This window comes from Mesorhizobium sp. ESP7-2 (assembly GCF_020164715.1).
GTDB lineage: Bacteria > Pseudomonadota > Alphaproteobacteria > Rhizobiales > Rhizobiaceae > Mesorhizobium.
This window is the reverse complement of sequence record NZ_JAIUGQ010000035.1, coordinates 1-57,671: the sequence shown is the minus strand read 5'-3', so window position 1 is coordinate 57,671 and position 57,671 is coordinate 1. Positions and strand designations below refer to the sequence as shown.

Genomic DNA, 57,671 nt, shown 5'->3' with positions numbered 1-57,671 from the left:
TGTCGCGGATGATCTGCGGATGCATCGGGCAGGTGTATTGCGTGCCCTTGGGCATCGGCGCCGGCGCCGGCCTGTCGCCGAGATAGGTTTGCGGCGCCGCCTCGAACTTCGCCTTGCAGCCGGCGGAACAGAAATAGAAGCCTTGGCCTTCATGGCGGACGAAATGTTTCGCCGTCGAGCGGTCGACGCTCATGCCGCAGACAGGGTCGGCGGCCGTGAGGTAGTTCTCAGGCTCGGACTGGAACTTCGAGCGGCAGCCCTCGCTGCAGAAGTGATAGAGGCGGCCGCCATGCTCTGATGTCGGCTTGCCGGCGGCCGGATCCACGATCATGCCGCAGACCGGGTCGCGCAGGACCGTATTCGCGGCGGCGCCTTTCGGCGCGCAACAGCCGCCATGCGAGCCATGTGCGTGGTGATCGTGATCTGAATGCGTCATTCCGAAAATGCCTTGATGTCATTGCTTCGAACCCGAGGTAATGCTTCCAGTAACTGGAAGGTCAAGGGCCGTTTTGATTTTCCGATTTCGGGGGCCGTGAAATCGATCGAACACCCCCTGCACAAAGGCACATCTCGTGCTAAAACTTTTCTTGCTAATATTATTCGCCGCATCCCGTTCATCTCGCTAGATTTCGGTCGACTATGAAGTGCCTGGTCATCAATCTCGATCGGTCCCCGGACCGACTTGCTCACATAAGTGCAGAGTTCGCCCGGATCGGCGCCGCGTTCCAACGTGTTGCGGCGGTCGATGCGCGCAGCCACCCCGAACTCGGGCAGCAACCGCAACATCCGATGTATGCCCCCCGGCGTTTGCTGGGCAGCGAGATCGCCTGCCTGCACAGCCACCGCCTCTGCTGGGCGATCCTGGCGCAGGACGATGCCAGCTACGGCGCCATCTTCGAGGACGACGTGATTTTTTCAGCAAATGCCGGTCCGTTGCTTGCCGACAACGGCTGGATTCCGACCGATGCCGACATTGTCAAGTTGGAGACGTACTTCAAGAGAACCCTCATCCACCGGCGAAGGACCGCCGCTGGACATGGCTTTTCCGCGTTCAGGCTCTACAAGAACCATCCGGGGACCGGGGGCTACATCATCTCCAGACAGACCGCGCGCGATCTCCTCGAGGCGACCGAAAAGATCAATATCACCGCCGACGATCTAATTTTCACCCCAGCATTCGCGACCTCATCCAGCAAGACGATCTACCAGCTCGTCCCTGCGCTGTGCGTGCAGGATCAGTTCGTCGGCGACCGATTGCCTAGCCTGCTCGGCCAAGAGCGGGACGCCGAGGGAACCGCGAATGCTCTTGTCGCAAAACGCAGAAGGCCCGTCGCCGAAAGAATCATGAAGGAAGGCGGACGAACCGCGCGGTGGATCGCCGATTTCTGCAGATATCGGCGACACATCGTCGTCCCCTTCGATTCGACCGGCGCAACCGACTAAGCTTGCCTGGCCGGCAGGACCGCCAACATAAGTATAGACCTCAGTGTTGTTTCGACCCTCCCTTGCGACGAGCGGGGGATAGAAATTGAAAACCACCCCTTCCCCAAACATCGACAGTGATTCAGGCCAGTTGAATGGCTAAACAGCCGTATTGTCCCTTTCATTTGGCCACAAAGCAAAGTCCTTCCTAAAAAATCAGAAGACGCAGGCTCCGCATGTGCTATAGAGCGCCGCCACCACAAGAAAAAACAAGTTAGTGAAGAATGAAGCGCCTGGTTATCAACCTCGATCGATCTCCCGACCGGCTTGCCCATACGACTGCGGAGTTTGCGCGCATTGGCCTTGGATTCGAGCGGGTTGCCGCAATCGATGCAAGGGACCGTCCAGACTTCGTGTTGCAGCGCCAGCATGCATTGTATGCGGTGCGGCGTCTGTCCGGCAGCGAGATCGCTTGCCTGCACAGTCATCGCGCCTGCTGGACCATCATCGCGCAAGACGACGCGCCCTATGGCGCCGTCTTCGAGGACGACATGGTGTTTTCCGCGAAAGCCGGTGCGCTGCTGGCCAATACGGACTGGGTTCCGACCGGCGCCGATGTCGTCAAGCTCGAGACGTTCTTCCACACGACGGTGATCCAGCGGGAGAAGGTTGCCGTCGGCCACGGTTTTTCGGTGTTCAGGCTTCGCAAGAACCATATCGGAGCCGGTGGCTACCTGCTGTCTAGGCAAGCGGCTCACGCTCTTCTCGAGGCGACCTCCGATGTCAATGTGGCGGTGGACAATCTCATCTTCGATCCTGCGTTCGCGACGTCGACCGGCAAGACGATCTACCAGCTTGTCCCGGCGCTCTGTGCGCAGGACCGGTTCGTGGACGACCGGTTGCCGAGCCTGCTTGAACAAGGCCGGGAGGCCGAGCGGGTCGCAAGCGGGCTCGCCAACGGACAGAGGATGCCGGCTCTCGCACGGATCCGTAGGGAGGCCAGGCGGGCAACGCGGCAGATCACCGATCTCTGCAGGCTGCGGCGGCAGATTGTCGTCCCGCTCGCTCCAGTCGAGGCAAACGAGTAGAGCGTTTGCGGGATCGACAGCAGGCCCATACCCAGCGCCGCGAAAACACGCTATAGACGCCGCCCAAAAGGCAAGGCCAACCGGTATCTATGGCAAAAATCTCTCTGAAGCTCGATGAACTGATCGACGGCGACGCTTTGCGCCGCGAGATGACCGCACAGACCGCGGCCAGTGCCGGCGATGGTTCCAGCCAGGCCATCCGTGCTGCCGTTCTTCAGCTTCTCAAGGGGCGCCTGGCCGAGGGCCGCAAGACAGCCGAGGCGATGCTGAGGCAAGATGGCGGCGGCAATGCTTGCGCCGAACGGCTGTCGCACCTGATGGACGAGCTGATCCGCGCGCTCTACGATTTTGCCGCCACGCATGTCTACCGGGTGAAGAACCGGTCCTCGGCCGAACGCATGGCGGTCGTTGCCGTCGGCGGCTATGGCCGCGGTACGCTGGCGCCGGGATCCGACATCGACCTGCTGTTCCTGCTGCCCTACAAGCAGACGCCGTGGGGCGAACAAACGGTCGAGTACATGCTCTACATGCTGTGGGACATGGGGCTGAAGGTCGGCCATGCCACCCGCAACATCGATGAGTGCCTCAGGCTGTCGCGCACCGACATCACCATCCGCACCTCGATCCTGGAAGCCCGTTTCCTGTGGGGCGAACGCAAGCTCTATGACGAGTTGATGCCGCGCTTCGACCATGAGGTGGTGCGCACGACCGGACCGGAATATGTGCAGGCCAAGCTCGCCGAACGCGACGAGCGTCATGCCAAGGCCGGCGAAAGCCGCTATCTGGTCGAGCCCAACGTCAAGGACGGCAAGGGCGGCTTGCGCGACCTGCAGACTCTGTTCTGGATCGGCAAGTATTTTTACCGCGTGCGCACCGGCGAGGAACTGGTCGAGAAAGGCGTCTTCACCGAGGCCGAGTATCGTGAGTTCCAGAAGGCCGAGGATTTCCTGTGGGCGGTGCGCTGCCACATGCATTTCCTCACGGGGAAGGCCGAGGAGCGGCTGCATTTCGACATCCAGCGCGAGATCGCCGAACGGCTCGGCTATACGACCCATCCCGGCCTGTCGGCGGTCGAACGTTTCATGAAGCACTATTTCCTCGTCGCCAAGGATGTCGGCGACCTGACCCGCATCTTCTGCGCCGCGCTGGAGGAGGAGCAGGCCAAGCACGTTCCCGGCTTCAACCGCATCTTCCTCACCTTCCAGCGCCGCAAGCGCAAGCTTGCGGGCACCTCCGACTTCATCATCGACAACCATCGCATCAACATCGCCGACGACGGCGTCTTCGAGCGCGACCCGGTCAATCTTCTCAGGCTGTTCTGGTTCGCCGACAAGCACGGGCTGGAATTCCATCCCGATGCGCTGAAACTGCTCACCCGTTCGCTCGGCCTGGTCAACAAGTCGCTCAGACGCGACGAGGAAGCCAACCGGCTGTTTCTCGACATATTGACCTCGGACCGCAACGCCGAACTCAACCTGCGGCGTATGAACGAGGCGGGGCTGCTGGGCCGGCTGATCCCGGATTTCGGCAAGATCGTCGCCATGATGCAGTTCTCGATGTACCACCACTACACGATCGACGAGCACCTGATCCGCTGCATCGGCGTGCTGGCCGAGATCGAGCGCGGCGACGGCGAGAAGGTGCATCCGCTGTCGCATTCGCTGATGCCGGGCCTCAAGAAGAGCCGCGAGGCGCTCTATGTCGCCGTGCTGCTGCACGACATCGCCAAGGGCAGGCCTGAAGACCATTCCGAGGCCGGTGCCAGGATCGCAAGGCGGATCTGCCCGCATATGGGGCTTTCGCCGGCCGATACGGAAACCGTCGCCTGGCTGGTCGAGAACCACCTCGTCATGTCGATGACGGCGCAGACCCGCGACCTCAACGATCGCAAGACGATCGAGGACTTCGCCTCGATCGTGCAGTCGGTCGAGCGGCTGAAGATGCTGTTGATCCTGACCGTCTGCGACATCAGGGGCGTTGGACCGGGCGTGTGGAATGGCTGGAAGGGCCAGTTGCTGCGTACGCTGTACTACGAGACCGAGTTGCTGCTGACCGGCGGCTTTTCGGAGGTCTCGCGCGCTCAACGCACGGCGGCAGCGCGCGAACGACTGGCGGAGGCGCTCGCCGACTGGCCCGACAAGGCGCGCAAGCGCTATGTCAGGCTGCATTATGAAAACTACCTACTGACCGTGGACCTGCCGGACCAACTTCGCCACGCCGAATTCATTCGCGAGACGGACGCGGCTGGCAACAAGCTCGCAACCATGGTCAAGACGCACCAGTTCGAGGGGGTGACCGAAATCACCGTGCTGGCGCAGGACCATCCCCGTCTTCTCTCGGTCATTGCCGGGGCATGCGCCGGCGCCGGCGGCAACATCGTCGACGCGCAGATCTTCACCACGTCGGACGGCCGGGCGCTGGACACGATCCTGATCTCGAGGGAGTTCGACCGCGACGAGGACGAGCGCCGGCGCGCCGAGCGCGTCGGCAAGCTGATCGAGGACGTGCTGTCGGGCAAGAGCTGGCTGCCGGAAATGATCGAGAAGCGCACCAAGCCAAGGCGCGGATCCAAGGTGTTCAAGATCCCGCCGCGCGCCGAAATCCGCAACGCGCTGTCGAACCGGTTTTCGGTGATCGAGGTCGAGGGGCTTGACCGCCCCGGCCTGCTGTCGGAAATCACCGGGACGCTGTCCGACCTGTCGCTCGACATTGCCTCGGCGCATATCACCACTTTTGGCGAGAAGGTCATCGACACCTTCTATGTAACCGACCTTACCGGCCAGAAGATCGACAGCCCGGCCCGCATCGCCACCATCCGCAACCGGTTGATAGCGACGCTCGAAGGCGCAGCACTCGAACGCGGCGGCAGGGCCAAGGCAGCCGCCGAGTGACGGCCATCATCCCGTTCTCCCAATCCCACAGGCAGTTTGCGAACGCATGAGTCTTGTCAAGAAATTCGCTACCGTAGCCTCCGGCACGTTGATGAGCCGTGCGCTCGGTTTCGGCCGCGAGATGCTGATGGCAGCCGCACTCGGCACCGGACCGGTCGCCGACGCCTTCAACGCCGCATTCCAGTTTCCCAACACCTTTCGTCGGCTGTTCGCCGAAGGCGCGTTCAACGCCGCCTTCGTGCCGCTATTCGCCAAGGAGATCGAGACGCACGGCACCGACGGCGCCAAGCGATTCTCGGAAGAAGTGTTCGGGGTCCTGTTCACCGCGCTGCTGGCGCTGACCATCGCCATGGAACTGGCGATGCCGCTGATCGTGCGCTACCTGGTGGCGCCGGGCTTTGCCGACACGCCGGGCAAGTTCGAGACGACCGTCCGGCTCGCGACGATCATGTTCCCCTACCTGATCTGCATGTCGCTCGCAGCCATGATGGCGGGCATGCTGAACTCGCTGCGCCGCTATTTCGCCGCCGCGATCGCGCCGGCTTTCCTCAACATCATCCTGATCAGCGTGCTTGGCTACGCCTGGTACCATGGACTGGATGCACATGCTGTCGGCTTCGCCCTGTCCTGGGGCGTGCTGGCGGCTGGCATCGTGCAGCTCGCCATCGTCTGGGTGGCGGTGCGCAATGCCGGCATCGCGATCGGATTCCGCCGGCCGAAGATGACGCCGAACGTGAAGCGGCTCCTGATCCTGGCGCTGCCGGCGGCGATCACCGGCGGCATCACCCAGATCAACCAGCTGATCGGAACGGCCATTGCCTCCGCGCAGGACAGTGCCGTCTCCTCGCTGGCCTATGCCGACCGCGTCTACCAGTTGCCGCTCGGCGTCGTCGGCGTCGCGGTGGCGATCGTGCTGTTGCCCGAACTGTCGCGGGCTCTGAAATCAGGCAATGTGATCGAGGCCGCCAATCTGCAGAACCGCTCCGTCGAATTCACCCTGTTCATGACCTTGCCGGCGGCGGCGGCACTTTGGGTCATGTCGGAACCGATCGTACGGCTGGTCTATGAGCGCGGTGCGTTCGCCGCCAACCATTCGACGCCTGTCGTGGCGGCGATCCTGGCGATCTTCGGTCTCGGCCTGCCGGCCTTCGTGCTGATCAAGGCCTTCACCCCAGGGTATTTCGCGCGCGAGGACACGCGCACGCCGATGATCTTCGCCGCAATCTCCGTGGCGGTGAATGTCGGCACCGCACTGACGCTGTTCCCGAGGATGGGCGCACCCGGTATCGCCGTGGCTTCGGCAGTCGCCGGCTGGGTCAACGCGCTGATGCTGCTTGCCGTACTGATCCGGCGCGGCCATTGGGGCCGCGACGTGCCGCTCTTGAAGCGAATTCCACGGCTGGTGCTGTCGGCGGCGGTAATGGGTGTCGCCCTCTATTTCGCCGAACATTATTTCGCCGCCAGGCTCGGACCCGGTTCGCCGCTGGTCATCAAGGCGACCACGGTGCTCGCGCTGGTGGCAGGTGGGGCGACGCTCTATTTCGTCACCGCATTCGCCACCGGCGGCGCCGATTTCGGCATGATCCGGCGCAATGTCGGGCGCAGGAGAACAGAATCCGGTCGGTCCGTGGCAAAATCAGACCTCGACGAATAAATCGGCCGGCCAGCCCGTCTGGCCGGTCTTGATCCTCTCCCCACTCTCGTCCATAAGCGCGCCGTCGCAAGACTTTCGCCGCGCGCGGTTTCCAGCCGCGTGATTGGCTCCGAAAAGTCTGCAACTTTTCGGAATCACGCTTATACGGCCCTCCACAAGCCATGAGGAAACCCCATGTCCGCCTTCAAGCCACTCGTCTTCTCCGGTGTCCAGCCGACCGGCAATCTGCATCTCGGCAACTATCTCGGCGCCATCAAGAAATTCGTCGCCCTGCAGGACACGTCCGACTGCATCTATTGCGTCGTCGACCTGCATTCGCTGACCGCCCAGCTCGTCTATGACGACCTTGCCGACCAGACGCGGTCGATCACTGCGGCGTTCCTCGCCTCCGGCATCGATCCGAAGAAGCACATCGTCTTCAACCAGTCGCGGGTGATGCAGCATGCGGAGCTCGCCTGGATCTTCAACTGCGTCGCGCGCATCGGCTGGATGAACAAGATGACGCAATTCAAGGACAAGGCTGGCAAGGACCGCGAGAATGCCTCGCTGGGCCTGCTCGCCTATCCCTCGCTGATGGCGGCCGACATCCTGCTCTACCGCGCCACCCACGTGCCGGTGGGCGAGGACCAGAAGCAGCATCTGGAATTGACCCGCGACATCGCCCAGAAATTCAACAACGATTTCTCCGACCGCATCGCCGGTCTTGGCGTCGGCGTCGAGATGCAGGTCGGCGAGGAGACGGTGAACGGCTTCTTCCCGATCACCGAACCGGTCATCGGCGGCCCGGCGGCGCGCATCATGAGCTTGCGCGACGGGTCGAAGAAGATGTCGAAGTCGGACCCATCGGACCTGTCGCGCATCAACCTGACCGACGATGCCGACACCATCTCGAAGAAGATCCGCAAGGCCAAGACCGACCCGGAGGCCTTGCCGAGCGAGGTCGACGGGCTGGAAAGCCGGCCCGAGGCGGAAAACCTGGTCGGCATCTATGCGGGCCTCGCCGAGATGTCGAAGGCTGACGTGCTGAAGGAGTTCGGCGGCCAGCAATTCTCCGTCTTCAAGCCGGCGCTGGCCGATCTCGCGGTGGAAAAACTGGCGCCGATCGCAGACGAGATGCGGCGCATCCAGGGCGACCGCGCCTATGTGGACGCCGTGCTCCGGGACGGCGGCGAACGTGCCGGCGTGCTTGCCGAGACGACAATGAAGACGGTGCGCGACATTGTCGGGCTGCTGCAGGGCTGAGCCTGATCGTCAACGCACCGCCTCATACCGGCCCAGGACATACTGGCCAAGACATACTGGCCTATGGCCGGCGGCTTGCCGCCGGCCTGCCATGGTGGCAGATTGCGGCGCAAAAGATACCGAGTAGGTAGACATGGTCTCCAAACGCCTCAGCCGCGAAGCCGGTCATCGCAGGAAACTCCTGGCGATCATCGATGACACGCCGGAATGCGAGCGCGCCGTCGCCTACGCCTCGAAGCGGGCGCAGAGCACCAGCGGCACGCTGGTGCTGCTCTATGTCATCGTACCGGACGATTTCCAACACTGGCTGGGCGTCGAGAAGATCATGCGCGAGGAGGCGAACGCCACGGCGCGCGCAGCGCTCGATGGCTACGCCAACAATGTGCGCCAGAAGCTCGGCATCGAACCGGAGATGGTCGTGCGCGAAGGCAAGCCGACGGAAGAGATCCATAAACTGATCGAGGAAGACCAGGATATCGCCATTCTCGTGCTGGCGGCCGGCGCCGGCAAGGAAGGCCCCGGACCGCTGGTCGGCGCCGTGGCCGGCAAAGGCGCGGCCTTCCCGATTCCGGTGACCGTGGTGCCGCAGAACCTCTCCGACGAGGAGATCGACAGCCTCGCCTAGGGTGTGAGCTTTCGGGTTCCGCGAAGGACCCCTCCCGTGCAATCGGGTGGATGGATCCGACCCTATCGGCGTCATCAGTCATCGGTGCGCGACAAAGCGCGCCCTTGGCGCGCTATCCCGTTGCGCCATTTGGAATCGGCATGGAAGCCATGATTCCAAAGGAAAGCCGATGGCCAGATTGAACCGGGAAGCAGGCAAGAGCGGGCGGCCCAACCCGCAAAGCAGCGGGAAGGCCCGGCCTGCTCCACGACACCGCGAGCAGTCGGCACGAGCTCAGGACAAGGTGCAGCAGACTCCGCAGGCGCAGCAGGAGCGCAAGCTTCGTGTGCTGACCAAGGGGCATCCGGCCATGGTGGACAGCATCGCCGGTGCGGTCACGGTCAAGAACCTCGATCTTTACTACGTCGTCGCTTCGGACGCGCAGATGCCTGTGAAAGGCGAGCACGGGTTCGGGCTGTATTTTCACGACTGCCGCTTCCTCGGCGGCTATGAGATGGCGCTTGCCGGTCTGGCTCCCGTCGTGTTGGCCTCGACCGCACAAAAGGGCTATCAGGCGCTTTTTGAATTGACCAATCCCGAGTTGCAGCTCGAGCAGGGGCAATCGATCCCCAAGGACGAACTCGGCATCCGCTGGCAGCGTGTTCTCGATGCGGGGCAGACCTGCGTGCGGGAGGTCATGACCATTCAGAACTTCGGGCACCAGGCATGCAGCTTTCCGCTGACCTTGCACTTCCGGGCCGGCTTCGAGGACATCTTCAGCGTGCGCGGGTTGGTGCAGGACAACCTCGGCAAGTCCGAGCAACCCGCCTGGCACGGCGGCAAGCTGGAGTTCGTGTACCACGGCGCCGATCGGCTGCGCAGGACAGTGACGGTCACCTTCTCGCCCGCGCCCGACACCAGGCACAAAACCGCCGCGGAGTTCCGCATCCGTGTCCCCGCGGGCGACACGCGGACCATCACGGTTACCATTGAGCTTACCGAAAACGCCGAGGAGGCCGAGGCCGGGCATTTGGACCAGCGGCCGGCGGTTACGCTCGGCAGCCTCGCAAGAACCCTCCAGAACAGTTCACAACAATGGCTGGAGCAGCATACGAAGCTCACCAGCGACAGCGCGCTGCTCAACGGCATCATGGACCGCTCGCTGCGCGATCTCGCGGTGCTGAGATCGCGCCTGGGCGACAAGGAGTATTTTGCCGCCGGCGTGCCGTGGTTCGTCGCCCTGTTCGGCCGCGACAGTCTGATCGTGGCCTTGGAGATGCTGGCTTTCCAACCGGAGATCGCCGCCCAGACATTGCGGCTGCTGGCCAGCTATCAGGGGCGGCGGGACGATCCGTGGCGCGAGGAGCAGCCCGGCAAGATCATCCATGAACTCAGGGTCGGCGAGCTTGCCCGGGCCGGCGACGTTCCGCACGCCCAATTCTACGGCACGGTGGACGCAACCCCGCTCTTCCTGCTGCTTCTGGGCCGCCATGCGGCGTGGACCGGCGACCTCGGTCTGTTCCGCGAATTGCGGGAGCCGGTGGAACGCGCGCTGGGCTGGATCGCGAAGGCCGGGGACAACCATGGCGACGGCTACCTCAAATATCGCAGCCGGTCCGAGAAGGGCGTGGTCAACCAGGGATGGAAGGATTCAGGCGACGCCATCGTCAGGGCCGACGGCAGCCTTGCGAAGCCGCCGATAGCGCTGGTCGAGGTGCAGGGCTACGTCTTTGCCGCGAAGCGGGCGATTGCCGATCTCTACGAGCGCGCCGGAGAGCCCGATCGAGCAAGCCAGCTTCGCCATGAAGCCGAGATGCTTCGGAAACGATTCAACCGTGACTTCTGGAGCGAGGAGCAAGGCATCTTCGTTCTCGCCCTGGAGGCCGGAGGCCGCCGGGCCGAAGTCGTCTCCTCAAATCCCGGGCACGCGCTGTGGACCGGTATCGCGGACGAGGACAAGGGGCACCGGTCCGTGGCGCGCCTTATGCAGGACGACATGTTCAGCGGCTGGGGCGTGCGCACCCTGTCGACGGCGGAACGGCGCTACAATCCGGTCGGATACCATCTCGGAACCGTTTGGCCGCATGACAATGCGCTGCTGGCGGCCGGCTGTCGAAACCATGGCGAGGATGAAGCGGCGCTGCGGATCTTCACCGCGATTGCCGAGGCTGCCGCGCACTTTCGCCACCAAAGGCTGCCCGAGGCGATGGCGGGCTTTCGACGCGAGGATTTCCAGGCGCCGGTGCATTATCCCGTGGCTTGCCACCCGCAGGCCTGGGCAGCCGGAGCGATACCGTTCCTGGTGACCACGTGCCTCGGGCTGGAGCCCGACGCATTCGCCGGGAAACTGCGGGTGGTGCGGCCTCGCCTGCCCGACTTTGCAAAGCACATAGCGCTTCACGGGTTGCGCGTCGGTGATGGCAGCGCCGACCTCGAATTCAGGCGGACCGCCGACGGGGCCGAGGTAACCATCCTGCGGACAAATGGACAACTGAGCGTCGAGGTTGAAGGATAGTGCTTGTCGGGTTTCGAAGGGCCACGGCAAAAACATTCCGCCAGCCAGCCGTTCCGGCGATGCGTTTCGCTTGAATGTCCAGCCGATAGAGCCTATTTAGAACTATTCCAAACTAGTTGCCCAAACGGGCATGGAGACGGCCATGTTCATCCAGACCGAGTCGACGCCCAATCCGGCGACGCTGAAATTCCTGCCCGGCAAGGAAGTGCTGCTCGAAGGCACCGCCGATTTCCGCGATGCCGACAGTGCGGCGACGGCCTCGCCGCTGGCTGGCCGGCTGTTCGAAATCCCTGGCGTCACCGGTGTTTTCTTCGGCTACGATTTCATCACCGTGTCCAAGGACGGCCCGGACTGGCAGCACCTGAAGCCGGCGATCCTCGGCGCGATCATGGAGCATTTCATGTCCGGCGCGCCTGTCATGGCCAAGGCCGGTCCCGCCGCCGAGACCAGCCAGACCGGCGAATTCTACGACAAGGCCGACGAGGAGCTCGTCATCACCATCAAGGAGCTGCTCGACACGCGGGTGCGCCCGGCGGTGGCGCAGGATGGCGGCGACATCACCTTCCGCGGCTTCGAGAACGGCACCGTGTTCCTGCACATGAAAGGCGCGTGCGCCGGTTGCCCGTCGTCGACGGCGACGTTGAAGCACGGCATCCAGAACCTGCTTCGCCATTTCGTGCCGGAAGTGCAGCAGGTCGAACAGGTTTCCTAATCGGTAATTTCCCACAAAACAGACAACAAAAAACCGGGCCGAATTGCCCGGTTTTTTGTTTGGGACGTCCGTTGTTGCCTAGACGGTCCGCGTATGAAAGGCGACTTCCAGTCTAACCACGATATGCCGAAAAAGCGGACAGGCTTTCCGGCATCATGGCCTAAAGAACGATGACCTTGGCGCCGACCTCGGCGCGATCGTAGAGGTCGATGACATCCTGGTTCATCAGCCGGATGCAACCCGACGACATCGCCTTGCCGATCGAGTTCCATTCCGGGCTGCCGTGCAGGCGGTAGCCCATGTCACCGCCCTTGTTGAACAGGTACATGGCGCGCGCGCCGAGCGGGTTCTTCAGGCCCGGATCCATGCCGCCGGCGAACTTGGCGAGTTCGGGCTGGCGCTTGATCATCTGCGAGGGCGGGGTCCAGGTCGGCCATTCGCGCTTGATGGCGATATGGGCGGTGCCGTGCCATTCAAAACCCTCGCGGCCGACGCCGATGCCGTAGCGGATTGCCCGGCCGCCGCCCTCGACGAAGTACAGGAACTTGTTCTGCGTATCGACGATGATGGTGCCCGGCTTTTCCTTGCTGTCGTAATTGACTTCCTGGCGATGGTACTTCGAAGGCACTTTCTCGATCGGGATACGCGGCAGCTGGTAACCGGCATCGGTCACCGCGCCATAGTCGTTGGAGAAGATCTGCCCGCCGATGGTGCTGCAACCGGCAATAGCGGTGGACAACGCCAGTGCGGCGACTATTGCAAGCGACTTCATGCGCATGTGGTGATCCGGTGCCCCGCCTAAACCAGAGCGGCACGAGTCGGCCGCTTTCTCACCATCATTCATGCTGGCATTTGCTTTGCTTGCCAAGCACACGATGCCTATATGCAGGGACTTACATGCTGGTATGCGTATCACTATGGCATTTCGGCAACATGCTTCACCGGATTGTGAAGGAAATTCAATGGGCCTGAATCGCAGGCCTCGCAAAACCGAGGATCCGCCATGAATGTCGGCGACGCCGCCAACCGCTCAGGCCTGCCGGCCAAGACCATCCGCTACTACGAGGAAATCGGCCTGATCGCGCCCGCGCGCGCCGCCAATGGCTACCGCGACTATTCGGGCGACGACATCCACCGGTTGGCCTTCCTGCGCCGCGCGCGCAACCTCGGCTTTTCCATCGACGACTGCCGCCAACTGATGGCGCTCTACAGGGATCGCGGCCGCGCCAGCCACGACGTGCGGGCGATCGCCGCCGCCCACGTCACAGCCATCGAGGAGAAGGTGCGCGAGCTGCAATCGATGCGCTCGACGCTGCAGAAGCTCGTTCATGCCTGCCATGGCGACGAGCGGCCGGACTGCCCGATCCTGGATGATATGGCGGGGGCGGCGTTGGCCGGCGACAAACCGCACCGCAGGAGCGGTCGACAGCGTGTCGAGGAAGGTGTCCTGGGCGAAGGCGGCGCCAGCCGCCTTGCCACGCGCTCGTGAAAGCCGCCAGCATTGGTTCGTGCAGTATATTGCACGCTCTAATATGAGCGTAGGGTACAAGCACAGCCGCTGGTCCCGCTTGCCGGTGACCCAATGACCGGAGAGAGCGCATGACCCGCGACCAGATGCTCGCCCACCTTCGCACCGCCGATGCGGTCGCTCGCGAGACTGCCGCGCACGGCCATCATCCGTTCGGTGCGGTGCTGGTCGGTCCCGACGACGCGATCCTCATGCGCCAAGGCAACATCGACACCGTTCATCACGCCGAGACCGAACTCGCGCGGCGCGCGGCGGCAGCCTATTCGCCGGAGTTTCTCTGGACCTGCACGCTGGTCTCGACCGGCGAGCCCTGTGCGATGTGCACCGGAACGCTCTACTGGGCGAATATCGGGCGGCTGGTCTATGGCTTCGAGGAGACCGAGCTTCTCGCGCTGACCGGCGACCATCCCGAAAACCCGACGATGAGCCTGTCCTCGCGCGTCGTGCTCGGCTCTGGACAGAAGAAGATCGAGGTTCACGGCCCCTTCCCCGAAATTGCGGACGAACTGGTCGCGGTGCACCGTGGCTTCTGGCAGCGATAGCGGTTCTTCGCGACCACGGCCCGCGGAAATGCTGCCCGGCATTCGAATGACGCCACCCCGCCAATCCTGCGCTATTATGGTCAAAGCTGACGGCGACCAAATCCCCAAATCTGCCGCCGCCAGTCAGGCTCGGCGGTTTTGCCAGTATTTATGTCCCCCCAAACCGCCGAGCCGCCCCCGGTCAGCCTGTCGATTCCTCTGCCTAAAGGGGGTTGGCCGGCAGATTCAACGCGCGTTTTTGAGGCGGCTGGTCCACGGCGTCTCGTCCTTGCCTTGGCACGAAGGGGCGCGCCAACGCTGCCCTGTTCAAACCCAATAAAAAGCCCGCCACAGTAGCGACCCGGGACGGGCTTCATTCTGAGCGGCTACATCCTGAGAATCGACCGCTGCACCCTAACTATTTAGCATTTTAATTATTCTGTGAATGGTGTTATCGCACCACTGGGTCTGTCAAATACACAATCGCCGCCTAAAAGGCGATTATCCGGAATATGATCCTCGACAGGCCGGCTCTTTCTGTACGCATCATACCAAGCCCGCGTTGGCCTCTAGGAAATCCATGGCGCCGCTCTAGGTGGGGCGGAATGGCGCTCTATTATTTCCACCTCGACAACAACGGAACGAGCTTCCCTGACGATGGGGGCACAGAGTGCCAGGACGTTGCCGTTGTCAGGTATGAAGCAATCAATTTCCTGGCAGAGATGACGAGAAACGCGCTTCCGGATGGCGATGACCACAAGCTGGTGATCGTAGTCAAAGATGGCGGCGGAGATTTGGTTTTTCGAGCCAGCATTCTTTTTGAGGTTGAAACGGGGCGTCTGTCGGCATCACCACCCTCGCCAGGTCATGGAACCGTGGGAACCTGACGACTACTTCGATATAAGCGCTCGCCTATATCAGGAACGGGCGGTGGCACAGGTTGAGAATTTGCGCTCGGATATCGAAGAGACGCGCCGTGTAATCGATGAATCTCGCAAGCTGCTAGATCGGCTTGCCGCCAAGTCAGGCGGCGCTATCCAGCCGTAGGGGAATGGCTCCGCTGTGGAAGCTCTGATACAAATCAGCCATGATCGCGCCCTTTAGTAGTTTAGTTGGAAGCATGATCCTTAGTGCGATCGGTATACTCGCGTACCGGTGGTTTGGCCTCATCGCGGTCGTCATTGTCGGCGGCATTGGTTTTCCCGCGTTGCTGGCCTTGACCTTTTACTGGGCGATTTGAAAGCCCGGAAGGTCTTTAATCCGATTGATAAGGACCTCTAGCCGTTCAGAACTAGGCCGTATGGGCCTGACAGGCCGGCAACCTATTTGGTGGTTCGACGCAAGAACGGGTTCAAACCGTGAACAAAATCTGGCATAGTGCCTGCCATGCCAATCATCTCCCCGATTCCCCTGAACCCTCTGATCGACGGTCGCCAGTCCGAGCGCGCCATGCTGGTGCGGCGGGGCGTGCAGCGGCTGCTGATGCAAATGGGCGCGCATGTGCTGCCCGAACTGTCGCTGGCCACCGGCCGCCGCGCCGACCTCGTGGCGCTGACCCGGCAAGGCGATATCTGGATCATCGAGATCAAATCCTCGATCGAGGATTTTCGCGTCGACCGCAAATGGCCTGATTACCGGCTGCATTCCGACCGTTTCTTCTTTGCTACCCATCCCGGCGTGCCAGCCGAAATCTTTCCCGAAGAATGCGGCTTCATCCTCTCCGACGGCTATGGCGCCGAAATCCTGCGCGACGCGCCGGAGCATCGCATGGCGGCGGCAACGCGCAAGGCATTGATGCTGAGGATCGCGCGCGCGGGCGCGGCGCGGCTTCTCGCGGCAGAGCTTGCGGGCGTGGCAGTTCCGGCGCTGGAGGGCGAGAGCGAGTAATCGCGGCCCTGAAATTGACGCCGGGATGGAGTCCGTAACTTTTCAAGGTTTGCGCTGCCGGCAGGTGCTCCGGCCCCGAAAATGCTACTCTTCCGCTTCTTCCACTCCACTCGCAGCCGGCGCCATCAGCAGCACCGCGGCGCCGAGCAGCGCGGCGACGAAGGAGCCCGCGAGAATGCCGACCTTGACCGCGTCCTGCAGCGCCACGTCGCTGGCGAAGGCTAGCAGGCCGATGAACAGGCTCATGGTGAAGCCGATGCCGCACAGCAGCGAAATGCCGATCATGTGCGACCAGCCAGCATGGGCCGGCAGGTCGGCGAGGCCGAGGCGGATGGCGAGCGCGGAGGAGCCGAACACGCCGACCAGCTTGCCGACGACGAGACCGGCCGCGACGCCCAGCGTCAGAGGCTCGATCAAGGCACTGACGCTCAGGCCGGCAAGCGAAACGCCGGCATTGGCGAAGCCGAAGATCGGCACGACGATGAACGCCACCAGCTTGTGCAGACTATGCTCGAGCCGGTGCAGCGGCGAATGGTCGAGATCGTGGCCGATCCCGGCGGAGCGTTCGAGCGGAATGGTGAGCGCCAGCGCCACGCCGGCGAGCGTGGCATGGACGCCGGACTTCAGCACCAGCACCCACAGGATGGCGCCAAGCACGAGATAAGGCACCAGCGTCATCACCCGCATGCGGTTGAGCACGACAAGCGCGGCAATGACGGCGAAGGCCGCGCCGAGGTAGGCCAGCGATAGGCCGCTGGTGTAGAATATGGCGATGATGATGACGGCGCCCAGGTCGTCGATGATGGCAAGCGCGGTCAGGAAGACCTTCAGCGAGGCAGGCACGCGGCTGCCGAGCAGCGACAGCACGCCGAGGGCGAAGGCGATATCGGTGGCGGTCGGGATCGCCCAGCCGGACAATGCGGCCGGGTTGTTGCTGTTGACGGCGACATAGACCAGCGCCGGCACCACCATGCCGCCGGCCGCGGCGATGCCGGGCAGCACCCGGCGCGGCCAGGTCGAGAGCTGGCCGTCCAGCATCTCGCGCTTGATCTCCAGCCCGACGAGCAGGAAGAACACCGCCATCAGCCCGTCATTGACCCAGTGCGAGACGCTGAGCGGGCCGAGATAGGCGTGGAGGACGGAGAAATAGGTTTCGGCAAGCGGCGAATTGGCGACGATCAGGGCAAGGGCGGCCGCCGCCATCAGGATGATCCCGCCGGCCGCCTCGCTGTCCAGGAATTCGCGAAAGACGGAAACCGGCCGTTGCTTCAAATCCTGCATTTTGCCTCCGTTACCTAGCCTGCTCGGCGGGCTTCATTGTCCATGCGCCGGCGCCGCCCCTCACCTGCCTGCCGGCATCCTCTCCCCGTATAGTGACGGGGAGAGGGGCGCTGTCACTGTCGGCTTGGCCAATCACCTGCGTCGCAGAAGGGCGCCGACATCGCAGCCAGCCTCTTTCTCTCCGTCACTACACGGGGAGAAATGCCCGGCAGGGCAATGAGGGGCGGCGCTGAGTTCGAAATTGGCATGGTCCGAACCGATCCGGCTGTCCTAGCGCGGCGCGCGCTTGGCCAGTATCCGCTGCAGCGTGCGGCGATGCATGTTGAGCCGGCGCGCCGTCTCGGAGACGTTGCGCTCGCACATTTCGTAGACGCGCTGGATATGTTCCCAGCGCACGCGGTCGGCCGACATCGGGTTTTCCGGCGGCGCGGCACGCTCGCCGGTGGTGCGGGTCAGTGCCGCGAAGACATCGTCGGCATCGGCCGGCTTCGACAGATAGTCGACGGCGCCGAGTTTCACCGCGGTCACCGCGGTGGCGATGTTGCCGTAGCCGGTCAGGATGATGGTGCGGGAATCCTCGCGCTTCTCGCGGATGGCGGCGACGACGTCGAGGCCGTTGCCGTCGCCCAGCCGCATATCGACCACCGCATAGGCGGGCGGATTGGCGCGGGCCTTGCCCACGGCCTCCTCGACGCTCTCCGCCGTCTCGACCACGAAACCCCTAGTTTCCATGGCACGGGCCAGACGGGTCAGGAACGGCCTGTCGTCATCGACGATCAGAAGCGAGGTGTCCTCGCCTTCAACCATGGGCCCACTGTTTTCATCGCCTGTCATCGTGTCGAAAATTCCTGCTGCCTTATTTTTACGCAGATATAGTTTTGCGGGGCTATTGTCCAATTTACGCGGTGTCAAACATGTTCGCCGGGGCCGATTCCGGGTTCAGGAAGACAGTTCTCGGCCACGAAATCCGCACCACGGCCCCTTCGCCGAGGCCGCTCGAGTTGCGGAAATCGAGCGTGGCGCCCGAACGTTCGAGCAATGTCTTGGCGATGAAAAGGCCGAGCCCGAGGCCGCCTCCGGCTTCATTGCCTTGGCGTGTCGACATATAGGGCTCGCCAATACGGTCGATGATCTCGGGCGGAAAACCCGGGCCGTCATCGGTGATCGAGAAGGAGACCGTCGCCTCGTCCCAGCTCCAGCGTATGGTGACGCTCTTGCGGGCGAAATCGACGGCGTTCTCGACCAGGTTGCCGAGGCCATAGATGACACCCGGATTGCGCCGACCGACCGGCTCCGGTCCGGTCCGCTCTCCGGGGCGAAGCTTGATCGAGATGCCGAAGTCGCGATGCGGCGCGGTGACCTCCTCGACCAGCGAGGTCAGCGGCAGGCGGGACAGATGTGCCTCGCCCTCCGACGACAGGCTGGTCAGGCGCTTGAGGATTTCGCGGCAGCGCTCGCTCTGCGAGCGCAGCAGCTTCACGTCTTCCCCGTATTTCGGATCGCTGCCGAGCGCCTTCTCCATTTCCTTGGCGACCAGCGTGATGGTGGCGAGCGGCGTGCCGAGTTCGTGCGCGGCGGCGGCGGCCAGGCCGTCGAGTGCCGAAAGGTGCTGCTCGCGCTGCAACACCAGTTCGGTGGCGGCCAGCGCGTTGGCCAGAAGCCGGGCCTCGGCGGCCACCCGGAAGGCATAGATGGCAGTGAAGGCGATGGACGACAGCACCGCCATCCACATGCCGGCGACGTAGATGAAGGGCATCACCAGCGGCGCGCCTTCATGCCAGGGCAGCGGCAGATGGCGGAAGACCAGCAAGGTCGCCGCTATCATCACCAGCCCGCCGAGGATGGCGGTGAGCCGAAGGGGCAGCGAGGTCGCCGAAATGACGACGGGCACGGTCATCAGCAGCGAGAACGGATTGGTCAGGCCGCCGGTCATGTAGAGCAGGCCGGCAAGCTGCAGGCTGTCGAAGATCAGAATGCCGAAGGCGGCGAACGGGGTGAGCCGGTGCGCGGCCGGAAAGCGGAAGGCCAGAAACAGGTTCATCCAGGCCGAACCGGCGATCAGGGCGAAACACAGGCTGACCGGCAGCGGGAATTTCAGCCCGTAGGCGACGACGAGCACCGCCACGCTCTGACCGACGATGGCCAGCCAGCGCAGCCGGATCAGCGTGTTGAGGCGCAGTCGCTGGCTCTGCTGGAAATCGGGCGTGTTCAGAATGTTGATCATGGCCATGGATTACAGCCGTGGGGCGGCGAGCGCCAGTAGCGCTGTACAGCCCAAGGCCTCCCCAACTTCGTCATCCCTGGGTCTACGCTGCGTCGCTACGCTCCTTGCCTCGCCCGTGGATGACGAAGTGATGAGCGCTTAGGCCAATCGCCAAGGCGTGCGTTATGCCCAAGGCTAGGTCCCGCGCGGCTTGGCGCGGGCGGTGGCGGCAGCGAGCAGCGGGTTTTCCGGCCAGACATGCCTGGGATAGCGGCCGCGCATCTCGGCGCGCACGTCGGCCCAGGAGCCGCGCCAGAAGCCCGGCAGGTCGCGCGTCGTCTGGATCGGCCGGTGCGCCGGCGACAACAGCTCGAGCGTCAGGGGCACGGTGCCGCTGGCGATCGAAGGATGGCGGTCGAGGCCAAACAGTTCCTGGACGCGGACCGCCAGAACCGGCCGTTCGCCGTCATAGCGGATGGGAACATGGCTGCCCGACGGCGCGTCGAAATGGGTCGGCGCCAGCGCATCGACCTTACGCTGCAGGTCGTGCGGCACGAGCGACTCCAGCCCTGCCGAGATCACGCCGGGATCAATGGCGGCCAGGGATGCCGCACCGGACAGAAACGGCAGCAGCCAGTCGTCGAGGCGCTCGGCGAGCGCTTCATCCGACATGTCGGGCCAGGGCGCGCCCAGGCCTTTGTGCAGCCAGGATAGCCTGTGGCGCAGCGTCTGGGCCTCCTGGCTCCAGGTCAAAAGGGAAAGCCCATGCTCGCGCACGGCCTCGATGATGGCGCGGTCGGCATCGGCGCCGGCCGGCGGCGGCAGCATGCGTTCGGCGAGCGTGATGGCGCCGAGACGCACGGTTTCGCGCACCCGCACGGCGCGGCGCTCGCGGTCGAAGCTCGTCTGCCTGCGCGTTTCGATCTTGCCTGCAAGTGCCGACCGAATGTCCTCCTCGCTGATTGCCGCCGCTGCCGTGATGCGGGCATTCTGCGCCTTGCCCTGCAGGTCGGCGACGACCAGAAAGGGTTCGCCCGCCAGCGGATCGGCGGCGTCGAGCATGGCGCCGGAGCCATTGGCCAGCACGAAACGGCCGCGCTCGCCGCGCGCCTTGGCGACCCGGTCCGGCCAGGCATGGATGAGCAGGGTTCCGGCTGGAACAGCTCCGCTGATCTTCGCGCCGCCTGCCTGCCTGGCCTGGCGCTCGGCAAGCTGGCGCGCCGACGTGGCACGCGGCGATTTCTCGCCGCGAAAGCGCATAAGCCGTCGTTCGAGGTCGGTACCGTCGCCGCCAAGGCCTCGCTCGGTGAGCAGCACGGCGAGCATGGCTGCTTCGCCGCCATGGCCGCTGCCGGCCGCCTCGGCGACCATATGCGCCAGCCGTACCGGCAAAGCGAGCTTGCGCATCGACGTGCCCGCCTCCGTCAAGCGGCCTGCCCCGTCGATGGCATCGAGCGCGCGCAACAGCGCCCTTGCCTCATTGAGCGCGGGAGCCGGCGGCGGATCGAGGAAAGCGAGCGTCCCGGGATCGGCGACACCGAAGGCGGCGCAGTCGAGCAGCAGGCCGGACAGGTCCGCCTCGAGGATTTCCGGCGGCGTGAAGGCGGGAAGTGCCGCCGTCTGCTCGGCCCGCCACAGCCGGATGGCGACGCCAGCCTGCGTGCGCCCGGCGCGGCCGGCGCGCTGGTCGGCGGAAGCCTTGCTGACGCGAACTGTCTCCAGCCGTGTCAGGCCGCTGGCCGGCTCATAGCGTGGCAGCCGCGACAGACCGGAATCGATGACGACGCGCACGCCGTCGATGGTGATGGAGGTCTCGGCGATCGAGGTCGCCAGCACCACCTTGCGGCGGCTTGGCGGCGCCGGCTTGATCGCCGCGTCCTGTGCCTTGCCGTCGAGCTGGCCATAGAGCGGGACGATATCGGTGTCGGCGCCGACCTTGCCGGCCAGCCGTTCGGCGGTGCGCTCGATCTCGCGTTGGCCGGGCAGGAAGGCAAGCACGCTACCGCTCTCGCCGGCAAGGGCGGAGCGGATCGCCTTGGCCATGGCGTCCTCGATCGGCACTTCGGCCGGCCGTTCGTCGTACCTGATATCGACGGGGAAGGCGCGGCCCTCGCTTTCGATCACCGGCGCGCCCGACAGGAGTTTCGCGACCCGCGCGCCGTCGAGCGTTGCCGACATCACCAGCAGACGCAGATCCGGCCGCAGCGCGCCCTGCACATCGAGGGCGAGAGCGAGACCGAAATCGCCGTCGAGCGAACGCTCGTGGAATTCGTCGAAAATGACGGCGCAAACGCCGGGCAGTTCAGGGTCGTCGAGGACCATGCGCGACAGAACGCCCTCGGTGACGACCAGGATTTTCGTCCGCGCCGAGCTGCGGTTTTCCATACGCATGGCGTAGCCGACGGTGGCGCCCGGCTCTTCCCCCAGCAGTTCGGCCATGCGGCGCGCCGCGGCGCGGGCGGCCAGCCGGCGCGGTTCGAGCAACACGATCTTGCCCGTCCCCAGCCAGGGCGCATCGAGCAGCGCCAGCGGCACCAGCGTGGTCTTGCCGGCGCCGGGCGGCGCCACCAGCACGGCGCTGTTGCCAGAGCCGAGCGCCTCGGTCAGCGTCGGCAGCACGGCGGATACCGGAAGCTCCGGCAAGGGATTGGTCGTCATTGCGCCCGCATATCAGCCGTCACGGGGCCCGTGCAACTTGTCGGACTGCAGCGACTCAGAGCCGGGCTCGCGAAAACGGATTCCAGCGCACCGTACCCAGCCGCGCTTCCTCGCGCACCATGGTCAGCAGGCCGGATCCGCCGACGACCGCGAGGCCGACAAGCGACAGCCAGTCCGGGTATTCCTGGAAGAACAGCGCGCCGAGGATGACCGCCCAGACAATCTGCGAATAATGCGTCGGCGCGATCCGGTTGGCGGGCGCGTATTTGACGGCCAGCAACTGCAGCAATTGTCCACAGGCGGTGAAGGCGCCCGCCATCGCCAGCCATGCCAGCTGTCTTCCATCCGGAACGGTGAAAGAGGTCGCGGCGGCACCGATGCCGTTGAACAGCAGTCCGTAACCGATCAGCACGCCGAGTATGGTGGTGCGTTTTTCCTGCTGCGCCAGCGAACGCATCAGGATGACGTTGGTGGCCGCGAGGAAAGCGATGGTGAAGGCGGCAAGGTGGCCGAGGTGCAGTTCGCGAAAGCCCGGCCTGACAACCAGCATGACGCCGGCAAAGCCGGCGACCACCGCCAGCCAGCGCCAAGGGCCGACCTTTTCCTTGAGGATCACCGTGGACAGAATGGTGACGCAGAGCGGCGCCAGAAAGATAAGCGCATAGGCCTCGGCCAGCGGAATGGTGGTGAAAGCATAGACGCTGAGCACGCCCGACGCGATGCCGGCCCAAGCCCGCGCTTGCACCGCCCAGGGACGTTTGGTGCGCCAGAAATCACGCCAGCGCTCGTTGGCCGGCCGGCTGAAGAAGAGAAAGCAGCCGGCGAACAATGTCGAGAAGAAGCCGATTTCGAACACCGTGAATTGGCCGCCCAGGCTCTTGATAACGGCATCGCTGCCCGAATAGCTTGCATAGGCGATCAGGGCGAGCAGGATTCCGTTCGGCACGTTTTTATTTCCGGGGAGAGTGAGTTGAAAATACTGGCGCTCGGTGCGCATGCGGACGACATCGAGATCTTCATGTTCGGTACGATGGCCGCCTATGCCGCGCAAGGCGCAGAACTCAGTTTTGCCGTGGCCACCGATGGTGCCAGGGGCGGCAAGAGCGATCCCGCCGTTCTGGCTCGTGTCCGCCGCGAGGAAGCGACGGCCGCGGCCGCGCTGCTCGGGGCGGCGCCGCGCTTCCTCGACTTTCCCGATGGCGGGCTGGTGGCCGACGCCGCACTGATCGATGCGCTGAAAACGCTGATCAACGAAATCGGGCCGGATCTCGTGATCACGCACGCGCCCAACGACTATCACGCCGACCATCGCGCGCTGTCAGACGGCGTGCGCATCGCTGCGTCGTTCGGCGTCCCCGTGCTGCATGCCGATACGATGGGCGGCACCGGGTTCTCGCCGACGCACTATGTCGATATTTCCGCTCATTCCGACATCAAGGCCAAAGCGATCCGCATGCACCAGTCGCAGGACCCGGATCGCTTCGTCGACATCGCGCTGACGCAGAACCTTTTCCGCTCGAGCCAATGCAATGGCGCGCAAGGGTCGCTGGCCGAAGCCTTCCGCTTCGAGCCGATGTTTCCCTTCGGCGACATCCGCGCGCTGCTGCCGCCGGCGCCGCCGATCAGGACGGTGATGGTGAGCACCAAGCGGGTCGACTGAACCCCGGACCGCGTCCACACTCCGCGCTCGTCCAACCGGCGCCCGGCACTTTTCCCAACGTTTTCAGACACCGGCGCAAGCATGTTGCGGCGCAGCAACGAATTCGCTTGCCTTGTTTAGTAGAAATTGCATTACTAAACAAATTACTAAACATTCGCGACGCGATAACGCCGCCATGTTTGGGCCTCTGAGGAGAGAGGTTGAGGTTCTCGAGACCGCCATCCGGGCGTGTTTCACAAATGGGAGGAAGGCATGAAATCGAGTTTGAAACTGGCGTTGGGACTGACCTCGGCGATCACAGCGTCGACAGCCGCCTCGAACGCCGCGCACGCCGAAGACCTGACGCTGTGCTGGGCCGCCTGGGATCCGGCCAATGCACTTGTCGAACTGTCCAAGGATTTCACCAAGGAAACCGGCATCGGCATGAAATTCGAGTTCGTGCCGTGGACCAACTATGCCGACCGGTTCCTCAACGAACTGAACTCGCACGGCAAGCTCTGCGACCTGATCATCGGCGATAGCCAGTGGATCGGCGGCGCGGCCGAGAACGGCCACTACGTCAAGCTGAACGACTTCTTCGACAAGGAGAAGATCAGCATGGACGACTTCGTGCCGGCGACGGTCGTCGGCTATTCGGAATGGCCGAAGAACACGCCCAACTACTGGGCGCTGCCGGCCATGGGCGACGTCGTCGGCTGGACCTACCGCAAGGACTGGTTCTCCAAGCCCGAGCTGCAGAAGGAATTCAAGGAGAAGTATGGCTGGGATCTCGGCCCGCCGGCCACCTTCGACCAGTTGAAGCAGATCGCCGAATTCTTCCAGAAGCGGCAGATCGACGGCAAGACCGTCTACGGCGCCTCGATCTACACCGAGCGCGGTTCCGAAGGCATCACCATGGGCGCCATGGACGTGCTCTACAGCTACGGCTTCCAGTACGAGAATCCGAAGAAGCCCTACGAGATGGAAGGTTTCGTCAACTCCGAGAAATCGGCGAAGGGGCTGGAATTCTACAAGGCTCTCTATGATTGCTGCACCCCACCCGGCGCCTCCAACAGCTACATGGGTGAAGGCGTCGATGCCTTCAAATCCGGCCAAGTGGCGATGCACATGAACTTCGCCTTCACATGGCCTGGCCTGCAGAAGGACGAGAATGTCGGCGGCGACAAGATCGGCTATTTCGTCAACCCGAAGGGTCCCGACGGCGACCAGTTCGCCCAGCTCGGCGGCCAGGGCATTTCGGTGGTGTCCTATTCCGACAAGCAGGAATCGGCGCTGAAATACATCAAGTGGTTCGCCAACAAGGACGTGCAGGCCAAGTGGTGGTCGCTCGGCGGCTATTCCTGCCTGAACGCGGTGGTGAAGGATCCGAAGTTCCCGTCCAGCCAGCCCTATGCGCAGGCCTTCCTCGACTCCATGGCCATCGTGAAGGACTTCTGGGCCGAACCCAGCTACGCACCGCTGCTGCAGGCCTCGCAGAAGCGCTTCCATGACTATGTCGTCGCCGGCCAGGGCTCGGCCAAGGACGCGCTCGACGGGCTGGTCAAGGACTGGACGCAGGTCTTCCAGGACGACGGCAAGATGTAGCCGCGAGGCAATATCCAAGGCTCCTCCCGAGCCGTGACCGCCGCGTCCCGTGCCGCCCTTGGCACGGGACGCAGTTCAGATAAGTTCCATCATCGAGTCTGACCCGTGACCGAAGCAGGACTAACCATGCTCAATCGGACTGCGGACAACGTTGCCCGGGCGACCCCGGAACCGTTGGCGCGCAAGGTCCGTGGCATCAGCGACAAGGGCCTCGCCTGGCTGTTCATCTCGCCGACGATCCTGTTGCTGCTCGCCATCAACATCTTCCCGCTGTTCTGGGCGATCTATCTGTCGTTCACCAATTTCCGCGCCAACCGCCCCAACGAAGTGGTGAAGAACCTCGGTTTCGCCAATTACCGGCGCATCCTCGGCGACCAGGACATCTGGATCGCCATGCAGACGACGGCGCATTTCGTGTTCTGGACCATTCTCTTGCAGACGCTGATCGGCTTCACGCTGGCCTGGCTGATCGACAGGAAGTTCCGCGGCCACGCCTTCTGGACGACGCTGATCCTGGTGCCGATGATGCTGTCGCCGGCGGTGGTCGGCAATTTCTGGCGCTTCCTCTACGAGCCGCAGATCGGGCTGTTCTCCTATGTCATCTCGTTCGTGTCGGGCATTCCGCCGACAAGCATCCAGATGCTTTCCAACGTCTCGCTGGCGCCGTGGTCGATCATCATCGTCGACACCTGGATGTGGACGCCCTACGTGATGCTGATCTGCCTGGCGGGCCTGCGTTCCATCCCCGAATACATCTATGAGGCGGCCGAGGTCGACCGTGCCTCCAACTGGCGGCAGTTCTGGTCGATCACGCTGCCGATGGCGCTACCCTTCATCATGCTGGCGGTGCTGTTTCGCGGCATCGAGAACTTCAAGATGTTCGACATGGTCAATCTGCTGACCGGCGGCGGACCGGGCTCCACCACCGAGGTGGCCTCGATCACGCTGAAGCGGCAAGCCTTCGAAAGCTGGCGCACCGGCTATTCCTCGGCCTTCGCCATTATCCTGTTCGTCGCGGTGTTCGGTCTGGCCAACATCTACGTCAAGGCGCTCAACAAGGTGAAGCAGAGATGAGCCTGACCACAGCCCATTCGGTCGTCGCCCCCTCGGCTGGTTCGAAGCGCATCGCCGGCGCGATCATCATCGCCTATGCGCTGATCTCAATCGTGCCGCTGCTGTGGATCTTCGCCACCAGCTTCAAGACGCCGCCGGATTCGATCGCCTACCCGCCCAAGGTCGTGTTCCAGCCGAGCATCGAGGGCTACTGCAACCTGTTCACGACGCGGACCAGGCAGACGCCGGAATACATCAACTCGCTCGGACCGGCGACCGGCTTCTGCGACGAGACGGTGCGCAAGCGCAACATGGTGATCGCCGGGCCGTCCAACTTCCTGCCGCGCTTCATCAATTCGCTGATCATCGCCTTCGGCTCGACCTTCTGCGCGGTGTTTCTCGGCACGTTGTCGGCGTACGGGTTTTCGCGCTTCAAGGTCCCGCTTGCCGACGACCTTCTGTTCTTCATCCTGTCGACACGCTTCATGCCGCCGATCGCGGTCGCGATTCCCATCTACCTGATGTACCGCGAGCTCGGCCTGTCGGACACCGCGCTCGGCATGATCCTGCTTTACACGGCGGTCAACGTGTCACTCGCGGTATGGCTGCTCAAAGGCTTCATCGACGAGATCCCGCGCGAATATGAGGAGGCGGCGATGATCGACGGCTATACGCGACTGCAGGCCTTCTGGCGCACGGTGCTACCGCAAGCGACCACCGGTATTGCCGCGACCGCCATCTTCTGCCTGATCTTCGCCTGGAACGAATATGCGTTCGCGGCACTTCTGACCTCCGGCACGGCACAGACCGCGCCGCCCTTCATTCCGACCATCATCGGCGAAGGCGGCCAGGACTGGCCGGCGGTCGCGGCCGGCACGACGATCTTCCTGGTTCCGATCCTTGTCTTCACCATCCTGCTCCGCAAGCAATTGCTGCGCGGCATCACCTTCGGCGCGGTGCGCAAATGATTGATCTGGGAATAAGTCGACCCCCACTCCGTCGAGCTTCGCTCGACACCTCTCCCCCGATCGACGGGGGAGAGGAAGGGCGCGAACTTCATTCAGCAAGGCTCCCTTCCTCTCCCTCCGGAGGGGGGAGAGGTGTCGCTGCGAAGCAGCGACGGAGTGGGGGAACCACCTGGCAGTCATCTCTCCCCTTGAACGGGGAAAGGGAAGGGAGCTACGCATGACGCGCCCCGCCATCTCTAGGAAATCATCATGGCCGGGTTGGGCCCGGCGCGGGCTGATGGAAAACATCGCAACGGCATTGATCGCCATCGGCTTCCTGATGCTGTTCCAGCCTTTCGCGCTGTCGCTCTACACCTATTCCTTCATCACCATGCTTGCCGGCACGGTGATGTTCATCATCGTCTCTAAGTTCCCGGAATAATCATGGCCGAGATCCGCGTCCAACATCTGAGAAAGGCCTTCGGCGATTTCGTCGCGGTGCAGGATTCCAATTTCGTCGTCGAGGACGGTGAGTTCTTCGTCATGCTAGGGCCATCGGGCTGCGGCAAGACCACCACCTTGCGCATGATCGCCGGGCTCGAGCTGCCAACGGGCGGCCAAATCCTGCTCGGCGGCGACGACGTCACCATGCTCAGGGCACGCGAGCGCGACATCGCTTTCGTCTTCCAGCTGTTCGCGCTCTACCCGCATATGAATGTGCGCAAGAACATCGGCTTCCCGTTGCTCGCGCAAGGCATGCCCTCGTCCGAGATCCGCACCCGCGTCGAGGAAACCGCGAAGCTTCTGCGTATCGACCATCTGCTCAACAAATCCGTTTCCGGTCTTGCCGGCGGCGACCGCCAGCGCGTCGCGCTCGGCCGCGCCATCGTGCGGCGGCCGAAATGCTTCCTGATGGACGAACCGCTGGGGACGCTCGACACCGAATTCCGTGACCTGATGGTCCATGAATTGCGCGAGCTGCACAACCGAATCCACGCCACCACGGTCTATGTAACGCATGACCAGATGGAAGCGATGTCGATGGCCGACAAGATCGCCGTCATGAACCACGGCGTCATCGAGCAGTTCGGCACACCGCGCGAGATCTACGACCGCCCCGCTACCATGTTCGTCGCCGACTTCATCGGCTCGCCGCCGATGAATTTTCTGGGCTTCGGCGGCGGGCTTCCCAAAGGCGCGAAGGAGATCGTCGTGCAGGGTGCCAAGGTCGCGGTACCGGAGGTGCGCGAGGACATCGCGCCCGCCGACATGGCACTCGGCATCCGCCCCGAACACATCCGCTTCGACGATGCCTCCAAGCTGCGCGGCGCCATCTACGGCACCGAATATCTCGGCACGACGCAGATCGTCGCGGTGGAGACGGCGGACGGCATCATCAAGGCGCGGGTCCCGGCAGAAATCCGGCTCAACACCGGCGACCATGTCGGCCTGACGCTGAACAGCGCGCGGCTGTCGCTGTTCGAAAAAGGCTCCGGGCGCGCGGTGAGAACGGCGATCCACGACACTGCCTCGGAGCGGAGAGTGCAACATGGCTGACGTGCACATCAAGGGCGTGACCAAGAGTTTTGGCGAGCAAACCGCCGTCAACGGTCTCGATCTGCATATAGCTGACGGCGAATTCGTCGTGCTGCTCGGGCCGACCGGCGCCGGCAAGACGACGACGCTGCGGCTGATCGCCGGGCTGGAGAGGCCGGATGCCGGAACGATCGAGATCGGCGGCCACAATGCCACGACCCTGTCGCCGGCCGAGCGCGACACCGCTTTCGTCTTCCAGCAATATTCGCTCTATCCGCATCTGTCGGTGTTCGACAACCTCGCCTTTCCGCTGCGCTCGCCGGCGCGGAAAATACCGGAAGACCAGATCCGCCGCCGGGTCGAGGAGGTGGCGAAGATGGTGCGCATCCACCACAAGCTCGCCAACCGGTCGACGAAATTGTCGGGCGGCGAGATGCAGCGCGTCGCCATCGGCCGCGCGCTGGTGCGCAAGCCGTCCATCTATCTGATGGATGAACCGCTGTCGTCGCTCGACGCCAAGCTGCGCGCGGATCTGCGCCTGGAGCTGAAGCGCATCCAGTCCGAACTCGGTGCCACCATGCTTTACGTCACCCACGACCAGATCGAGGCCATGACCATGGCAGACCGCATCGGCATCCTCGCCGACGGCGTGCTGGTGCAGATCGGCTCACCGCGGACGATCTATTCCGAGCCGGCAAACCTGCACGTTGCGGCAAGGCTCGGCCAGCCGGCCATCAATCTTCTGCCGACGGGGTTGCTGCCTGACGGCGGCGCGCCGGCCGGCACCAAGACCATCGGCGCACGCACCGAGCACCTGGCGATCGAGAAGGCGCCAAATGGCCATGCCGACGGCGTCGTCGACTGGGTCGAGCATCTCGGCGACCAGAACCATCTGCATGTGACGGTGGGGCCGAAGAAACTCGTTACACTGACCGATCCCGACACCGATCTGGCGCAGGGCGACAGAGTGATGATCCGCTACCGCTCGCCGCTCTATTTCGGCGCCGACGGGCAACGACTGATGTGAATGGTTTTCGGCATCCCCACCAAGGTTTGCCGGCTTCTGATTGACGATTGCGAAATACGGGACGAATTCGATGAAGCACTTTTTCAACCGCAGGGAAACGATCGTCACCGAGGCGCTGGACGGATTGCTGCGCACCACTGGCTCAAGCGACCTCGCGCGCCTCGACGGCTATCCCGAGATCAAGGTCGTGCTGCGCGCCGATTGGGACAAGTCCAAGGTTGCCGTCGTCTCCGGCGGCGGCGCCGGGCACGAGCCGTCGCATGCCGGCTTCGTCGGCAAGGGCATGCTGACGGCGGCCGTATCGGGCGAGATCTTTGCCTCGCCAAGCGTCGAGGCCGTGCTGGCAGCCATCCGCGCGGTCACCGGACCGGCCGGCTGCCTGCTGATCGTCAAGAATTACACCGGCGACCGGCTCAATTTCGGCCTGGCGGCCGAGAAAGCGCGCGCCGAAGGTTTTGCCGTCGAGATGGTGATCGTCGCCGACGACATCGCGCTGCCCGACATCGCCCAGCCGCGCGGTGTAGCCGGCACGTTGTTCGTGCACAAGATATCAGGACATCTGTCGGAAGCCGGCCAGGACCTGGCATCCGTTGCGACAGCCGCGCGAGCGGCGGCGAAGGACATCGTCTCGCTCGGCATGTCGCTGTCATCTTGCTCCATCCCCGGCCAGCCGCACGAGGACCGGTTCGGCGCCGATGACGGTGAGCTTGGCCTTGGCATCCACGGCGAGCCCGGCGTCGAACGCATCGCGGTGCAGAGCGCCGACCGGCTGGTGGCTGTCATGGCGGAGCGCCTGGCGGCGAGGCTCGACTCGAAGGCCGCCTATGCCTTGCTGATCAACAATCTGGGCTCCGTGCCACCGCTTGAGATGTCTGTTGTCGCCAATGCGGTGCTTGCCTCGCCGCTCGCCAGGACCGTGAAGCTGACGATGGGCCCCGGGCCGCTGATGACGGCGCTCAACATGAATGGCTTTTCGCTGTCGCTGATCAAGCTCGACGCGGCGCGCGAAGCTGCCTTGCTGGAACCGGTCGGCCCACACGCCTGGATGCCGGCAAAGCCGGTCGTTGCGCCTGCTGTCGTATCGATGACCAAGGCAGCCGGACAAGGCGCGGCGCGCAAGGCCAGCCAGGATGCAGGCACCAGGCGCTTGATCGCCACTGTCTGCGAAAGGCTGATTTCGCTCGAAGCGACATTGAACGGGCTCGACGCCAAGGCGGGCGACGGCGACACCGGCTCTACCGTGGCGACCGGCGCGCGCAGCGTGCTGGAACGGCTTGATGCCCTGCCGCTTGCCGACCCGTCGGCGACCCTTGGCGCGGTGGGCGATATTTTGAGTTCATCCATGGGCGGTTCTAGCGGCGTGCTGCTGTCGATCTTCTTCACAGCAGCGGCGCAGGCTATGGACAGCGGTGCGAAGCTATCCAAGGCGCTGCTTGCCGGGCTTGAACGAATGACCTTCTACGGTGGCGCCAATCCAGGCGATCGCACCATGGTCGACGCGGTGGAGCCGGCCTTGAAGGCGCTCGACGGCAAGGGCTTGGAGGAAGCCGCGATAGCGGCCCGGCGCGGCGCCGAGGCAACGGCCGCGATGGAGAAGGCGAAGGCCGGACGGTCCGCCTATGTCGGCGCCAAATTGCAGGGTGTGGCCGACCCCGGCGCCCATGCCGTGGCCGAGGTGTTCGCGGCCGCGGCCACGCTTCTTGTCACGGCCTGACGCATGCTCCAGTTGTCGAACGACCGTTCTTTCGCTACTGCGGGCAAGGTGGAAATCGGGAATTCGGGCGACATGAGAGCGCTGGACCTTTCGAGACTGATCACGGCTGCCGCTGACACGATTGCCGACCACGCCGAGGAATTGACGGCGCTCGATCAGGCGATCGGCGATGGCGACCACGGGCTAAACATGAAACGCGGCTTCGAAGCCCTGCGGTCCGACGCCGATGTGTTCGCCGCAAAGCCGCTGCCCGACGCCCTGAAGGCGATCGGCACAAAGCTGGTGATGACCGTGGGCGGCGCTTCCGGTCCGCTGTTCGGCACATTGTTCATCGCGCTCGGCAAGGAGATATCGGCGGACCCCGACAATGCCAATTTGACGGCTGCCTTCGGCAAGGCGATCGAAGCCGTGGCCGCGCGCGGCAAGTCACAAGTCGGGCAGAAAACCATGCTCGATGTGCTGCAGCCGGTGCGTGACGCGTTGGCCGGGGAAAAGACGGCGGCTGAAATAGCCGACATCGCCGACGCCGCCGCCAAAGCGACCGTGCCGATGAAGGCGCTGCGCGGCCGTGCCTCGTTCCTCGGCGACCGCTCCATCGGCCATATGGATGCCGGCGCGCGCTCGACCGCGCTGCTGGTGCGCACTCTGGCGCAGATCATCGGGGACAAAGCATGAGCAATGTCGGGATCGTGATCGTGTCGCATTCGCCGCTGGTCGCGGAAGGCACGGCCGACATGGTGCGCCAGATGGTGGGTGACGAAGTGCCGCTTGCGTGGTGCGGCGGAAACGGCCATGGCGGGCTCGGCACCAATGTCGAGGCGATCATGGGCGCCATCGAGAGGGCCTGGTCGGACGCTGGCGTCGCCATACTGGTCGATCTCGGCGGGGCCGAGACCAATTCGGAAATGGCGGTGGAGATGATCGGCGAGCCGCGGGCGCAGAAGATCATCGTCTGCAACGCGCCGATCGTCGAGGGCGCGGTGATGGCGGCGACCGAGGCATCCGGCGGCGCCTCGCTCCGGGAAGTGGTGGCGACGGCGCATGAATTGTCGCCGTCGTGAGTGAACAGGAACGTTGAGCATATGTCCGCAACCGCCGAAGCGACTGTCCTGATCACCCACGATGTGGGCCTGCATGCGCGTCCTTCGGTGAAGTTCACCAAGCTGGCCAAGCGCTTTCCCGCAGACGTGGAAATCGCGCTTGCCGCCAACGGCCCATGGTTCGATGCAAAAAGCATCGTCAAGGTGATGGCGGCCAAGGCGCCGAAGGGCACGGTGCTGCACATCAGGGCCAATGGCGATGGAGCCGATGACGCTATCCGCGCGCTGATCGACCTGGTTCAGCGCGATTTCGACGAGGATGCCGGCCATGTCCGCTCGGCTTGAGGCTGACGCATGCCTTGGCCGGCCCGCGGGGAATGCGGGCCATGCGCATTGAGGGTGTTCCGGCGTCGGCCGGCTATGCCGAGGGGCCTTTGTTCGACCTCGGCCGGCCTGCCGGCATCTACGCGAGCAAGGCAAGCTCCGCGGAAGAGAAGACGTCACTGGAGGCCGCGATCGGCACGGCGGTGAACCGGCTCGCGGCCATGGTCGAGACCGCCGACAGCGATGCCGCCGACATACTCGAATTCCACGTCGCGATGCTCGAAGACGACGCGCTGAGCGGGCCGGCTTTCGCATCGATCGCTTCCGGAAAAACCGCCGACGCGGCCTGGCGGCAGGCACTCGATGCCGAGATCGCCGGCTACGAGGCCTCGGACCAGTATTATTTCCGCGCCCGCGCCACGGACCTGCGCGATATCAGGGACCAGGTGCTGCGCGCCCTGACCGAGGACGGTGGCAGCACGGCACCGGCGGGCGCCATCCTCTACGGCGAGGATATCGCGCCGACGCGCTTTCTCGAAACCGACTGGAGCCATGGCGGCGGAATCGCGCTGAAGGCAGGCAGCACCGCAAGTCACGTCGCCATGCTGGCGCGCTCGCGTGGCGTGCCGATGGTCGTGGGTCTGCGCGAGCCGCTTACCGCTGTTGCCGGCATCGCGCTGCTCGACGCTGAGCACGGCAATATCGTTCTGGCGCCCTCGCCCACGGAGATCGGCTCGTTCCGGCAGTCATCCTCGGCCTTCGCGGCCCGCCAAGGCGATGCACAGACCTTTCTGGCAAGGCCGGCGGCGACGAAGCGCGGCACCGAGGTGCGCGTGCAGGTCAATATCGCCGACCCCAGGGATGTAGATGCCATCGACATCGCCACTTGCGACGGTGTCGGCCTGATGCGCACCGAATTCCTGTTCGGCAAGACGCTGCCGGATGAAGAGACGCAGTATCGCGCCTATCGCAAGGTGCTGGAATGGGCCGGCACAAAACCGGTGACGATCCGTACCGTCGATGCCGGCGGCGACAAGCCGGTGCCGGGCTTCACCGTCGAGGAAGGCAATCCGTTCCTTGGCCTGCGCGGCATCAGGCTGTCGCTGGCCAGGCTCGACATATTCCGTGTTCAAATAAGGGCATTGCTGCGCGCCGCACCACACGGCAATCTCAAAGTCATGTTTCCGATGATCGCCACACCGGAAGAGTATGAACGCGCCGCCGCCCTGTTCGCCGAGGAACGGGTAGCCCTTGCCGCGCACGGCATCGCGCACAAAATGCCGCCGCTCGGCATCATGGTCGAAGTGCCTTCGGTGGCCATCGCACCGGAGGCGTTCGCCGGCGTCGCCTTCCTGTCGATCGGTTCCAACGATCTGACGCAATATGTGATGGCGGCCGCGCGCGACAATGCCGCAGTGGCCCAGCTGAATTCTGTCCGTCATCCCGCAGTGCTGAGGCTGATCGGCTCGGTCGCGGCCTTCGGACGGGAAAACGGGATTCCCGTCAGCCTGTGCGGGGATGCCGGCGGCGACCCCGCCGCGATCCCCTCGCTGCTGGAGGCGGGCCTGCGCGATATCTCGGTCGCGCCGGCGCAACTCGCCATGGCCAAGGCGGCCATCGCGAGCGTCCCGGTCTAGGTGGCTGGCATGATCGACATCAAACCCGAGCCCGGCTCCGAAGAGGCGATCCGCGCCTACAAGACGATCCTGTCGCAGGTCATCGACCAGCGCCCGTCCGGTATGCGCCAGCGCCTTGCCGACGCGCTCGGCAAGCACCGCAGTTTCGTCACGCAGATTTCGAGCCCCGCCTATTCGATCCCGATACCGTCAAAGCATCTGCCCGCCATCTTTTCCGTCTGCCATTTCAGCCAGGCCGAGCGCGACCAGTTTCTCGCCGCCTATCATCAGGCACATCCAGGCAAGATCTCGGTCGCCGCGGGCGCGCGCAAGACAAGGCACGTTTCGCTCATCGTGCCGGATTTCGGCGACGACAAGCAGAATGCGGCGCTCGACCGCGCGATCAACGAATTCATCCAGAAGGTCACCATCATCACCGGCAAGAGTGGCTGAGTGACCCTTGATGTCAGGCTATTTCGGGAGGAGACGGCCGTGAAGAAATTCATGAACTCGGTGGATACGGTGCTGACAGAGAGCCTCGACGGTTTCGTGGCCGCCCATGCCGGCATCCTGGTGCTTGGCGAGGAGCACAAATTCATCCGCCGCAAGGTGCTCAAGCCGGGCAAAGTGGCGCTGATCTCCGGCGGCGGCTCCGGCCACGAGCCGCTGCATGGCGGCTTTGTCGGCCATGGCATGCTGGACGCCGCCTGCCCCGGCCAGGTGTTCACCTCGCCGACGCCGGACCAGATGCTGGCGGCCGCGCAAGCTGTCGACACCGGCGCCGGCTGCCTGTTCATCGTCAAGAACTATGAAGGTGACGTGATGAACTTCGACATGGCGGCTGAGATGTCGGAAGGCGTGCTTCAGGTGGTGACGAATGACGACGTCGCCGTCGAGAATTCTTCCTACACCACCGGCCGGCGCGGCGTCGCCGGCACGCTGGTGGTTGAAAAGATCGTCGGTGCCGCCGCCGAGCACGGCCTGGCATTGCCGGCGTTGAAGGCGCTGGGCGACCGCGTCAACGACGCGACCCGCTCGATGGGTGTAGCGCTGACCAGTGGCACCGTGCCGGCGGCCGGCAAGCCGACCTTCGACATCGGCGACGGCGAGATGGAATTCGGCGTCGGCATCCATGGCGAGCCCGGCCGCCGCCGCGACACCTTGAAGAGCGCCGATGCGATCGCGCAGGAGATCTGCGCCGCGATCATCGGGGATCTCGGTGACAAGGCGAAGGGACCCGCGCTGCTGTTCGTCAACGGCTTCGGCGGCACGCCGCTGATGGAGCTCTATCTGATGTACAACAGCGCCCGCCGGATATTCGAGCAACATGGCGTGACGATAACCCGCTCACTGGTCGGCACCTATGTCACCTCACTCGACATGGCCGGCTGCTCGATCACGCTGACCCTGCTCGACGACGAATTGACGGGCTGGTGGGACGCACCTGTCCACACGGCCGCGCTGCGCTGGGGCCTATAAGGCTCGCTTCGTCCGCGCTTTTCTGCAACCATTCTGGACTATCCACTTAGCGATGGGTTTGCCCGGATTGATGCTGCCATCCCTCACCTCCGCCGAAGAAAGACTGCTGCTGCGCTTCGCCGATCCCGAGGCCTCGGCGGTCGAGGACGATTTGTCGGCGAAGGCCCTGTCGGCGCTGCTCGACAATGCCGAATTCCACGGCATCCTGCCGATCATGCTGCGCAAGCTCAGGCAGCGCGGCGACGCGCACCTGCCGTCGGACGCTGGCTTGCTGGACAAACTCGACGACCTGCGCCAGAAGGCGACGATCGCCACCGGCCAATCGATGCTGCTGCAGTATCATGGCGACCGCATCATGAAGGGGATGGCGGCCGAAGGCATTCCGGCGCGGATCGTCAAGGGACCGGTCTTCGCGCGAAAACTCTACCGCAACGTTTCCGACCGGCCGTTCACCGACATCGACATCCTCGTCGAGCCCGCCAACCTCGTGCGGGCAAACCAGGTGATCGCGGCATCAGGCTTCGAGCTTGGCAGCAACGAAGCCGAATCCTACCGGCTGCAGGAGTTCAAATGGCTGGAAAAGGAGAACTCCAGCCTGCTGGTCGAGTTGCATGGCGACCTTGTGCATGACACCGGCATGCGGCGGCGCCTGTCGCTGGGTTTTCGCGAGTTGGGCATCATCGACGGCGAGGCGGCGGACACGCCGGCAGCCCTTTTGACGATCGCCATCGTGCATGCGGCCGGGGGACATAAATTCCACCGGCTGCAGCTTTGCGTCGACGTGCTGCAAGGCGTGCGGGCGCTGCAGTCGCCGAAAGCCGAGGAACGCCTGCTCGACGCCGCCCGCATGACCGGCATCGAGCTTGAACTGGCGATTGTGCTCAACGTGACCGGCCAGTTGTTCGACGAACCGCATGCGCTCGAACTCGCCGGGCGGATCAAGCCTGACCTGTCGATACGGCTGGCCAAAAAGCTGATCACGGTGAACACCCTGCTCAGGGTCAATTCCCGGGAGAAGATCGGCTCGCGTCTACGTCGCGATGCGTTCCGCTGGATCCAGCGGTTGGCCAAGGCCAGGCCATACCCCGCTTGAAGTGGCCGTCAGCCTCGTGATGTCAATGTGGCGCTTATCAGCGTCGCCGCATCGGCCGGACGCGCCCCCACTTCCAAGGTGAAGGTCGGCACCGAGGCGACCAGTCTGCCGATCGTCGCCAGCCGGCGCTTCTGCAGCGGCAGCAGGCCGGTCATGCCGGTTCGGACATTGTCCATCGCCAGCGCCACCATCGCGTCGGTCCGGGCCATGGGCGCGAGCCGGGTTTGTTCATCGGCCGATCGCGCAAGGTGCAGGAGCGCGGCTACCCGACGGGCGGTCGGGCTTTCGATTTTTACGATCCCGCCCAGCTTTTCCAGCGAAACAGCCTGTTCGCCGTTGCGATCCCAGGATGGCCCCAGGCATGGCGCCACAAGCGGGATCATCCGCGCGGTCTTCTCATGGATCTTGACGTGGCGGGGCAAACCCCAGGCAACGGGCGTGGCGGACGCGACATTCAGGATCATGGCATCGTCGGAGCACAGGCCGAATCCTTGCGTTGCCAAGGCCAGCGATATGGTGGTCTTGCCGGTGCCGCTCGGGGCATGGACCAGCACGACGGCGTCGCTGCCCGGCAGCGTCAGGCCAGCGGTGTGCAGCATATGTTGGCCGCCGGCGTCGAGTGCCGCGTCCAGCATCAGCATTGACGGCGTCCAGGCGGCCTTGCTGTCGGGCACGATGCGGAGTCGAGCCCAGCCCTTCTCGTTGATCTCGACGGTCTGACGTCCCGGCAAGACCAGATGGACGCTGGCGCCGTCCGCGATCATCCGGCAATGGCCGTCGTCCGGTATCTCGCCGTCGAAGACCAGGGATCCGGCGGGGGTCTCGTCCAGCGCTTCCGCCTCGACGATGTCGAGATGGAAATCCGCTTCGGTCGAACCTTCGACGCGCAGGCTGGCGAGCATCCTGTCGAAGTCCCGCCATAGCTCGGCGCGGTCGGCCGAAATGCCGAGGACCTGGCCGTTGAGATCATAGAAGGCGCAAGGTCTGGTCAAGCAGGGCGCACTTTCGAGGCACGGTCATGATGGCGATAGATCTCGACCATGCCGGGAAGGCTGTCGCTGACCACCGGCATGCCGTCGAGGCAGACCCAGCAATGCGCCGACAGCCGCGACGCTTGCAGCGACTTCGGATCGACGCCGAAACGCAACTCCGGATCGAAGCCGGCGAGGCGCAGGAATCGATGGCCGAGCAGTCCTTCCCGCAGGCATCTGCGATCGCGCATCAGCCAGGGACGGCGCACGGCACGGTTGACGCAGGCGACAATGTAGGGGGCTGGCAGACCGCGATAGGGCGTCGGCGAGGCGAGCGGCGCCCATTTCAGCACCTCCTCGAAACTGCGGTTGGCGATGAGGACCGGCATCAGCCGCGCGCTTGCCCAGAGATGGCAGCGGAACAAGGCGCGCAGGAGAGGACTGTCCGCCATCAAGCAGCCCTTCAGCCATCGAGCCCTGGCGCGGCGAGGATGCCTTCCGACACAAGGTCGGCGGCCAGCGCCGCCATGTCCTCGTCAAGTGTGCCCTTGTCCACCTCGAACTCCTCGCAAAGCAGGCCGACGATCTGGCCGAGGCTGCGCGCGCCATCCACCTTGTCGAGAAAAGCTTCGGCCGTGCCGTTGCAGGTATAAAGCTGGCCGCTGCGCGCCAACAGCACGACCGCGCCGTCGCCGACATGCTGAACCGAGGCATCATCCGTCAATCGCAGAATCGTTCCAGCGACTATTTCCATCACGAACCCCAAAAGCCATGCAAAACCCCGAAATGAGATAGCGCGGTGGTGGGGCGCTGTCTATCGGCCGGCTGGGGGACAGCAACGCAGCCCGTGTTTGCGGCAGGCTCTCGCCAGGCCGCAACATCCATCCACGGCAGAAATCGTCCCAGAAATAGTCGTCAGCACGACGCGCCAGGCAGGTGCGTTGACCGGTAGGACCGTTGCTTTTCTTCCCTAAGGTAAGGTAAGAACTCCCCCGGGTCTTGGGGAGATAAGCGTATGCGTTACAACTGGGAGAGGGCTCCGACGCCTTTCGAGCGTCATCGAAAAGCTCTTGCGACAGCCATTTTGATCTTTGGCGGCATCGGCCTCATGCTGGTGGCCTTGCCGATCTAGCGCAATCAACATCTGTCCAGCGAATCCGATTCGTTAGACGGCTATCGACGGGTTGCTCAGCGAGGTTTCCTGTCACCGCGGTGACGCGACGACCGCGCCCTTCAAAGCCCCGGCTGAAGCGCTGGACCAGCACGACGATCACCGCCGGCTTGAATTGGTGGGCTTCCGGCAGGCTGTAGGAGTTCGGGCAGTTCCTCGACTCGATCGATCATCTATGGCGCATGCGCTCACGTCCTCCCCCTCGATACGTAGGTCACGATAGGGCATCTCAGACGAAAATCAGGGAAGACAGCGCTGGAAAAAACAGCATAGGCTGTTCGCAAGACGGCAAATCGATCCTGGGGAGGATGTGGATGGCTTCACGCTATCACGAGGTCTATGACGGCTGGAGGCGTGACCCTGAGAAATTCTGGGCCGACGCGGCCGGCGCCATCGACTGGTATTCGCCGTGGGACAAGGTGTTCGATGCCGCGGCCGGCGTCTATGGCCGCTGGTTCACCGGCGCGACTTGCAACACCTGCTACAACGCCCTTGACCGGCATGTCGCCGGCGGGCGGGCCGACCAGATCGCACTGATCCATGACAGCGCCATCACCGGAACGGTGAAGAAGTTCACCTATGCCGAACTCAAACGCGAAGTGGTGGCGCTGACCTCGGTCCTGAAGAATAGCGGCATCGGCAAGGGCGACCGCGTCATCATCTACATGCCGATGGTGGCGGAAGCGGCCATCGCCATGCTCGCCTGCGCTCGGATCGGCGCCGTGCATTCGGTCGTGTTCGGCGGCTTTGCCTCGCATGAGCTTGCCACCCGTATCGACGATGCGAAGCCGAAACTGATCATCTCGGCCTCCTGCGGCCTGGAGCCGGGCCGGGTCGTCGCCTACAAGCCGCTGCTCGACAAGGCCATCGAGATGTCCCGGCACAAGCCCGACGCCTGCCTGATCCTGCAGCGCGACCAGTTGCGCTGCGATCTGAAGGATCATTTCGACATCGACTATGCCGACGCGGTCGCCCGCGAACGGGCGGCCGGCGCCAATGTCGACTGCGTGCCGGTGCTGGCCACCGACCCGCTCTACATCATCTACACCTCGGGCACGACCGGCCAGCCCAAGGGCATCGTGCGCGACAATGGCGGCCACATGGTCGCGCTGAAATGGACGATGGACAACGAGTTCGGTGTAAAGCCGGGAGAAGTGTTCTGGGCCGCGTCCGACGTCGGCTGGGTGGTCGGCCATTCCTACATCGTCTACGGCCCGCTGCTGCATGGCTGCACCAGCGTGCTGTTCGAAGGAAAGCCGATCGGCACACCCAATGCCGGCACCTACTGGCGGGTGATCGCGGAGCACGGCGTGGTCGCGCTGTTCACCGCGCCGACCGCCTTCCGCGCCATCAAGGGGCAAGACCCCAAGGGCGAGTTCGTGCCGAAATACGATCTGTCGAAATTCCGCACGCTGTTCCTCGCCGGCGAGCGCGCCGACCCCGAAACCATCAAATGGGCGGAGCAGAAGCTCGACGTGCCGGTGATCGACCATTGGTGGCAGACCGAGACCGGCTCGCCGATGACGATCAACCCCGCCGGGCTCGGCCTGCTGCCGGTGAAATACGGCTCGCCCGGGGTGCCGATGCCGGGCTACGACATCCGCGTGCTCGACGATGCCGGCCACGAGGTGCCGCGCGGCACGCTGGGCAATGTCGTGGTCAAGCTGCCGCTGCCGGCGGGCTGCCTGCCAACGCTATGGAACGCCGACGCCCGCTTCCGCCAAGCCTATCTCGATGAGTTCCCCGGCTTCTACAAGACGGCCGATGCCGGCATGATCGACGAGGACGGCTATCTCTATGTGATGGCACGCACCGACGACATCATCAACGTCGCCGGGCATCGGCTGTCGACCGGCGCCATGGAAGAGGTGCTGGCCGCCCATCCCGACGTCGCCGAGTGCGCCGTCGTCGGCATCGCCGATGCGATGAAGGGCCAAATTCCGCTGGGCTTCGTGGTGCTGAACGCCGGTGTCGCACGGGACGGTGGCGCCATCGAGAAGGAGGTGGTCGCGCTGGTGCGCGAGCGCATCGGCCCGGTCGCCGCCTTCAAGACCGTGGTGACGATCAAGCGCCTGCCCAAGACGCGGTCCGGCAAGATCCTGCGCGGCACCATGCAGAAGATCGCCGACAAGGAAGCGTGGACGATGCCGGCGACCATCGACGACCCCGCCATCCTCGAGGAAATCACGGCAGCGCTGAAGGCGCGCGGCATCGGCGTGTAGGGAGCCCGACCCTGAGTGGAGCTAACGTTCCGCGATGTTGCGACATGGCGAACTTTGTGATGGCCGCAGGGCGCAATCGTAGATTGTGCAATGCAATATTCCGCCTTAAAGTTCCCGCGGGGGGCCATTCGACGGGATCGCATGGCTCAGCAAAAGACAACGTTTGGCGGTATTGATATCCTGCGGTTTCTCGCCGCCGTGCTGGTCATGGTCTACCACTACGGTTTCTGGGTATGGGCCTATCCCGACGGCATCTCGGCGCAAGCCACGGGCGGCGTTCCGGCGCAGCCCGGTATAGGCGCCTGGGTCGAGTCCGGCTGGGTCGGCGTTGAGATCTTCTTCGTCATCAGCGGTTTCGTCATTGCCTTCAGCGCCGAGAATTCGACACCGCTGCGGTTCTTCGAGGCAAGGGTCAAAAGACTGGCGCCGGCGGTCTGGATCTGCGCGCCGATCACCGCGGCACTGCTGCTGCTCATTGGCTCGAGCTGGCCGACCGACGCGGTGGTCAGGCTCGCCCGAACGGCCTTGTTCGCACCCTATGGTCCCTGGGTGGACAGCGTCTACTGGACGCTCGGCATCGAAATCGCCTTCTATGCCATCGTCTGGATCCTGCTGCGGCTCGGCCGCTTCCATCTGATGGAGAGGGTTGCCATCGTCATCGGTCTGGTCAGCACGTCGTTCTGGTGCCTCTGCTATCCGCTCGGCTGGTCGGACTTCGCCGAGACGCGCTGGCTGCAGCTCATCCTGGTGCATCATGGCTGCTTCTTCGCCGTCGGCGTGCTCATCTGGCTGATGCGGTTCAAGGCGATGACGCCTCCCCGCCTTGCTTTCTGCCTGCTGTTCCTCGGCGGCGGCGTGCTGCAGATCGCGAGTTCCGTCGACGTCCACAGCATCAAGGTCGCAGCCGCCATGCCCTACGCGCCGCCGATCCTGATGTTCCTCGCAGCCATCGCCCTGATGGCATGGTCGCTGCGGCTCGATCTCAGTTGGAGCGGCTGGCGCCGGATCGGGCTGATGACCTATCCGCTCTATCTGATCCACGACGTCATCGGCGCGTCGATGCTCGGCGCCATGGTGCGCGCCGGGCTGCCATATCTCCCGTCGATGGCAATCGTCGGCGCGACCATGATCGCGGCAAGCTGGCTGGTGGCAACCGAGGCCGAACCGCGCATCCGGCTGCTGCTCGACTACACGCTCTTCCGCTACCGGCTCAAGACGGCGTAGGCGATGCGACGCTCCGCTTCATGTCCGGCCGCATGAACGGTGGCGGGACGGCCGACGCTTTGCGCAATTTCGAAATGAAAACCGCAGCCCACTCCTAGAGCGGTTCAGTGTTTGTTGGAATCGCCGAACCGCTCTAACTCTTTGTTTTCACGCAATTCCCTAGGGAAAGCGCTACGCGCTTTTCCCGGGAAAACCGCTGCGCACTTTTCCTGGAATTGCTCTAATGCATGTCGCCCGGAAGTGTCCTCGGTTCCGGGACAACGACATGCATAAAATGAGAAAGCTTACAGCAGGTCGGGCGAATCCTATTCGCCGCGACATGCTGCAAGAGAATAGTGGGTGACGACCTGCCTCAGACCGTTGCCTTCGACCGCACTTCCGACTTGTCGAGATAGTAGGTCGAGTACTTGTCGAAGAATTTCTCCGAGGCCCCGATCGATCCGTATTTGGCGAGCTTCTTCAGGTCGACCTTGTTCAGCACCGCGCCGACGATCTTGTTGGCGACATAGGGTTCGGATTCCAGCATCGAGCGCACCATGGCGCGCGGCGTGCGGCCCCATTCGGTGACCAGCACGAAGCCGTCGACGAGCGGTGCGAAGGCCTTGGCGTCGACCACCGGCCCGAGCGGCGGCAGATCGACGACGATGTATTCGAACGTCTCCTTGGCGTTCTCGATGAAGCGGCGCATGCCGGCCGAAGAGAGAAGTTCGCTGGTGTGCGAGAAGTGCCCGCGCGACACGGCCGGGATGATCGCCAGCTTGGTCTGCCTGTCGATCTTGCCGACAGACTGCCAGGTCTGGCCGCTCACCACCGCTTCCATCAACCCTTGCTCGGCTTCCATGCCGAGGCTGCGGCTAAGGCCCGGATTGCGCAGGTCGCCGTCGATGAGCAGCGTCCTGGCGCCGTTGGCGGCCAGCAGCCCGGCGAGATTGGCCGCGACCGTCGACTTGCCTTCGCCGGGCAGAACCGAGATCACGCCGATGACGCGACTGGCTTGCCCTTCCAATACCACGTCGAAGGCGATCTTGGCGCTGCGCAGCGTTTCGGAGAACATCGATGCCGGAGCGTCGACGCTCACCCGCATTCGCGCGCGCCTTTCGATGGCGGCCGGAGTTCTGGCGACCTTGAGATCTGGCTCGTCCGGCTTGTCTTCCTTCGTCGGTTTGCCGCCGATGGTGGGCAGGTAACCGAGGAATTTGAGGCCGACGCGGTCGCGCACCTCCTCGCCGGTCCTGAAGAACCGTTCGTTGAACTCGTTGAGGCCGCCGAAGCCGGCGCCCATCAGAACGCCGAGCACCAGCGAAAGACCGAGCACGACCATGGTGCGGGGGCTCGAGGCGGCAAGCGGCGTCGACGCATCCGAGATGATGCGGATCTTGCCGACAGGGAAGGATTGCTGCTGCGCGGCTTCCTCATAACGGCCGAGGAAAGTCTGGTAGAGCGTCGTCAGCGCCGTCGCCTTCTGGTCGAGTTCACGCAGCTTGACTTGCGACTGGTTGTCGATGGAGCTCTTGCCTTGTGCGGCAGCGACATTGGCCCTGAGCGCTGTCTCGCGCGCCAGAGCCACCTCATACTCGTTGCGGTAGCTTTCGGTGAGTTGCTTCAGCTCGCCGAATATCTGGGCCGAAATGTCTGCCTTTTCCTTGGCGAGCGCCACGGCTTGGGGATGCTGGGCGCCGAAATTCGCCTCGACATCCTGCTGCCGTTTGGCGACCGCGAGATAGCGCGTCTTCAGCGCCGCGATGACCGAGCTGCTTGGCTGGTCGCTCGATATTGCGGCGTCCTTGAAAGCGTTGTCCGAGCCGCTGTCGACGATCGACTTGTACTGCTGGTAGCGGGCGCTGGCACGTGCCGTGTCGGCCTGCGCCACGATGAGCTGCGCGTTCAGGTCGGCAAGCTGCTTGTCGCTCATCAGCTGGCCATCGCTGTTGGCGGAAAGACCATGCTCGGCCCTGAACTTCTCGACCGCGAGCGATGCCTGCCGCGAGCTTTCGCGCAGTTCGGTCAGCCGGCCCTGCAGCCAGACCGCCGCGCGCTCGGTGGCATCGAAGCTGGCATCGAGCTGGTCGGCGAGATAGGCGTCGGCATAGGCCTTGGTGATGGCTTTCGCCAAACCCGGATCCGTCGCCTGGTAGCCAAGCGCGATGACGTAGCTTCGCCCGACGCGATCGGCCCGGATCTCGTTCTGCAGCTTGAGGATGGCATAGTCGCGTCGCGACGTGGCGATCAGCGCATCGCGCGTGGCGGGGTCGAGCTTGGAGATATCGCCGACGCCCGGCATGACCGGGCTCGGACGGACATACTGGATCAGACCGCGGACCAAGCCGACGCCCTGGGCAAGGGCCGACTGCGGCGGGTTCATGAACGCGTCGTTCTGGTCGAGTTTCAGCTTGTCGACGACCACGGCGGCAAGCCGAGTCGAGGTCAGAATTTCGATCTGGCTGAGGATGGCGGAATCGGTCTGCATGGTTGTCGACGCTGCCGAGATGTCGTCGACGATCTTGTTCAGCCCCTCGTCGATCAGCACGCTGGCGACCGACTGGTATTTGGGCGGCGTCGTCTGCAGATAGAGCAAGCCCAGGAAAAGACCGATGATGGCGCACACGCCAACCACCTTGGCCTGCCGCGCGGCCATGCCAAGCAGCCGCTCCACGTCGATGAAGTCTTCGCCGTTTCCTGCGTCCGCATTCGGCAATGGCATCCTCTTGTCGAGAGGAAAGTTGGCATAATTCATCTTCGGTCCAATTCTGGCTTGTCTCGCTCGCAGGCCCCGGGAAGATCGGGAGCATTGGCGGGCGCGACACACACTTGGTGCCGGATGGCGCGGAGCCGGCCGGCCCCTCCGCCGTCAGCCGCCCGACAATGCTCCCGAAAGATGGGCATTATGGGGCTTCTTCCTGGCGTTCATGCGTCCGGACGCACTCCCGGAGCATCTCGAAGACCGGGCCCTTCATGTCGTCGCGCGCCAGCGCGAAGGCGACATTGGCCTGGATGAATCCTTCCTTGGAACCGCAGTCGAACATGCGGCCCTTGAAAGGCTGGGCAAAGAATGGCTGCTCCTGCGACAGGCGGACCATGGCGTCGGTCAGCTGGATCTCATTGCCGGCGCCGCGTTGCTGGTTGCCCAGAAGCTGGAAAATCTCGGGCTGCAGGATGTAGCGGCCGTTGATGTAGAAGTTCGACGGCGCGTTGGCCGGCGCAGGCTTTTCGACCATGGCCGTCACCTCGAAGCCGCCGCCAATGTCGGCGCCACGGCCGACGATGCCGTATTTGTTGGTCTCGCTTGGGTCGCAGCGCTCGACGGCGATGACGTTGCCGCCGGTCTCGGCATACAGGTCGGTGATCTCGGCCAGGCATCCGCGCCCGCCGAAGGAGACCATGTCGGGCAAAAGCAGGGCGAAGGGCTCGTTGCCGATGACCTCGCGCGCGCACCAGACGGCATGGCCGAGGCCTTGCGGCGATTGCTGGCGGATGAAGGAGGTGGCGCCGGCCACCGGAAGCAGGCTTTCCAGCGACTGCAGTTGCGCCTTCTTGCCAGTCTGCTCCAGGGTTCCGATCAGTTCGGGATGGAGGTCGAAATAGTCCTCGATGACCGCCTTGTTGCGGCCGGTGACGAAAACGATGTGCTCGATGCCGGCCTCGAAGGCCTCGTCCACCGCATATTGCACGACGGGCCTGTCGACCACGGGAAGCATTTCCTTCGGCATCGACTTGGTCGCCGGCAGGAACCGTGTTCCAAGCCCCGCCACCGGTATCACGGCCTTCCTGATTTTCTTCATCGCAAATTCCTTCTGAGGAGATCGACTTCAGTCCATTCACAGGCCACGAAAAATCCCTCCATGTGCCTGCATCTTCACCTCCCCACCCCCACGGCAAACTGTGCCGCTACTCTTCGCAACCGCACGGCGATCGGCATGCCCATATGCCTGACCGCCGCCGGGTCGCTGAGCGCCGTCCGGATCGCCTTGAACGGGGACCGCGCCTTGATGTGCTGGACCATCGCCAGGAACGAGGCCGCCTTGCGCAGGCTGCGGCCGCGCCGGGCGAAGGCTGCCTGGGCCGCCTCGTCCATCCGATGGGTTTGAGCGAATTCGGCATCCGCCTTGCGCATCGCCTCGACATGATGAGGCTCGAGCACGCGCGAGATGGAACCGCCGCGGATATGATAGGCATAGCCGATATCGGACTCGACCACGCATCTGCCACCAACGGCCAGGGCTTCGGCAAACAGGATGTAGTCCTCGCCGATCCTCAGTTTCTCGTCATAGCGCAGCCGGTTTTCGTCGAGGAAACTGCGCAGGAAGATCGGCTTGAGGTAGCCGAGATTGAATTTCGATTCGAAGACGACATTGCCGGCGATGTAGGTGGCCAGCGAAATCTCGCGCAGGTCTTCCAGATACTGGCGCGGGAACATCGCGTCCTCGACCACGCCGTCCTCGCGGACGACCTGGAGATTGTCGACAGCGATCTGGGCCTTCGCCTTTTCGGCGCAGCCGATCATGGCGGCGATGCGGCCGGGAAAGACGGCGTCGTCGGAATCGAGAACCGCGATCCACCTGCCGCGGGCGGCGTCGAGCCCGGCATTCCTGGCCCCTCCGGGACCCCTGTTCTTTTCCAGCGCCACGACGCGCACGATGTGCTCGGGATAGGCCCGCGCCACATCGAGTGTGCCGTCACGCGACTTGTCGTCGACGACGATGATCTCGAGGCTGACACCCTTCTGGGCGATGGCGCTGGTGATCGCCCGATCGAGGGTTGCCTCGGCGTTGAAGGCGGCAATCACAAAAGAAACATCGGGGACGAAGGCAATATCAGGCTGCACGCTTGCCTCCTTCCCCTGCTGGCTGGCCGTAGAGGCGCAGTTCGCGGACACCGACAAGGCCGCTGACGACGCCGACATGCATGATGCCGCGCAGTACGCTGCGGTTCCTGCGTATCGGGCTGGCGGCAACCGGAAGTGCGGCGGCGAAGCAATAGGCGGCCTTTGCCGCCGCAAGGCCGGCCTGCTTCGCCCGCGCGATGCCGCTGGCGTTGCGGCCCAGGAGGTGGCCGTGCGTCTGGCCGACCCGGAAACGGCGACGGCTGAGCCAGTCGAACGCGGCCCTGGCCCGCGGCACCGCCTCGTCCACCCATGCCTCCGGGGCAAAGGCGATCCGGCCGCCTGCCTTGTGCATCTGGTCGAAGAATTCGGTGTCCTCGCCGCCGGTCTGGCCGCGCGCCAGGCTGAAGCGACGGCCGCGCAGGCTGTCAGATCCCATGCGCAGCAGGACGTTACAGGTGTAACCGGTGCGGATTTCGCCGCGCACGCGGACCGGCAAGGTGGAATGGAAATCGCCGCGGCGCATCCAGTCCGGCGCATCCGGGCGATAGAGCGCGCGCACCGGGCCGAGAACCGCGGCGGCGCCGCTCGTCTCGGCCGCCGCCACCAGTTCGGCGAGCCAGTGGGCGGTGGCGGTCTCGTCGTCGTCGATAAAGGCCAGGAAATCCGCCTCGCTGGCGTCGAGGCAAGCGTTGCGGGCAATCGAGATGTTACGCGCCGGGCAATGCCGGTAGCGGACCGGCAGCTTCAATTCCTGCGACAGCACCGTCACCAACTCCCTGGCGCTCGGCATGTCGTCATTGTCGGCGACGATGACGCCGACCTCGAAGCCGTCAGGCACGGCAAGAGCGGCGAGCGAGCGCAGCGTATCGGCCAGTTCCGGACGCCGGAACGTGCACACGCCGATGTCGATGCTGCGGCTCCTAGCCTCGACCGCCATCACGTCGCCCTCCGCCATGCGCCGAGGCCGAGAAGCTGCAGCCAGAAACCGACGGACCAGCCGAAATGCATCACCATAGCCGAGACGCCGGCAAGCGCGATATCGGCATTGCGCTGGCCGATGGCCGTCACCAGGCCATAGCCCAGGCACACCGCCGCCCACAGCAACAGCGGCAGCGCCGCGATCCAGTGCACGAAGGAGAAGGCGGCCAGCAGAACCACCGGGAAGACCGCCAGCGGCACCATCTGCCTAACCTTCGGGATCACGCGGTGTTTCAGCACATTCTTGGCCCGGCCACGGCCATAGCCGAGATACTGGAAATAGAGGCCGCGCAGCGAGGTGCGCGGATAGTAGACCATATGCGTCCTGCCGCTCATCCAGATCCTGTAGCCGGCCTGCCTCAGCCGATAGTCGAGTTCCGCATCCTCGTTGTGGCTGAACGTCTCGTCATAGCCGCCGACGGCCTGGAAGGCCGAAATCCGCATCAGCGCGTGATGGCCGTGGTCGACCCATCCCCCGGCGGAGAGGTGGCGATGCTTGGAGCCGCCGGTGCCGAGCTTGGAGTTCTGCGCCGCCGCCACCGCTTTCTGCACGGTGCCGCTGCCGCTGGTCAGCATCGAAACCACGACCGAATCGGCGCCGGTGGCCGACGCCTCCTCGACCAGCCGGTCGCAATAGTCGTCGGGATAACCGCCATGGGCATCGATGCGGATCAGATATTGCGCGCCTTCGCCGAATTCAGCCACCGCCAGGTTGATCGCAGCACTCTGGATGCGCTTTTCATTGTGAAGCAGGATGATGCGCGGATCGTTCCTCTGGCGCTCGCCGACGATGGCCAGCGTACCGTCGGTGCTGCCGCCATCTGCAACGACGATCCGCGCGCCAAGCCGTTCCGCCGCCGGGCAGAGCCGGTCGAGCAGCGCCCCGATATGGGTTGCCTCGTTGAGACACGGGATCACGATCAGGCTGGGGGCAGGCGCTTGCGTCATCGGGCCGATGTCCATCCTATGCCAGGGCCTCAGTCGAGAGGGGTTCGCGCACGGTGGTCAGGCGGCGCAGTTTTTCGACCAGGGCGCTGCAGTCGCTGCGATCGTAGCTCCACATCCTCGGATTGTGGGCCAGCACGCGCGCCTTCAGCCTGCCGAAGCGATGCTGTTCCATCCTGCCAAGTGCAGTTTCGAGCGCCTCGGGCGTGGCCTGCGGCAACAAAACGCCGATATCCCGCTGCCGCAGGAACCGTCCGGTCTCGGTGTTGTCCATCGAGATCGGCACCGCGCCGAAGCGGCAGCCTTCATAAAGGCGGTTGGGCAGCAGCCATTCGGAGTTCTGTCCCTCCTCGAAGAAATCGATCGCCCAGGAGAAATGGACGTCCTGATAGATCGCCGCCATGTCCTCCGGGTTGCGATACGGCCCGCAAAACGACAGGTAAGGTTCGGCATCGACGAAAGCATGGAAATCCGGAAATTCGGAAAGTGCCGGACGGCCGCGCAGCACGATCTCGAATCGACCCTCCATGCGGCGCGTGAAACCGGCCAGCAGTTCGAGCGAGCGGCGGCACCGAAGCGCCCCGAACCACCCGATCCGCCATGGCGGGGCGACAGGTCCTTCCACCGCCTCGCGTTCACCAGGCAGAACAGCCGCTGCCTCGAAATACTTGTTCTCGACCAGTTCCACCGGTGCCGCGACCTGGCGGAACGGTTTGAAATAATTGGCGATGAAGGCCGGCGAACTGGTCACCAGCAGCTTCACATCCCGCGCCAGATGGCGCTCGGTGGCGCGCAGCGTCTTGCCCAGGGCATCGTCGCGGAGCACCAGGCGATGAATGTCCAGGCATTCATAGACGATCGGGACAGCGGCGCCGAAAGCCGACCTTGCGCGGCGGGCCAGCGCCAGCATTTCCAGATTGCGCGCGATGATGAGATCGGGCCTCGGCGTGCCCCTCAGCTTCGTGCGAAGCGAAACCGCCGCCTTCGCCACCGCCGCCAGGCGGTGGGGGAATCGGCCGTCGCGCGTCGCACCAAGGTCGATCGGCCGCAATCCTTCAACGTCGGCAATCGGATTCACGGTGCGGCGGAAGCCCGCCAGGGTGACCCGGGCGCCACCTGCCCTGAGCATCGTGGTCCGCCGGCGAACCGCCGGGTCGGAAACATCGTGCACCAGGTACAAGACATGCAGCATGAAAACTCGATCGCTGTTGGCCCACCCGAAGGGAAGCCTAGTACAGCTCTTGCTGCATCGCAACATTTTTGGTGCGCCGTAGCAAAATTGGGCATCCCTACCGCACCGCACAAAACATATGATCCAATTTTTTGACAGCGCTGGCGCGCCCATACAATCGAACCATCGGAGGCGACATGGCCTGCCGCGCCAGGAAATCGGGGCGTTTCGCTTGCAAAGCCCGCAACATGACGGCCACGTCAGGCCAAATCGCTCCCCACCCGGCAAAAGAGCTAACAGTTAATCAATTGCTAAAATCATATTGCACCGCAACAAAAAATGGTGTTGAATTCTTGTCAGGGAAGTTGGGCCTCGAGTTTGGCCAGGGATCAGCTGGCTGCATTCTGTTGCAGCGCGGCAGCATGCTTTTCTGCATCTTTGGAATAGCTTGCGAATATCCCCGATGCCGCTGCTTGAAGACGAGTGGTTCCGTATGGGCAAATCTCTTCGCATCGCCGTCTATGACGACAAGTATCCGACCAGCTTCGTTACGCCGCGAGCGTCCAGGCATACGATCCTGCGACAGCGATTTCTGCCATTGAATCTGGTCTCGTCCAAGCTGGAAGGCGTGACGCTGATCGAGCCTGCCTTGTCTGTCGACATGGTGCATGCATTTAACCGGATACCGATCAATTCCTCCAAGTACATCATGTCATTTGAATCCCATTTGCCGCGACAGTTTGCCCTTCGCAAACGCGGGTTGATGGCCCGCTATCTCAGGTCGCGAATTGCCAGCACAAGCTGCCGTCGCATCATCGCACTGTCGCATTTTGCCCGCAGAAGTTTTCTGGCCCAGCACAGCGACAATCCGGAAGTCGGCCTCCTGATGGAGAAGCTGTTGGTCCGCCACCCGAACGTCGTGGTGCCGGCGACGGAAGACGCGATGTCCGAAAACAGCGCCGAGGAACTGGTGCTGACATTTGTCGGCGCTCACTTTGGCCGCAAGGGCGGATGCATTGCGGTCAAGATCGCCGAAAAAGCCATCCAGCAGAAATTGCCAATTCGGGTGAACGTTGTCTCAAGTCTCCAGGTTGGCGGCCATATATGGACGGATCCGACAAGTCCGGGATTCTTCGACCCCTATATCAAGCTGCTCGAACTGAAAAACGTACAGCATTACGGGGTGTTGCCTAACCAATCGGTCCGACAATTGCTGCGCAACTCGCATTTCGGCATCCTCGCCACGTTTGGCGACACTTTCGGCTATTCAGCGCTGGAATCGATGTCAGAGCACACCCCTGTTCTTGGAACAAAGGTCTGCGCCTTGCCGGAATTCCTCGAGGACGGCATCAACGGGATTGCCTTGCCTGTCAGGCTCGACGACATCGGCGATTGGTGGAGTCCGGGATACGACTCGCGGGGGGAGGCGAAATATGCCGAATATTTCCGTGATGAGGTCGAACGGCTCGCCAGTTTGGCCATCGACCGATTGAAGCCGTATATTGGGCAACCCGCCTTGATGGCGCCGCTCCGGCGCGATGCCCGCAGGACCGCGGAGACCATGTTCGGGGCAGAACCCGCAGGCGCGTTTCTCGATGCGCTTTACGATCGTGTCGCATTGGAAAGAGTGCGCGAGCCTGTGCAACTCGATCCTGCCCTCGATGTTGCGTCTCCCCAGTCCTTGCAGCTTGAAAGCGTTCGATTCGGTCCATCGCAGTTTGAACCCGGCGAGCAAAATAGAGTGGGACGGACCCACCCCCCGATAGCCTCCGCGGCTTGAGCGCCTCTCCAGGAGTTGCAGCGCTGCTCTTGGCCTGCGCCCGCCGGCAATCTCCTGACACGAAAGGCCTTTTTCTGCATTGCAATATTTTTGATGCAATGCAGCAAAAAATCGCCTTATCATTGGTGTATGGCTCAATCACCGAAGTGGCGCCCATGGCACTGGAACGCCACGGCCGCGTAGAACGGCCGGCTTTGGCATCGTCGCCGCTGACAAGGTCAAGGCGACCCAATGGAGGCTAGCGATGAATTCCACACGCAGACAATTCCTCACGCTTCTGGCGGCCTCCTCCGCCATGCAATGGGTCGCCGGCCATGCATTGGCCGAGAGCGCCACGGCGGGAAGCGGGAATGTTGCCCTCGACAAGCTTCCCGACTGGTCGGGTGTCAAGCTGCAACTTTGGAAATACAACAATCCCTTCGTGCCGTCGCAGTGGAGCGAACCCAAGCTTGGAGGTTACGACTGGAAAGCCGCTAACGTCAAAATCGTCGACGGCGCGCTACAGCTTACCGTCAGCGAGAAGGCATCCGCAGAGGTAATGTCCGGCGCCAACTCCGCTTCCTCGTCGGCAAAATGGGAAGTGGACGTAACGCTTCCCACGATGAAGCCAGGGCTAATCGCGGCGCCGCTTTGGATTTTCAACGACAAGGCCCATGAGGAAGTCGACTTTGAGATCGTCGGCACCAAGGGGATGCAGATTACTGTCTGGGCGAACGTCGACAACAAGCACAAGACCGTTTGGGTCAAATTGATCCAGCCTGGCGACCTCTCGGGCAAACGATATCACCTCGGCATGCAATATGAGGCGGGGAAAAGAGTTGCCTTCTTCATCGACGGCAAGGAAGTGGCCGTCGTAACGCCGGCCGACACCCCCGGCGGAGCGTTTCCGAACAAGCCCATGCAGCCGTATTTCGACCTGTGGGTGGCGGCAGGCGCGACCATGGATCCGCGCTGGGCCGGCAAATGGGAGCCAATGGCCGCCTCGGAGAGACTGGTCATGACACTCCACGGATACAGGCGCAGTGACGTCGGCCAATGAGTTGAACCTTCACGGCGCCAAGGCTGCTTTGTCGAGCATCAAGGCATAGGCGCCGGGTATGCTGCATCGCAACAATATTGGCGCGGCGCTCCACGTTTTCTGTTGCACTGCAAAATTATTGCCGTAGTTTGTGGTCGGCGGCGGTTGTGGATTTCGGGATGCGGAATCCGCGCAAAGATCAGGAATCCTGAATTTGGAAGCCAATCCATTCGATCAAACAGAGAGAGCGCTGCGAGAGCCGGTCGTACCCGGACATGTCGGGCGCACGCCTGTACCGGATCAACGCATAGTATGGGTGGATATCTGTCGGGGATTTGGCATCATACTCGTGGTCGTTGCACACATTTTCATCGTGAGCCACGATCCAGTTAAGCAGTACATGGCCTGGGGCATATTCCTTTTTCATATGCCGCTTTTTTTCATCCTCTCCGGCTATTTCTACTCGCCTTCCTCCACCTCAGAGCTTGCCAGGAAACGGAGCCAGTCCCTCCTTCTTCCCTATGTCGGGTTTCTGGCGACACTCGTTGTTCTCGACGTCATATGGACCTATGCGCGGGGCCAGACACTCGCACCATGGCAGTTCCGCGAAATCGCGATCCATAGCGTACTGGGCGGCCAGTTTCTCGACGGGAAGTTCGGCACTTTCTGGTTCGTGACGTGTCTGTTCCTCACGCAACTGGCATACAACTTCGTCGGCGCGAGGTCGCAATCAGCCCTGTCGCCTGCGGTGCTGACTCTGGTCGCCTGCTCATGCGCCTTAGGCTACCTGGTGATGCACGAGTTCCCGGCGGCAAGAACACCATGGGCAATATCTTGCATTCCAATCGCGATGGTTGCCTTTTGGTTTGGCCACATGCTGGCTCAGAGGCCTTCACTTGGCCAGTTTTCGATCACTTTCCTGTCCGGCGCTTTCGTCATTTGTACCGTGGCGGCAATCGCCGGCGTGCATTTTAGCTTTAGCATGAAGGATACAAATTTCGGGCCGCCTTTGCTTGGCATTCTGCTCGCGACGGCGCTTTCGGTTGCGGTTATGCTGACCACAATGAAGCTGAGCAATTGGCCTCCAGCAGAGTGGCTTATCCCTGTGGGCAGAGCGTCTCTGGTGATCATGTTCGTGCATCAGTTCGTGCATTTCACGTTGCGGGACCTGGGTGTATCGCGGGATTTGGAACTGATCCTGGCGGCTGTGATCGTTCCGTTTGCCCTGTGTCTGGTGATGGACCGGTTCTGGTTTTCGCGCTGGATGTTTTTGGGCAAGGCACGGAAACCGATCCCCGGGAATAAATTGGCAAACGCCGCCTGAGCCACCCAGGGAGCGCGGCTTGCCGCACCACGAACGGCACTGCAGCATTTCTTGTACAGAGGAGCGAAAAAGAACGGCGTTTTTTGTTGCACTGCAAAATTATTGCCTTAGGGTTGTTCCGGGCGGTGTTCGTGGATCCAGGGATCCGTGCAAATCAAGGATTCCGCTTTGGAAACCAGTCCATTCGATCCGCCGGAAGGCTCGTTGCGCAAATCAGTTGGACGTGGCGCAGTTGTGACCGCCCTGTCGCAATCCGTGCGGGTCGCGACGCAAATCATCTCTGTCATTGTCTTGTCGCGGCTCTTGTCGCCCCAAGATTTCGGCGTCGTTGCGATGTGCGCGCCGGTGTTGGCCTTCATCGCGCTGTTTCAGGATTTCGGCCTAACCCAAGCGACGATCCAGAAGTCGGCAATCCGGCATCAGGAGGTCAATTATCTATTCTGGATCAATGTTGCCGTCAGCGCTGTCCTGGCCTGCGTTCTCGCCGGAGCAGCACCGCTGGTTGCCGGTTTCTACGGGGAACCCCGCGTCACGGGCCTGGTGGCCGCGTTCGGCCTGCAGATCATGGCCTACGGACTGGGTGCGCAGCATCTGGCGTTGCTGACACGCCGGATGCAGTTCGACCGGCTCGCCCTGATCGACGTTGCCAGCGCTATCGCGGGGCTGGCAGTATCCATTGCCTGGACGTACATCGACCGCTCATACTGGGCGCTGTTTGCCGGCACATTGACGGGCGCCGTGCTACCGACCCTCTGTTATTGGGCCAGCTCGCGCTGGCGGCCCGGCCGGCCGCGCAATGTCGCAGGGATCAGCGAGTTGATGAACTTCGGCGCTGGCGTCACCGGCTTCAACTTCGCCAATTTTTTTGCCCGCAACCTGGACAATGTGCTGATCGGAAAATACTGGGGAGAGGCTCAGCTCGGCCTTTATGACCGTGCCTACAAGCTGCTCCTGTTTCCGCTCAGCCAGATCACCAATCCGTTGTCGAAGGTGATGGTGCCGGCGCTCTCAAGGCTGAAAGACGAACCGGACCGTTACCGCAGCGCATTTCTTCGCGTGATCCCGCTGATCCTGATTGTGGCGCTTCCTGGCGTCGCGTTTGCCGCGGCGATGTCGGACACTCTCATTCCGTTCGTGCTCGGTGAGCAGTGGCGCGCAAGCGCCAGCATCTTCTTCGCTCTTGGATTTGCCGGGCTCCTGCAGCCTCTCAACAACCCGTCAGGATGGCTGTTCGTCAGCCAAGGTCGCTCTGGCGACCTCATGCGCTGGGGCGTCGTCACAGCGGTGACGTCGATCATCGCCTTCCTGCTTGGCTTGCCCTATGGCGCCTTGGGTGTGGCGAGCGCCTATGCAATCAGCGAGTATCTGAGAACACCGTTCCTGTGGCTTTATGTCGGCAGGAGCGGGCCGCTGCAAGCCCGTCACATGTTCCGGACGGCTACTCCGTTCGTTCTTGGCGCCCATACGGCGCTGGCCGCAGTCTGGTTCATCAAGCCGCTGCTGCCACAGCAGCATATCTTCGCCTTGGCAAGCGGCGCCGTCCTTGCCTACCTGATTACTATTGTGGTCGCGCTGGCATTCACGGCGGGCCGCGAAGCCTTACGCGAGGCCATGCAAATCCTCCACACAAGGACGGCTGTGGCTGCACCGCGCGAGGCGTGACATCTGCGCATTCCTCCGGACGGGGTTCTGGGCCATTGCACCCGCACGGCTATAGCATGTCGCGGCGAATAGGATTCGCCCGACCTGCTGTAAGCTTCTGATTTCATGCATGTCGTTATCCCGGAACCGAGGACGCTTCCGGGCGACATGCATTAGCGCACACCCGTCGGCGACTCAGCGATTGCTAAATTCGCCGACTTTACGCAATTCCCGACGAAAAAGCGCTACGCACCAATTGCTCTAGGTCGTAGTGACGATTTAACTATCTGAGCCAGATAGCGATAGCTGCGAGTTTAACGAAGCCCATGAAGTTGGCCAGCAGCTTGTCGTAGCGGGTTGCGACACGGCGGAACTGCTTAAGTTTGCTGAAGAAGCGCTCGATGATGTTGCGCTCTTTATAGAGGTGAGTGTCATAGGGACGCTGGACCTTGCGGTTGCGCTTCGGTGGGATGACGATTTCGGCTCCCGTTTCGGCGATCTTTTCGTGCAGGTGGTCGGCGTCATAGCCCTTGTCGGCGATCGTGGCGCCAGCTTCGAAGCCTTCGACGAGATCATGGGCAAAGGCGATGTCGTTGCGCTGTCCGGGGCTGGCGATCAGGCGAACCGGCAGCCCGAGCGCATCGCCGGCGGCATGGATCTTGGTGCTCAACCCGCCCCGAGACCGACCCAAGCCTTGGGCATCCGCCCCCCTTTTGCCTTGCGCGCGCCAGCGGCGTGCTGATGCGCGCGCACGATGGTCGAGTCAATCATCAGCCATTCAAGATCGGCTTCGCGTGCCAGGACCGCCAACATGTCGTCGAGCACACCCATCTCGATCCAGCGGTAATAGCGTCGCTTCACTATAGCGTAGTTGCCAAGCCTTTCCGGCAGGTCGCGCCAGCGGCCGCCCGATCGCGCCATCCACAGTAACGCATCCAAAAACAGCCGGTTATTCGTCCTGGGACCTCGCTTGCCCTTGGTTCCTCCGGGAACCAACCCTTTGATCCGATCCCACTAGAGCGGGATGAGATTAGTTTCGGTCATATCCGGAGTTTTCGAAGTAGTGTGAGCATTCTGTCGGTGTGATGCGGTTGAGAATTTGGCCGATCGCGTCGCAAACGGTTT

The 57,671-nt window shown here is 63.3% G+C and carries 49 protein-coding genes and 1 pseudogene (1 of these 50 running past the window's edge); 33 read left to right on the top strand and 17 right to left on the bottom strand.

Annotation, left to right across the window (positions count from 1 at the left end):
* Positions 1-436, bottom strand: partial view of a heavy metal translocating P-type ATPase gene (locus LB543_RS25945; RefSeq protein WP_224616186.1) — the 5' portion only. Its footprint begins 2,072 nt before the window's first position; 436 of the gene's 2,508 nt are visible here — the first part of the coding sequence; its start codon is at positions 434-436; the stop codon falls past the left edge of the window.
* 203 nt (positions 437-639) lie between these two features.
* Between LB543_RS25945 and LB543_RS25940 the strand changes: the two genes are divergently transcribed.
* The 8 genes from LB543_RS25940 to LB543_RS25905 all read left to right on the top strand — a co-directional run bounded on the left by LB543_RS25940 (position 640) and on the right by LB543_RS25905 (position 12,128).
* Positions 640-1,443, top strand: a complete 804-nt coding sequence (locus LB543_RS25940) for a glycosyltransferase family 25 protein (protein ID WP_224616185.1) — start codon at positions 640-642, stop codon at positions 1,441-1,443.
* Between the two features lie 263 nt (positions 1,444-1,706).
* The gene (locus tag LB543_RS25935; RefSeq protein ID WP_224616184.1) at positions 1,707-2,510 is read left to right on the top strand and encodes a glycosyltransferase family 25 protein; all 804 of its coding nucleotides are present in this window, start codon (positions 1,707-1,709) and stop codon (positions 2,508-2,510) included.
* Positions 2,511-2,599: 89 nt separating this feature from the next.
* Entirely contained in the window at positions 2,600-5,401 is a 2,802-nt protein-coding gene (locus LB543_RS25930) for a [protein-PII] uridylyltransferase (RefSeq protein WP_224616183.1), read from the top strand.
* A gap of 46 nt (positions 5,402-5,447) precedes the next feature.
* A complete protein-coding gene (gene murJ / locus LB543_RS25925; protein WP_224616182.1) occupies positions 5,448-7,055 on the top strand; it encodes a murein biosynthesis integral membrane protein MurJ in 1,608 nt (535 codons plus the stop codon).
* A gap of 174 nt (positions 7,056-7,229) precedes the next feature.
* Entirely contained in the window at positions 7,230-8,297 is a 1,068-nt protein-coding gene (gene trpS / locus LB543_RS25920) for a tryptophan--tRNA ligase (protein WP_224616181.1), read from the top strand.
* A 133-nt stretch (positions 8,298-8,430) separates the two neighbouring features.
* The gene (locus tag LB543_RS25915) at positions 8,431-8,922 is read left to right on the top strand and encodes a universal stress protein (RefSeq protein WP_224616180.1); all 492 of its coding nucleotides are present in this window, start codon (positions 8,431-8,433) and stop codon (positions 8,920-8,922) included.
* 169 nt (positions 8,923-9,091) lie between these two features.
* Entirely contained in the window at positions 9,092-11,416 is a 2,325-nt protein-coding gene (locus LB543_RS25910) for a glycogen debranching N-terminal domain-containing protein (protein ID WP_224616179.1), read from the top strand.
* 142 nt (positions 11,417-11,558) lie between these two features.
* Positions 11,559-12,128 carry a NifU family protein gene (locus LB543_RS25905; protein WP_027142904.1) on the top strand — a complete coding sequence of 190 codons (570 nt, stop codon included), beginning with the start codon at positions 11,559-11,561 and terminating at the stop codon, positions 12,126-12,128.
* 160 nt (positions 12,129-12,288) lie between these two features.
* On the opposite strand, the gene LB543_RS25900 is transcribed toward LB543_RS25905, so the two are convergent.
* Positions 12,289-12,906, bottom strand: coding sequence for a L,D-transpeptidase (locus tag LB543_RS25900; protein WP_140760740.1), 618 nt, complete (start codon positions 12,904-12,906; stop codon positions 12,289-12,291).
* A gap of 225 nt (positions 12,907-13,131) precedes the next feature.
* Here LB543_RS25900 and cueR point away from each other — a divergent pair, with 225 nt between their 5' ends.
* The 4 genes from cueR (at position 13,132) to LB543_RS25880 (ending at position 16,064) form a co-directional block, all read left to right on the top strand.
* Positions 13,132-13,617 carry a Cu(I)-responsive transcriptional regulator gene (gene cueR, locus LB543_RS25895; RefSeq protein ID WP_224597840.1) on the top strand — a complete coding sequence of 162 codons (486 nt, stop codon included), beginning with the start codon at positions 13,132-13,134 and terminating at the stop codon, positions 13,615-13,617.
* Positions 13,618-13,727: 110 nt separating this feature from the next.
* Positions 13,728-14,198, top strand: coding sequence for a nucleoside deaminase (locus tag LB543_RS25890; RefSeq protein WP_224616178.1), 471 nt, complete (start codon positions 13,728-13,730; stop codon positions 14,196-14,198).
* A 584-nt stretch (positions 14,199-14,782) separates the two neighbouring features.
* Entirely contained in the window at positions 14,783-15,064 is a 282-nt protein-coding gene (locus LB543_RS25885) for a DUF6894 family protein (protein WP_224590647.1), read from the top strand.
* A 499-nt stretch (positions 15,065-15,563) separates the two neighbouring features.
* On the top strand, positions 15,564-16,064 hold the full coding sequence (locus LB543_RS25880; protein WP_189591065.1) for an MmcB family DNA repair protein: 501 nt from the start codon (positions 15,564-15,566) through the stop codon (positions 16,062-16,064).
* An 84-nt stretch (positions 16,065-16,148) separates the two neighbouring features.
* Here the strand turns inward: LB543_RS25880 and nhaA are convergent, their stop codons facing one another.
* The 5 genes from nhaA to LB543_RS25855 all read right to left on the bottom strand — a co-directional run bounded on the left by nhaA (position 16,149) and on the right by LB543_RS25855 (position 23,152).
* Positions 16,149-17,345: a Na+/H+ antiporter NhaA gene (gene nhaA, locus LB543_RS25875; RefSeq protein ID WP_224616177.1), complete on the bottom strand. Its 1,197-nt coding sequence runs from the start codon at positions 17,343-17,345 to the stop codon at positions 16,149-16,151.
* A 270-nt stretch (positions 17,346-17,615) separates the two neighbouring features.
* Positions 17,616-18,179: an ActR/PrrA/RegA family redox response regulator transcription factor gene (locus LB543_RS25870; RefSeq protein WP_224616176.1), complete on the bottom strand. Its 564-nt coding sequence runs from the start codon at positions 18,177-18,179 to the stop codon at positions 17,616-17,618.
* 64 nt (positions 18,180-18,243) lie between these two features.
* A complete protein-coding gene (locus LB543_RS25865) occupies positions 18,244-19,575 on the bottom strand; it encodes an ActS/PrrB/RegB family redox-sensitive histidine kinase (protein WP_224616175.1) in 1,332 nt (443 codons plus the stop codon).
* Positions 19,576-19,743: 168 nt separating this feature from the next.
* A complete protein-coding gene (gene hrpB, locus LB543_RS25860) occupies positions 19,744-22,206 on the bottom strand; it encodes an ATP-dependent helicase HrpB (protein ID WP_224616174.1) in 2,463 nt (820 codons plus the stop codon).
* Positions 22,207-22,261: 55 nt separating this feature from the next.
* Entirely contained in the window at positions 22,262-23,152 is an 891-nt protein-coding gene (locus LB543_RS25855; protein ID WP_224590655.1) for a DMT family transporter, read from the bottom strand.
* A gap of 24 nt (positions 23,153-23,176) precedes the next feature.
* Here LB543_RS25855 and LB543_RS25850 point away from each other — a divergent pair, with 24 nt between their 5' ends.
* The 15 genes from LB543_RS25850 to LB543_RS25780 all read left to right on the top strand — a co-directional run bounded on the left by LB543_RS25850 (position 23,177) and on the right by LB543_RS25780 (position 37,279).
* On the top strand, positions 23,177-23,866 hold the full coding sequence (locus tag LB543_RS25850; protein WP_224616173.1) for a PIG-L deacetylase family protein: 690 nt from the start codon (positions 23,177-23,179) through the stop codon (positions 23,864-23,866).
* Positions 23,867-24,118: 252 nt separating this feature from the next.
* A complete protein-coding gene (locus LB543_RS25845; protein WP_140760712.1) occupies positions 24,119-25,450 on the top strand; it encodes an ABC transporter substrate-binding protein in 1,332 nt (443 codons plus the stop codon).
* Positions 25,451-25,576: 126 nt separating this feature from the next.
* On the top strand, positions 25,577-26,524 hold the full coding sequence (locus LB543_RS25840; RefSeq protein WP_140760709.1) for a carbohydrate ABC transporter permease: 948 nt from the start codon (positions 25,577-25,579) through the stop codon (positions 26,522-26,524).
* Positions 26,521-27,471, top strand: coding sequence for a carbohydrate ABC transporter permease (locus LB543_RS25835; protein WP_140812096.1), 951 nt, complete (start codon positions 26,521-26,523; stop codon positions 27,469-27,471). Before LB543_RS25840 ends, LB543_RS25835 begins: the two co-directional genes overlap by 4 nt.
* Before the next feature lie 217 nt (positions 27,472-27,688).
* On the top strand, positions 27,689-27,892 hold the full coding sequence (locus LB543_RS25830) for a hypothetical protein (RefSeq protein ID WP_224590659.1): 204 nt from the start codon (positions 27,689-27,691) through the stop codon (positions 27,890-27,892).
* 2 nt (positions 27,893-27,894) lie between these two features.
* Complete coding sequence (locus LB543_RS25825) at positions 27,895-29,007, top strand: ABC transporter ATP-binding protein (protein ID WP_140760704.1); 1,113 nt, start codon at positions 27,895-27,897, stop codon at positions 29,005-29,007.
* Positions 29,000-30,013 (top strand): ABC transporter ATP-binding protein, encoded by a 1,014-nt coding sequence (locus tag LB543_RS25820; RefSeq protein ID WP_224616172.1) that lies wholly within the window; start codon positions 29,000-29,002, stop codon positions 30,011-30,013. The genes LB543_RS25825 and LB543_RS25820 overlap by 8 nt, the downstream gene beginning before the upstream one ends.
* 70 nt (positions 30,014-30,083) lie before the next feature.
* Positions 30,084-31,727, top strand: coding sequence for a dihydroxyacetone kinase subunit DhaK (locus LB543_RS25815; protein WP_224616171.1), 1,644 nt, complete (start codon positions 30,084-30,086; stop codon positions 31,725-31,727).
* A gap of 72 nt (positions 31,728-31,799) precedes the next feature.
* Entirely contained in the window at positions 31,800-32,402 is a 603-nt protein-coding gene (gene dhaL / locus LB543_RS25810; protein ID WP_224616170.1) for a dihydroxyacetone kinase subunit DhaL, read from the top strand.
* The gene (dhaM, locus tag LB543_RS25805) at positions 32,399-32,788 is read left to right on the top strand and encodes a dihydroxyacetone kinase phosphoryl donor subunit DhaM (protein ID WP_140812093.1); all 390 of its coding nucleotides are present in this window, start codon (positions 32,399-32,401) and stop codon (positions 32,786-32,788) included. Before dhaL ends, dhaM begins: the two co-directional genes overlap by 4 nt.
* A gap of 21 nt (positions 32,789-32,809) precedes the next feature.
* Positions 32,810-33,112: an HPr family phosphocarrier protein gene (locus LB543_RS25800; protein ID WP_224616169.1), complete on the top strand. Its 303-nt coding sequence runs from the start codon at positions 32,810-32,812 to the stop codon at positions 33,110-33,112.
* 41 nt (positions 33,113-33,153) lie between these two features.
* Positions 33,154-34,728, top strand: a complete 1,575-nt coding sequence (ptsP, locus tag LB543_RS25795) for a phosphoenolpyruvate--protein phosphotransferase (protein ID WP_224616168.1) — start codon at positions 33,154-33,156, stop codon at positions 34,726-34,728.
* A gap of 9 nt (positions 34,729-34,737) precedes the next feature.
* Positions 34,738-35,160 (top strand): hypothetical protein, encoded by a 423-nt coding sequence (locus LB543_RS25790; RefSeq protein ID WP_140760686.1) that lies wholly within the window; start codon positions 34,738-34,740, stop codon positions 35,158-35,160.
* Positions 35,161-35,199: 39 nt separating this feature from the next.
* A complete protein-coding gene (gene dhaK / locus LB543_RS25785; protein ID WP_224616167.1) occupies positions 35,200-36,186 on the top strand; it encodes a dihydroxyacetone kinase subunit DhaK in 987 nt (328 codons plus the stop codon).
* 70 nt (positions 36,187-36,256) lie between these two features.
* Positions 36,257-37,279 carry a nucleotidyltransferase family protein gene (locus tag LB543_RS25780; protein WP_224616166.1) on the top strand — a complete coding sequence of 341 codons (1,023 nt, stop codon included), beginning with the start codon at positions 36,257-36,259 and terminating at the stop codon, positions 37,277-37,279.
* Between the two features lie 8 nt (positions 37,280-37,287).
* Here the strand turns inward: LB543_RS25780 and LB543_RS25775 are convergent, their stop codons facing one another.
* Genes LB543_RS25775 through LB543_RS25765 form a run of 3 tightly spaced genes read right to left on the bottom strand, consistent with a single transcriptional unit; the run spans position 37,288 to position 39,004 of the window.
* On the bottom strand, positions 37,288-38,271 hold the full coding sequence (locus LB543_RS25775) for a serine kinase (RefSeq protein WP_224616165.1): 984 nt from the start codon (positions 38,269-38,271) through the stop codon (positions 37,288-37,290).
* Positions 38,268-38,702, bottom strand: a complete 435-nt coding sequence (locus LB543_RS25770) for a lasso peptide biosynthesis B2 protein (protein ID WP_140760677.1) — start codon at positions 38,700-38,702, stop codon at positions 38,268-38,270. The genes LB543_RS25775 and LB543_RS25770 overlap by 4 nt, the downstream gene beginning before the upstream one ends.
* A gap of 11 nt (positions 38,703-38,713) precedes the next feature.
* Complete coding sequence (locus LB543_RS25765; protein ID WP_318013011.1) at positions 38,714-39,004, bottom strand: PqqD family protein; 291 nt, start codon at positions 39,002-39,004, stop codon at positions 38,714-38,716.
* Positions 39,005-39,735: 731 nt separating this feature from the next.
* Here LB543_RS25765 and LB543_RS25760 point away from each other — a divergent pair.
* Positions 39,736-41,643 (top strand): propionyl-CoA synthetase, encoded by a 1,908-nt coding sequence (locus LB543_RS25760; RefSeq protein WP_224616163.1) that lies wholly within the window; start codon positions 39,736-39,738, stop codon positions 41,641-41,643.
* Between the two features lie 141 nt (positions 41,644-41,784).
* Positions 41,785-42,867 (top strand): acyltransferase family protein, encoded by a 1,083-nt coding sequence (locus LB543_RS25755; RefSeq protein ID WP_224616162.1) that lies wholly within the window; start codon positions 41,785-41,787, stop codon positions 42,865-42,867.
* 352 nt (positions 42,868-43,219) lie between these two features.
* On the opposite strand, the gene LB543_RS25750 is transcribed toward LB543_RS25755, so the two are convergent.
* The 6 genes from LB543_RS25750 to LB543_RS25725 form a co-directional block, all read right to left on the bottom strand.
* On the bottom strand, positions 43,220-45,601 hold the full coding sequence (locus LB543_RS25750; RefSeq protein ID WP_224616161.1) for a polysaccharide biosynthesis tyrosine autokinase: 2,382 nt from the start codon (positions 45,599-45,601) through the stop codon (positions 43,220-43,222).
* A gap of 148 nt (positions 45,602-45,749) precedes the next feature.
* On the bottom strand, positions 45,750-46,646 hold the full coding sequence (locus LB543_RS25745; protein WP_224616160.1) for a UTP--glucose-1-phosphate uridylyltransferase: 897 nt from the start codon (positions 46,644-46,646) through the stop codon (positions 45,750-45,752).
* A 74-nt stretch (positions 46,647-46,720) separates the two neighbouring features.
* Positions 46,721-47,689 carry a glycosyltransferase family 2 protein gene (locus tag LB543_RS25740; RefSeq protein ID WP_224616159.1) on the bottom strand — a complete coding sequence of 323 codons (969 nt, stop codon included), beginning with the start codon at positions 47,687-47,689 and terminating at the stop codon, positions 46,721-46,723.
* Positions 47,679-48,626 (bottom strand): glycosyltransferase, encoded by a 948-nt coding sequence (locus LB543_RS25735; protein ID WP_140760664.1) that lies wholly within the window; start codon positions 48,624-48,626, stop codon positions 47,679-47,681. The genes LB543_RS25740 and LB543_RS25735 overlap by 11 nt, the downstream gene beginning before the upstream one ends.
* Positions 48,626-49,615 carry a glycosyltransferase family 2 protein gene (locus LB543_RS25730; protein ID WP_224616158.1) on the bottom strand — a complete coding sequence of 330 codons (990 nt, stop codon included), beginning with the start codon at positions 49,613-49,615 and terminating at the stop codon, positions 48,626-48,628. The genes LB543_RS25735 and LB543_RS25730 overlap by 1 nt, the downstream gene beginning before the upstream one ends.
* 16 nt (positions 49,616-49,631) lie before the next feature.
* The gene (locus LB543_RS25725; RefSeq protein WP_224616157.1) at positions 49,632-50,804 is read right to left on the bottom strand and encodes a glycosyl transferase family 1; all 1,173 of its coding nucleotides are present in this window, start codon (positions 50,802-50,804) and stop codon (positions 49,632-49,634) included.
* 442 nt (positions 50,805-51,246) lie between these two features.
* Here LB543_RS25725 and LB543_RS25720 point away from each other — a divergent pair, with 442 nt between their 5' ends.
* The 4 genes from LB543_RS25720 to LB543_RS25705 all read left to right on the top strand — a co-directional run bounded on the left by LB543_RS25720 (position 51,247) and on the right by LB543_RS25705 (position 56,567).
* Positions 51,247-52,563 (top strand): glycosyltransferase family 4 protein, encoded by a 1,317-nt coding sequence (locus tag LB543_RS25720; protein WP_224616156.1) that lies wholly within the window; start codon positions 51,247-51,249, stop codon positions 52,561-52,563.
* Between the two features lie 295 nt (positions 52,564-52,858).
* The gene (locus tag LB543_RS25715) at positions 52,859-53,602 is read left to right on the top strand and encodes a family 16 glycosylhydrolase (protein WP_224616155.1); all 744 of its coding nucleotides are present in this window, start codon (positions 52,859-52,861) and stop codon (positions 53,600-53,602) included.
* Between the two features lie 193 nt (positions 53,603-53,795).
* Entirely contained in the window at positions 53,796-54,905 is a 1,110-nt protein-coding gene (locus tag LB543_RS25710) for an acyltransferase family protein (RefSeq protein ID WP_181178691.1), read from the top strand.
* A gap of 168 nt (positions 54,906-55,073) precedes the next feature.
* Positions 55,074-56,567, top strand: coding sequence for a lipopolysaccharide biosynthesis protein (locus LB543_RS25705; protein WP_224616196.1), 1,494 nt, complete (start codon positions 55,074-55,076; stop codon positions 56,565-56,567).
* A 262-nt stretch (positions 56,568-56,829) separates the two neighbouring features.
* On the opposite strand, the pseudogene LB543_RS25700 reads toward LB543_RS25705, so the two are convergent.
* Positions 56,830-57,542 (bottom strand): annotated as a pseudogene (locus LB543_RS25700) (IS5 family transposase).
* Between the last annotated feature and the right edge of the window lie 129 nt (positions 57,543-57,671).

What these genes read in the sequence shown, in the direction of transcription:
- LB543_RS25940 (WP_224616185.1), top strand. Translation starts at nt 640, where the DNA reads ATGAAGTGCCTGGTCATCAATCTCGATCGGTCCCCGGACCGACTTGCT.
- LB543_RS25935 (WP_224616184.1), top strand. Translation starts at nt 1,707, where the DNA reads ATGAAGCGCCTGGTTATCAACCTCGATCGATCTCCCGACCGGCTTGCC.
- LB543_RS25930 (WP_224616183.1), top strand. Translation starts at nt 2,600, where the DNA reads ATGGCAAAAATCTCTCTGAAGCTCGATGAACTGATCGACGGCGACGCT.
- murJ (WP_224616182.1), top strand. Translation starts at nt 5,448, where the DNA reads ATGAGTCTTGTCAAGAAATTCGCTACCGTAGCCTCCGGCACGTTGATG.
- trpS (WP_224616181.1), top strand. Translation starts at nt 7,230, where the DNA reads ATGTCCGCCTTCAAGCCACTCGTCTTCTCCGGTGTCCAGCCGACCGGC.
- LB543_RS25915 (WP_224616180.1), top strand. Translation starts at nt 8,431, where the DNA reads ATGGTCTCCAAACGCCTCAGCCGCGAAGCCGGTCATCGCAGGAAACTC.
- LB543_RS25910 (WP_224616179.1), top strand. Translation starts at nt 9,092, where the DNA reads ATGGCCAGATTGAACCGGGAAGCAGGCAAGAGCGGGCGGCCCAACCCG.
- LB543_RS25905 (WP_027142904.1), top strand. Translation starts at nt 11,559, where the DNA reads ATGTTCATCCAGACCGAGTCGACGCCCAATCCGGCGACGCTGAAATTC.
- LB543_RS25900 (WP_140760740.1), bottom strand. Translation starts at nt 12,906, where the DNA reads ATGCGCATGAAGTCGCTTGCAATAGTCGCCGCACTGGCGTTGTCCACC.
- cueR (WP_224597840.1), top strand. Translation starts at nt 13,132, where the DNA reads ATGAATGTCGGCGACGCCGCCAACCGCTCAGGCCTGCCGGCCAAGACC.
- LB543_RS25890 (WP_224616178.1), top strand. Translation starts at nt 13,728, where the DNA reads ATGACCCGCGACCAGATGCTCGCCCACCTTCGCACCGCCGATGCGGTC.
- LB543_RS25885 (WP_224590647.1), top strand. Translation starts at nt 14,783, where the DNA reads ATGGCGCTCTATTATTTCCACCTCGACAACAACGGAACGAGCTTCCCT.
- LB543_RS25880 (WP_189591065.1), top strand. Translation starts at nt 15,564, where the DNA reads ATGCCAATCATCTCCCCGATTCCCCTGAACCCTCTGATCGACGGTCGC.
- nhaA (WP_224616177.1), bottom strand. Translation starts at nt 17,345, where the DNA reads ATGCAGGATTTGAAGCAACGGCCGGTTTCCGTCTTTCGCGAATTCCTG.
- LB543_RS25870 (WP_224616176.1), bottom strand. Translation starts at nt 18,179, where the DNA reads ATGACAGGCGATGAAAACAGTGGGCCCATGGTTGAAGGCGAGGACACC.
- LB543_RS25865 (WP_224616175.1), bottom strand. Translation starts at nt 19,575, where the DNA reads ATGGCCATGATCAACATTCTGAACACGCCCGATTTCCAGCAGAGCCAG.
- hrpB (WP_224616174.1), bottom strand. Translation starts at nt 22,206, where the DNA reads ATGACGACCAATCCCTTGCCGGAGCTTCCGGTATCCGCCGTGCTGCCG.
- LB543_RS25845 (WP_140760712.1), top strand. Translation starts at nt 24,119, where the DNA reads ATGAAATCGAGTTTGAAACTGGCGTTGGGACTGACCTCGGCGATCACA.
- LB543_RS25840 (WP_140760709.1), top strand. Translation starts at nt 25,577, where the DNA reads ATGCTCAATCGGACTGCGGACAACGTTGCCCGGGCGACCCCGGAACCG.
- LB543_RS25835 (WP_140812096.1), top strand. Translation starts at nt 26,521, where the DNA reads ATGAGCCTGACCACAGCCCATTCGGTCGTCGCCCCCTCGGCTGGTTCG.
- LB543_RS25830 (WP_224590659.1), top strand. Translation starts at nt 27,689, where the DNA reads ATGACGCGCCCCGCCATCTCTAGGAAATCATCATGGCCGGGTTGGGCC.
- LB543_RS25825 (WP_140760704.1), top strand. Translation starts at nt 27,895, where the DNA reads ATGGCCGAGATCCGCGTCCAACATCTGAGAAAGGCCTTCGGCGATTTC.
- LB543_RS25820 (WP_224616172.1), top strand. Translation starts at nt 29,000, where the DNA reads ATGGCTGACGTGCACATCAAGGGCGTGACCAAGAGTTTTGGCGAGCAA.
- LB543_RS25815 (WP_224616171.1), top strand. Translation starts at nt 30,084, where the DNA reads ATGAAGCACTTTTTCAACCGCAGGGAAACGATCGTCACCGAGGCGCTG.
- dhaL (WP_224616170.1), top strand. Translation starts at nt 31,800, where the DNA reads ATGAGAGCGCTGGACCTTTCGAGACTGATCACGGCTGCCGCTGACACG.
- dhaM (WP_140812093.1), top strand. Translation starts at nt 32,399, where the DNA reads ATGAGCAATGTCGGGATCGTGATCGTGTCGCATTCGCCGCTGGTCGCG.
- LB543_RS25800 (WP_224616169.1), top strand. Translation starts at nt 32,810, where the DNA reads ATGTCCGCAACCGCCGAAGCGACTGTCCTGATCACCCACGATGTGGGC.
- ptsP (WP_224616168.1), top strand. Translation starts at nt 33,154, where the DNA reads ATGCGCATTGAGGGTGTTCCGGCGTCGGCCGGCTATGCCGAGGGGCCT.
- LB543_RS25790 (WP_140760686.1), top strand. Translation starts at nt 34,738, where the DNA reads ATGATCGACATCAAACCCGAGCCCGGCTCCGAAGAGGCGATCCGCGCC.
- LB543_RS25780 (WP_224616166.1), top strand. Translation starts at nt 36,257, where the DNA reads ATGCTGCCATCCCTCACCTCCGCCGAAGAAAGACTGCTGCTGCGCTTC.
- LB543_RS25770 (WP_140760677.1), bottom strand. Translation starts at nt 38,702, where the DNA reads ATGGCGGACAGTCCTCTCCTGCGCGCCTTGTTCCGCTGCCATCTCTGG.
- LB543_RS25765 (WP_318013011.1), bottom strand. Translation starts at nt 39,004, where the DNA reads ATGGAAATAGTCGCTGGAACGATTCTGCGATTGACGGATGATGCCTCG.
- LB543_RS25760 (WP_224616163.1), top strand. Translation starts at nt 39,736, where the DNA reads ATGGCTTCACGCTATCACGAGGTCTATGACGGCTGGAGGCGTGACCCT.
- LB543_RS25755 (WP_224616162.1), top strand. Translation starts at nt 41,785, where the DNA reads ATGGCTCAGCAAAAGACAACGTTTGGCGGTATTGATATCCTGCGGTTT.
- LB543_RS25750 (WP_224616161.1), bottom strand. Translation starts at nt 45,601, where the DNA reads ATGAATTATGCCAACTTTCCTCTCGACAAGAGGATGCCATTGCCGAAT.
- LB543_RS25745 (WP_224616160.1), bottom strand. Translation starts at nt 46,646, where the DNA reads ATGAAGAAAATCAGGAAGGCCGTGATACCGGTGGCGGGGCTTGGAACA.
- LB543_RS25735 (WP_140760664.1), bottom strand. Translation starts at nt 48,626, where the DNA reads ATGGCGGTCGAGGCTAGGAGCCGCAGCATCGACATCGGCGTGTGCACG.
- LB543_RS25730 (WP_224616158.1), bottom strand. Translation starts at nt 49,615, where the DNA reads ATGACGCAAGCGCCTGCCCCCAGCCTGATCGTGATCCCGTGTCTCAAC.
- LB543_RS25725 (WP_224616157.1), bottom strand. Translation starts at nt 50,804, where the DNA reads ATGCTGCATGTCTTGTACCTGGTGCACGATGTTTCCGACCCGGCGGTT.
- LB543_RS25720 (WP_224616156.1), top strand. Translation starts at nt 51,247, where the DNA reads ATGCCGCTGCTTGAAGACGAGTGGTTCCGTATGGGCAAATCTCTTCGC.
- LB543_RS25715 (WP_224616155.1), top strand. Translation starts at nt 52,859, where the DNA reads ATGCAATGGGTCGCCGGCCATGCATTGGCCGAGAGCGCCACGGCGGGA.